The sequence below is a fragment of the Blautia sp. HCP28S3_G10 genome, assembly GCF_052065235.1.
Taxonomy (GTDB): domain Bacteria; phylum Bacillota; class Clostridia; order Lachnospirales; family Lachnospiraceae; genus Blautia_A.
This window is the reverse complement of sequence record NZ_JBQHUL010000009.1, coordinates 1-57671: the sequence shown is the minus strand read 5'-3', so window position 1 is coordinate 57671 and position 57671 is coordinate 1. Positions and strand designations below refer to the sequence as shown.

Sequence of the window (57671 nt, the reverse complement as noted above, 5' to 3'; positions counted from 1 at the left end):
AGAACAACTTTGCGGTTATTATCTGTATCGGTCTCTTCAAGTTCTGAGATAACTTCTACATAAAGTCCTCCATCACCCATCTCACGGTCAATACCGAAACTGATATCCCTTGTGTCACCTGCTTTCAGTTCGTTAATATCCTTTTCAAGAAGTATCTTTTCTTCTCCGGAATCTGCTGTATTGCCCTCGTCGGCTACATTTTCATTTATCTCTGTAATCTTAAGCTTCAGAGCACCTGAATCAACGATACCATTATTTCTCAGTGTAACTCGAAGACCTGTACCATTTTCATCATCACCTATGTACTCTGCTGCCACAAGTTCTGTATCTCTCATGGCATTTCCAATCGCACCTGTATTATCAGTAAGATCAATGTCTGTCTGACCATCTGCCGATTTCAGCACAAGGTAATATTCCTCGCCCTGATACTCTGCCGGTACTGTCCATGTAATCACATCTGTATTACCTATTTCAGTTGTCTTTTCGGCAATGACGCTTTCGCCCTTTTCATCTGTACTGATCACTGCATGTACAGATGTCACCGGTACTGTGCCTGCGCTTTCCCAGGTAAAAGAAGTGTTCAGTTCTGCTCCGCCATAGAGCATTCCATCTGTATCAAACTCAGCCAGTCTGACATTTACTCCTGGCTTTACTGTTGCAGTTTTCAGATTATAAACAATGTCAGAACTTGCATTCATCTGCTGATAGATCAGTCTGAGCCCACCATCTTCTGTCACATTTACAAGCGGAGCTGTGCAGACACCATCTGTCTCTGCTGCCTTTACAGGTTCTGAGAAACTGTTTCCGTCCTCGGAAAATGCAACATATATTCCTGCACTGTCTTTTGACGGAGTCCAGGCCAGAAGCAAACTATTCTCTCCGAATTTTGAAACTGTGATCTTTTCAACAGAATCCAGCAGGTTGCTCTTAAGAAGCATTTTCTCCCTTCCGTCTTCATAACGGAATATCTGAGAATCGCTGACATAATATACAGAATTTCCCAGCTGTATCGGTGAATAAACTGTTTTTGACGGGATCATTTCCATCTCGCTCCAGCTGTTTCCATCGTAAACGGAAATTCCTATCCTTCCTTCACTTGAATCATCAATGATCTGTGCCGTCAGTCTGTACTGACCATTTACAGTACTTACGGACACTGATGTAAGGTCATAATACTGTTTCGGAATTCGGATCTCACCATTGTTTACAGTGGCTCCATTTGCCGTCTCAACAAACTTCAGTGAATCCGGATTCTGTCCCGAGGCATTCTCTGTGTTCGCGTTATTTGTGATCCAGACAGTCATCTCTGAGGAATCTTTTGAAGCACTGGAAGGACTTACAATAAGTGTTCCGTCAGATGCTGCCTCTGTCATATGCCAGCTGTCTGTTTCCGGGTCATAAGATGCTTTATAAACAGCCATATTGCCATAAACTTTTTCCACGATCTCGCTGTATGTACATTCTGACATATTTGTAAGTTTTTCTTTCATATTCATCCATGTCAGTTCAGCACCTTTATCTGTTGCCGTAAGTGACGGATACATACCGGAAGTGCCATCATTCTTTATGGATTTCGGTTCTGACCAGTTTCCATTACTATATCTGGCGTAATACAGTTCAACCGGATTATTTTTATCTTTACTCTGACTGTAATTGGTAAATACCATCAGTGTACTTCCATCTGGAAGAGTAACTGTCTGCGGACTGATGTCATAATAAACATCTGATGCAAGTTCTTCACCGCTTCCGATCCATTTGCTGTTTTCGGTTCCGATATCCGTTTCATACTGTGTGTCGTCTTCGCTGCCTGCCGCAAGCATTTCACGCATCATAACTCTTGCATTTGTACTGTTCTGCGGATATATCTGGTACTCTTCATCCAGCCATTTACCTTTATGTTTAAAGAAAAGAACATTTCCTTCCCAGCCCAGTTCTGCAGTTGCAAGTACCTTAAATAGTGGCATAAATCCAATACTTCCCCCGATCTCAAAATAAGCACCGAGAGATGCCAGATCTTTATCTCCCACCATTCCACCGGCTGCTCCCTTTAATTTCACGCCAATCTTTCCCTCATTGAATTCAAAATATTCGTTGAGCTCATCAAGAGTCTTATTTCCAATAGAAGTCCTGAACAACTGCATTTTCAGGCTTCCATCGCCCTCCAGACTGACATCCGCATATGAAAGCAAACTCTTTGCTTTCATCAGAGGTTGCTTGTATGTTCCCTTTGCAGTTCCATATACAGTCATATCCCAGTTATTCTTTACCGTACTGTACGCAAGCACGATATCAACCGTAATATCACCGATGATTCCACCGGTTTTTTCATTGTCATAATCTTCGTCTGTCTTGACGAAAAGGAGTTTCTTTTCCAGATTACTGAGTTCTCCGGCTTCATCTAATTTTGAAGTATCTCTCTTTGTCAAATGAACCGACAGCGTCAGTTTTCCCGACGTATCATACTTTACTGAAACAGGAAACTGCTCTGCTTTATTCATTACCAGCAGATATTTTTTCATCATATCTTTTATTGCCGAAGCTTTTTCGTCTGTAACATATTCATCAAGATCCACACCGGGCAGGAATGACACTACTTCTGACACTTTATTGCCATCGTCTTCATCAAAGCCGTACTTGAAGATAAGTTTGAACAGTGAATCTGATTCAATTGTAACATCATCAAATTGGACAGGTTTTGCAGATTCATTCAGCTTATTCAGTTTTATAACACAGTTATTCAGGAATTTCGGCCGTTCAATCACCATAAAGTGGGCACTCTCGGGTACAGTAGTATATTTTTCGCCATCCTTTACCACATTCAGTCCGAAATACAGTTTATCTCCGGCCTTCATATCCTCTGCATCCATTATGAAAATGTCGGAAGTAATTGATCCGGTTTTTCTGATCTCACCATCTTTCTGGACTATCTGATAATAATACGATTCAAATGTTTCTTCGTTTCGCATCACTCTGTCCAGTTCAAATGTTAGTTTTCCTTTCACATTTCCTTCGGGCAGTATTACAATATTTCCCAGTGAATTTGAACCGACATTGTTCCACTTTTTACTGATATAGGAATGACCATCACTGTCATCTATGGATGTATAAATCGTCTTCTCACAGATATCACCGCTCATGGAAACAACCGCAAGTTGTGTTGTGTAGCCTTTCTTTTCTACAGTTACGTTTACTTTTCCTGTTGGGATATATGCAAGCTCAGCCACACCCTTTTTGTCTGTAACTGCTGATTTTCCTGCTGCAGTAACTGTTGCGTCTTTTACTCTCCTGAAGCCACCGCTTCCATCATCCGTCAGCACAGTGATTTTCAGAAGTCCGCTGCTGGTCGTTGAGCCACGGCCCACAACAGAAAGTTTTGTAAGGGCACGGCTTGACCAAAAGGTTATATCATAAGCCTTATAATTTACTTTCTTATCATCATCCGGCTCCTGATCATCTGTGTCATACCCGGGCATCCAGTCCCTAATCTCATACCCTTTAAGTACATACTCACCATTCTGATCAGTTACAAAACTGGCCGTATAATCTGTTTTCAGATCAGGTGTATGGTCTTTTATATATGCATCGGTAACCTTTACCTCCATTGATGCAGGCTGAAGTATTCCGTTCTCATCCTGTCTGTAGGACTTTATCATCAGGTCCGGCATTGTTGCTGATATTTTGGTATCCTTCCATATTTCAAGAAGAGAGATCTGTTTTCCTGCTTTTCCTGTTTCCGAATCATACTCATATATTTTTATTCTATCCGGTGAAATTGTCAGAGGATCCACGGTTATGAAATTAGTGTTCATTTCCACTCCGGACAGTTTTTGCAAAATCTGATTCTTCAGATAAAGTGGTGAAGATGAATTCTTCATCAACATTTCCCAGTCTTCACGTTTGATTATATAATCAAACCAGATTTCTTCTCCTGGTTCCAGAACATCAGGACTTGTATCTACGGAGTCATAGCCCTTCGTCTTGAAGCTTCTGACAAATTCCACATTTTCAAGTTTGATCTTTGGATAATAAACAGGAGCTTTGTCTTCATTTCGGAAACCTACACGGATCGCACCATCTATATATTCAAGAATCGCACTTTCTGTCATCACATCCAGCCAGAGATGTTCGCCGCCTCTGACTTCCACAGGATTTTTTGTGACAAAGTTAGCCTTTACCTGTACGCCAAAATCACGCAGGGTTCCCTCAAAATCAGCCGAGAGATCGTAAGTTCCAGGTTCATCACCACGAAGGATCCACTCTGCTGTTGCAGACTGCTGGCCTTTCAACGTACCGATATTTACCACAGGATCTGATGTGGTCCTGTTTGTATCCATAAGAGTCAGACCTTCCGGTACATTCAGGGTTGCAGAGCAGTTATCAAGGCTGAACTCTTCTCCTGCCTGATTCATCACATAAAGTTCCACATCAAAGAAGTCTTTCAGCCAGCTGCTGGTTCCCGGAATATCAATGACAGCAACTACCGGTTCCGGTTCTTTCGGCAGAGTGGCACTTTCACTTCCTCCCGGCTGTCCGCCTGGATTATTGTTACTGCTGCCGGTTCCGAAGCCGCCTCCGCCGCCTCCCCAGCAGTTTACAAAATCAACAGTAATAACTCTGTCACCGATTTCAAACTGTTCAGGATCTGAAAGTTTCTTTCCTTCAGAGTTGATGACAGCTTCTGTTTCTATCACCTCTTCTTCATAAGTAAGCTGGATCTGGAATTTATATACCTGCTGGTTTGCAGGATCATCCACATCTATGCCTGCAGCCAGGATCTCTTCCAGAGTCATTCTATGAGACTTCAGTTCACCTACAACAATATCTTTATGTTCTATCGTAAACGTAATCTTTGTCACAGCGTTTGCGTTTACCTGAACATCCTTCTTGGCAGGGAGGTATCCTGATTTGTAAACACCTATCGGCATACTTCCTGACAGACAGGAGATGGTAACTTTTCCCGTGGTATCTGTATTATTAACTGTCATTTTTTCGGAGCCCAGATCTGCATAAACACCGGCCTCTGCTACAGGTGTTCCATTTTCATCAAGAACCGTGACTTCCACGTTTCCGACCACCTGTTTTTCCCTGATGCAAACTTGAAGTTCTGCTGTTCCCTCATTTCCTGCCTCATCTCTGACAGTCAGTTTTACTGTATAAATTCCGGTCTCATCATATGCATGGGCCGGTTTCATCAGCGAAGAAGAACCTCCGTCACCAAAGTCCCAGCTATACGAAACAAAACCTCTGTCATCAGATGAATTCTCTGCTGAAAATGCCATCTGCATTCCGATCTCACCTACTGTATCACCGGAAATATAAGCATACGGAGCAGTTGTATCCTTTTTTTCGGTGCCTTTTGGGATGAAAACAGTTACTTCATCACCTACTGCAATATTCTGTCTGGCATCTACAGCCTTTACTTTATAATAATAGGTTACTCCATCCTGTGCACTGATATCTGTCCAGGTATACTCTGCCAGATCTTCCGCTGCTTTCTGGTAAATACAGCTGTAATTGTCTTCAGAAGCAGCCTTTCTGTAGACCATAAATCCCGCCAGATCTTCTTCCTGACCGGAAGTCCAGTGAAGAACTACGTTTCCATCTGCCGGAGATGCGTCCAGAACGGGAGCTGCCGGAGGAACCAGATCTACCTGATATTTTCTTGTAAAAGTATCACTGATATTGTTATTTCTGTCTACACAGGAAATCCTGATCCAGAGCTGATCTGTTGCTCCTGTATCAACCGGTGTCAGTTTCAGATCAACAGTGTCTTCCTGTTTTTCCAGAAGAATATCATTAAGATCCACCCAGTTTTCCCCGTCAGTGCTGTATGCAGAAGAAAATGTCTTAATCTGGTCATTATCCCCTACCAGTGCACGGATCCGGGTGTTTTTACCAAGTACATATTGTTCAGAAGGTGACACACTGTAGATCACAGGCTTCTCAATATCTACAGGAATCTCCACTTCTGCACTGTCACTTGATTCACTGGTATTTCCAATCTGATCATATGCCTGAATTTTGTATGTGTATTTTCTGCCAAATTCCACACTGTCATCTGTGTAGGCTGAAGTTCTGCTTATAACAGCAATCTTTACGTATTCACCGTCTTCTTCCGCACGGAAAATATTATATCCATCCAGATCTGTTTCCAGCCCTGCACGCCATGTAAGTCTTGCTGCTTTTCCTTTCGCCTGTACCTTCAGATTTAACGGAACAGCTGGAGCAGTCCTGTCCAGAACATACTGTACATACGGTGCTGTTTCATCGCTGCTGCTCGCATTACCGGACAGGTCACTGACGATTCCTCTTACATAAAAATTTCCTTCCTCATAAGAATCTGTATCAATATCGCAGTATACTACTGCACGTCTCTGCTGGGAATTAAGTGGAATCTCCTGGTAATCTTCCCATGTTTTCCTGTCCGGAGAAACCTGAACAAGAAGCTTCCCGAAACCTGTATCATCAGATAGCGTGAACTGCATCTTAAGGATTCCACGAAGACAGTAAGGCTCCGGGGCAATGTCCGAAACAACGGGAGAGGTAATGTCTTTTTCTGTTGTTGCAATAATGGTATCAGACTCTGTTCCCCTGTTTCCATAAATATCGTAGGCAACTACGCGGAATTCGTATGTCTCTTCAGGAAGCTGATTTTCGATATACATACCTCTTACATAACTGGTTGTTCCCACAGACAGCCAGCTTCCGTCCGACTGTAACTGTTCCACCTGGAAATAATCAAAGTCCTCATCTGCCACATCATCCCAGGAAAGGGTGATAACTGACGCAGTTGCTGTATAAGAAAGATTCTGTACTTTTTCAGGTCCCTGATTGTCAATTGCATACTGATAGACAACATCGCTGTATGCTGTATTCTGATGGATATCTTCAGCAAGAAAACGGACTTTTACTGTTTTGGCATCTGTTTCTGTCGTGTCAAAAACAAGTTTTGCGTTTCCATCTGTAGATACTTTATCCGCTGCTGTCCAGTTTTCTCCATTATCTGTCGAGTATTCCAGTGTAACAGAAGCGACACCTTTGTTATCTGTTGCTGTCAAATGAAATTCCTGTTTTCCATGGATCACACTTCCGTTTTCAGGTCTGACACTTACGATCTGCGGCGGTATCTTGTCCTGTCCCGGTTTACAGCTCACCGGACCTGCTGCCTCAGACATCTGATCAAATCTGTCCACTGCATAAATCTTATAGAAATATTCCACATCTTCTTCTACATTTTCATCTGTAACAGAAGTCACGTTCCTGTCAGAAACAGTCATGAGATATGAATACTCTTCTTCGTCTGCTGTCTTCCGGTAAATCTCATATCTTACAACATCTGCTTCCACTGCCGCATGCCAGCTGAGGATATTGGTAAGATTGTCAGCCTTTACCGAAAAATCACTCACCATTGTCGGTGGTGTCCTGTCGATCTCATAAAGAAGTTCTTTCTGGATTCCATAATCATCAAGTGAAACCTTAAGCATATATTCTCCGGTTTCTATATCACTGAAATCCATCTGAAGTTCATATTCAGATTCTGTATAATAAGAAAATGCATGAACTTTTTTCTCATATAGAATTTTTTTCTGTTCTCCGGTTGCCTTATCTGTCCAGGTAAATTCAAACGGAAGTTCCACATCACCATTTACTTTCAGTTTTATGGTATAGCTTTTACCGCCTATTGTGGAAGCATTCACAGGCTCCGCGCTGTTAAATTTGCAGACATAATAATTTGTCCAGCCATATTTTCCTGCAAGCTCACTCCAGGTATCTCCCTCCGGACACCATATCTTCAGATTTTCTGTACCCTCAAAGCAGTCTTCCGCAACTGTTTTTGTTGTAACAGAAAGATAAATATCTCTTAAAGATATACAGTCACGGAAAGCTCCTGAGTCAATTCCGGTGATCGTTGTTTCACCGGATACAGACGGAATCAGGATATGTTCCGGACTTCCGGTATAACCAACGATCATGCCATCTTCTTTTCTGTATTTCACAGAGCCATTGTCAGCTGTAAAAAATCCGTATCCGTAATATTCACTGCACTGGTAATATTCTGTTTTCCAGTTTTTCCATTTCGGAACTGTCCAGCCATAACGGCCCTCTACCACATACAGCGTCAGATCCGAAGACCGTGGTATCGCACCACCGGAAATTTCCGGTGCGTCCCCTTCAAAATAAACAGCTGTAAGAGAAGTACAGTAGCTCAGCGCAGCTGCCTGTATAGTCTTTAAAGTTTCCGGAACAGTAAGTTCTGTAAGTAATGTGCAACCTGAAAAAGCCCAGCTACCGATTGTCTCAAGTACCTTCGGAAGTCGGATCTCCGTAATCTGATTACAGTTCCGTGCTGCTTTTGATTTAATCTCTACTGTTTCATCTGCCACAGTAAGGATTCCTGATTTCGCTGCCGGAACTTTCAGAAGGATTGTTTTATCCTGATTATAAAGTACCCCGTCTTCTGCTGCGAAATTCGTATTGCCCTCTGCAACAGTAATCGTTTCAAGGGTCTTACATTTATCAAAACAGCCTGATGCAATATTCGTAACTGCAACATTCTGGATTGCTGCCGGAATCTCGAATGAAGAAATATTTCCGGTGACTTTTGTGAGTGTTTCTGTCTTTTTGTTAAAGACAGCGGTTGCCTCTCCGATCTCTACTGTGATAACCGTATTTTCTTCTGCATCTAATGTAAAAGGTTCTGCCTTCAGCCCGTCCCACTCCGGTGTTGTCCAGCCATCTTTCCCTTCGAGGTAATGAAGGACCAGTTCCCAGGAACCAGTTACCCAGCCCTCTCTCTCAGGAAGTTCAGGAGCTGCCCCGTAAAACCAGATATCATTCAGAGAGCCGCAGTTCCAGAATGCTTCGTCACGTATTCTGGTTACACCTGCAGGAATATGGATTTCCGTGAGATTACAGCCATAAAAACATAATGCAGGAATTTCTGTAATCCCGGATGGAAGGTTGATCTCAGCAAGTCCACTCTTATAAAAACAAAATCCACCAAGCGAAGTCAACGTATCCGGAAGTTTCAGTGATCTGAGACCTTCACAGCCATCAAATGCATGTCCGCCTACAGACACCAGGTTATCCGGAAGTTCTACTTTATTCAGCATAAAATCGTAAATAAATGCCTCATCAGGAATTTCTGTAATTCCGGATGGAATACTTATTTCAGTCAGCTGGGTACAGTTTGCAAAAATACCACGACCTATTTTTGTCAGGCTTTCCGGCAGATTTATATTTTGCAGTCCATTACAGCCGACAAATGCATTTATTCCAATCTGTTCCAGTCCCTCCGGAAGCACAACTGTCTCAAGAGCATCACACTCATAAAATACACTATCCGGCAGTTCAGTGATCTTACCGGGAATAACCATCTCGGTCAGTGATTTACATTCATAAAACGCATTCTCTCCAATCGTTGCCAGGCTGTCCGGCAGTGTAATGTCTTTAAGTTTAACACAGCCATTGAATACATCTTTGCCGATTGTTTCAAGGCCGCTTCCGATATTTACTGTTTCGAGTGAGGAGCAGCCTGCAAAGGCACCGTCACCGATTTCTGTATAGCTGTCTGGGATAGTTATTGACTTAATTGCAGTGTTGTCTTTGAAAGCGTCCTTATAAATTGTTGTCAATTGTTTCCCGTTCACCTCAGACGGAAGAACAACCTTCTCCGGATTTCCCTTAACTCCTAAAACAATTCCAACCTCATAATCAACCTCGAGTTCGCCCCCGTCATCAAGCGGTATTGTAGCTCCTCCCGGCAGCGGAATCCCTGATATATCGGGAATGGTTATTCCACCATCATCCGTAGGGATCGGAATCCCGGCAGATGTAGGAAGCGGTATCCCGGTGATATCCGGCAACTCAATTTCTCCCTGAGCTATTGTAGGTTTCGGCGGTACAATTACAGACGGTGTCACTGCTGTTTCTCCGTCTGAAGAAAAATCCCCTGCGTCTTCTACTGTCAGTTCCTGTTCTTCCTCATCATCGGAAACTTCCAGTTCATCACTGAATTCTTCTGAATCTCCTGTCGCACTCTCTTCCTGTACTGCAATCTCATCTCCTGCATAAAGAGAAACAGGCATGCTGGTGATAACTGTTGCAGCACACAACAGAATACTCAGCAATCTATGTACTTTTTTCTTTTTCATACGTAATAACTCCTTCCTTTTTCTTATCTATCTCCTTCTGTTTTTTCGATATCACTTAATTCCAAGTATATCATAACTTCTTTTTGTTGTAAGTAAAATAAAATATCTTTTTGTACGAAAAAAAGCACCCTCGCCGCTTTATGCAGCAAAGGTGCTTCTGAACTTATTCATTTATTATTTCTTTGTGATGTATCCTTTTGCTTTCAGGGTTTCTGCACAGAGAACAGCACCGCCTGCCGCACCTCTTACAGTGTTGTGAGAAAGTCCTACGAATTTGTAATCATATACTGTATCCTCACGAAGACGTCCAATGGAAACGCCCATGCCGTGTTCGTAGTTTACATCTTCTGTAACCTGCGGACGGTTGTCTTCTTCAAGATACTGAATGAAATGCTTCGGAGCACTTGGAAGGTTCAGTTCCTGTGGAACACCACTGAAGTTTCTAAGAGCCTCGATCAGCTGTTCTTTTGTAGGTTTCTTACGGAATTTAACAAATACAGCTGCTGTATGTCCGTTCAGTACTGGAACACGGATACACTGGCATGTGATAACCGGCTCAGTAGCAGGTACGATCACACCGTCTTCTATCTTGCCCCACAGTCTCAGAGGTTCTTTTTCACTCTTCTCTTCTTCTCCGCCAATGTAAGGAATGATGTTGTGTTCCATTTCCGGCCAGTCTTTGAATGTTTTGCCTGCTCCGGAGATTGCCTGATATGTTGTGGCAACTACTTCATATGGCTCAAATTCTTTCCATGCTGTAAGTACCGGTGCATAACTCTGGATAGAGCAGTTAGGTTTAACTGCGATGAAACCTCTCTTTGTTCCGAGACGTTTCTGCTGATATTTGATAACGTCAAAGTGTTCCGGGTTGATTTCCGGCACTACCATAGGAACGTCCGGTGTCCAGCGATGTGCGCTGTTGTTGGAGACAACCGGTGTTTCTGTTTTTGCATATTCTTCTTCGATAGCCTTGATCTCGTCTTTGGACATATCTACTGCTGAGAATACAAAATCAACTGTGGAAGCGACTTTTTCTACTTCGTTTACGTTCATAACAACGATCTTCTTAACAGCTTCCGGCATCGGAGTATCCATTTTCCATCTTCCGCCTACAGCCTCTTCATATGTCTTGCCTGCACTTCTTGCACTTGCAGCAAGTGTAACAACTTCAAACCACGGATGATTTTCAAGGAGAGAAATAAATCTCTGTCCAACCATTCCTGTAGCACCCAGAATACCAACTCTCAGTTTTTCGCTCATAACAACTGTTCTCCTCATTATTTATATTTTGATATGTCTTTTCTACGCACACATCTGTTTTTCTTGTACATACTATACCACTTTGCATAAAAATGCAAGAGGTTTTTAATTATTTTTTAAATATTCCCTGTTCAGTGCTATGATCTGCTCCATCACTTTCGGTCCCGGAGCACCATAAGTTTCACGTTTTTCCACACAGGTCTTCATACTGATTGCTTCATAGATATCCTCTTCAAATACAGGAGAAATTTTCTTATATTCGTCAAGAGAAAGCTCATCAAGAGAAATCCCCTTATCAATGCAGGTCAGTACAAGATGTCCTACAATACCATGTGCATCACGGAAAGGAACTCCATGATTTACAAGGTAATCTGCCGCATCTGTAGCATTGGTAAATCCGTTTTTTGCACTTGTCTCCATAACATCTTTGCGGAATTCCATAGTAGATACCATGCCTGTAAAAAGAGCAATACAGCCTTTTACTGTATCAATAACATCAAATGTCAGCTCCTTATCTTCCTGCATGTCTTTGTTGTATGCAAGAGGAATTCCCTTCATGGTTGTGAGCATGGAAGTAAGCGCACCGTAAACACGGCCTGTTTTGCCTCTTACCAGTTCTGCAATATCCGGATTTTTTTTCTGTGGCATGATGCTACTTCCTGTGCTGTAGGCATCATCAATCTCCACGAAGCGATATTCGTTGGAGTTCCAGAGGATGATTTCTTCACAGAAACGGCTGAGATGCATCATAACAGTGGACATTGCTGAAAGAAGTTCGATCACATAATCTCTGTCAGATACGGAATCCATACTGTTTCTGGTAGGTTCATCAAATCCGAGAAGCTCTGCTGTATAAAATCTGTCCAGCGGATAAGTAGTTCCGGCCAGTGCACCGGCACCGAGAGGACAGGTGTTCATTCTCTTACGGATATCTGCCATACGGCTTCTGTCTCTGCGGAACATCTCGAAATATGCGCCCACATGATGAGCCAGTGTCACAGGCTGTGCTTTCTGCAGATGAGTAAAGCCCGGCATGTAAGTATGGATATTGTTTTCCATGATTGTCTGAAGGGCTTCCAGAAGCTTCTTCAGTTCTTCATCAATCTCTTCGATCTCGTCCCTTACATAAAGCTTCATATCAAGGGCAACCTGGTCGTTACGGCTTCTGCCTGTATGAAGCTTCTTACCAGGATCTCCGATACGGTCGATCAGATTTGCTTCAACGAAGCTGTGAATATCTTCGTACTCTGACGTGATTTCAAGCTTACCTGATTCTACGTCAGCAAGGATGCCGTCCAGGCCCTCAAGAATCTGATCTCTTTCTTTCTCTGTAAGGATTCCCTGTTTTGCAAGCATCTTGACATGTGCTTTACTGCCACGGATATCCTGTTTATAGAATTTCTGGTCAAATGAAATTGACGCATTAAAATTGTAAACCAGCTTATCTGTTTCTTTTGTGAAACGTCCGCCCCACAACTGTGCCATCTGTCTTCCTCCTTGTTGTGTCGTACTGCCTTCCCAACTGTAACTGCGGTACACACATAAAATATCTATTAGTTTATCACATTCCAGTGAGAAATCAAAGAGCAGATTTTGAAAAAACACATCCGCAGTAATTCTGCCTGTACAGATCATGCTCATGCGACAGTTCAATAGAACGTTTATATCCGTTCTTTTTCTTAAAATCTGACGGCAGGTGTGCCACTCCATAAATCTTCGAAAGCTCTTCTCCGATCTCATTTATCTTTTGCGCATTTTTCAGCGGACTGATGGAAAGTGTAGTTGTAAAATAATCATATCCTCCCTCTATTGCCAGCTGCACAGCCTCTTCCATGCGTAGTCTGTAACAGCGAAAACACCGTTCACCACCTTCCGGAACTTTTTCAAGCCCTTTTGCCATCGCAAAAAATCTTTCCGGTTCATACTTTCCTTCAACAATCGTTACCGGATGTACATAATCCATCTCGCTTACCAGGCGCCGGATTTCCCTGACCCTTTTCTGGTACTCCTCCTCCGGTGAAATATTGGGGTTATAAAAGAAAACCGTAATCTCAAAATACTGCGAAAGATATTCCAGTACATAACTGCTGCATGGTGCACAGCAGGCATGGAGAAAAAGTTTCGGTACCCTGTTTTCTTTCTGTATATTTTCAATAAGCTGATCCAGCTCTCTCTGATAATTTCGTCTGTTCAATCCTCTTCCTCTTTTCTTCAGGTATTACTTTTCAGCTTTTCCTGATACCTGTATATCATAGCACATGAACTGTCTTTCGCATATCTTAAAATATAGATTTAAAATAATCTATGAAATCACGACTTTGGAGGTATAGTATGAAACCCCTTCTGGAGATCAGAGATATTTCTCTCTCTTATCATACGATTGAAGGAGAAACTCCTGCTCTTTCCCATATATCCTTTCAGCTGATGCCAGGTGAATTTCTGGCAGTTGTCGGTCCTTCCGGCTGTGGCAAATCCACACTTCTGAATCTGATCTGCGGACTTACAGAACCGGAAGAAGGACAGATTCTCATGAATGGAACATCACCTGCTCCCGGAGATTCCCGCATAGGATATATGCTTCAGAAAGATCATCTTCTGGAATGGCGGAGCATCTATCAGAATGTATTGCTCGGCCTGGAAATACGCGGTGAAAAAACAGCCGACAAACTGACCTGTGTCGAAGAAATGCTGCATACTTACGGTCTTGGTAAGTTCCGCAATGCCAGACCCTCGCAGCTGTCCGGCGGAATGCGCCAGCGTGCGGCTCTTATACGGACACTGGCTCTGAAACCGGAACTTCTCCTTCTGGATGAGCCTTTCTCAGCCCTTGATTACCAGACACGTCTGAATGTCAGCGACGATATCGGACGTATCCTAAAAGAAGAACATAAGCCGGCTATCCTCGTCACACACGATATCTCTGAAGCCATCAGCATGGCTGACCGTGTAATTGTACTGACACGCCGCCCCGCATCCGTAGCACGAATTGTTCCAATCTGCTTTTCAATAGAAAACCGTACTCCTTTTAACTCCCGCAGTGCACCTGAATTCAAAAACTATTTTAATCTGATATGGAAGGAGCTTCAATCATATGACGCAGATTTCTCCTGCCCAAAGAAAATTTCTCCAAAAGATCCGACATGAAAAATATCTTATCACATTGTCCAGGATTCTTCTGTTCCTGGGCTTTCTGATTTTATGGGAAGTATCAGCCCGAAAAGGCTGGATTGATTCTTTTATTTTCAGCAGTCCCTTTGAAATATGGACTACTTTTTTCAGTATGATAAAAGATCAGTCGCTGCTTTCTCACATCGGTGTAACTGTAATGGAAACTCTTGTGAGTTTTGCATTTGTAGTGATTCTCGGTATCGGTACTGCTGTCTTTCTGTGGGCATGTCCGAAGCTTTCACTTGTACTGGAACCCTATCTGGTCACACTTAACAGTCTTCCGAAATCAGCGCTGGCACCTCTTCTTATCGTTTGGCTGGGTGCCAACGTTAAAACCATCATTGTGGCAGGTATGTCTGTCGCAATCTTTGGTTCTGTGATCAACCTGTATACCGGTTTCAGAGAAGCGGATCCTGAGAAACTGAAACTGATCCGCACACTTGGAGGAACCAAAAAAGATGAACTGACGAAAATCGTCCTTCCATCTTCTGTTCCTCTTATCCTGAGTGTCATGAAAGTAAATATCGGGCTCTGTCTGGTAGGTGTTATCATAGGTGAATTTATCGGTGCCAGACGCGGACTCGGATATCTCATAATATACAGCAGTCAGACATTCCGTCTCAGTACAATGCTTATGTCCATCATTATTCTGTGTGTGATTGCCATGGTATTATATGCTGTACTGAACTTTATCGAGGAACATGTACAGAGCAGATAAAATCAACGGGGGCTGTTGTTTCACTGAATTGAAACAGATAGCCCCCGATACTCATATTATTCCATTATAAAATTCAGATCTGATACCATCTGATCTCATTTGCTTCCAGATGAAGATCAAAACTACTTCCGTCACCTTTGTATACGACTGTTTTTGAAACTGTACGGGAGTCCGCTGATATAAACACCACGCCCCTTTCCAAAAGTCTTTACAGCCATCTGTACTTCCTGTTTTTTCTGGATAAGAATCTCGGTTTCAGGAAGTGCAAAGATATTTTTCTTTCCTTCGCCAAAATCCACTTCTCCATCTGCATCTTCCAGGATAAAGTGATCTTTATCTACATACTGATGAGAATCAAGAAAACAGCGAGGACGCTCAAGAGAATATGCCCTTGTCTTTGGCTGACGTACATCAAAAGTAATCTGCGGTTCTACATCCTTCCAGTCATTTACCACTGCATTATACATATGTACCGGATCCCACATAATATAAGCCAGGAAGCTTACCGTATATTCATGGAAAAGCTTCACAGATGTTATTACCACATCCAGATTGATTGGAATGGTAACTCTGCCTTTGTTCTGGCTCATTTTTGTTCCTCCGTTATATTTCCATATATAATTTTTCAAATTCACTGTACGGCAGTGGACGTGAGTAATAAAATCCCTGAATTTCATCACTGTCCAGCTTTTTCAGGGTTTCTTTCTGCTCTTTTTCTTCCACCCCTTCTGCCAGCACTTTCATTCCAAGCCCGTGTGCAAGCGCTATTGTATGACGGATGACCTGACGGCCTCTGTCATGATTAATAAAATCAACCAGACTCTTGTCAAGCTTCAGCACATTAAAAGGCAGCATATCCAGACTTGTCAGAGATGAATAGCCTGAACCAAAGTCATCCATATGAAGCTGAAATCCGGCCTGCACAAGTTTTTCTGTAAGCTCTTTGATTTTTGTATTATAAAGGGCTGCCGTTTCTGTCAGTTCAATCGGCACCGCAGAAAACGGAATTCCTGTGTCCTTTACGATCTCTACATATTTTTCTACCATACCTCTGTAATGCAGGCTGGCTCTGGACAGATTTACAGAAATTGGAATAATTTTCTCGCCATGCTCAATTCTCTGTTTCTGAATGGAACATACCTGTCTGAACATACATTCGTCCAGTTTCACAATAAGTCCATCCTTCTCATAAAGAGGAATAAACTCACCTGGAAATATCATAGTTCCATCCGGTTTTATCCAGCGAACCAGTGCCTCTGCTCCTGCGATCTTTTCGGTCTTTACATCGTATTTGGGCTGAAAATATGCAACAAACTCATTATTTGCAACTGCTGCTTCAAAATCATTTTCCAGCATACGGTCTCTGATATGTTTACAGCTCATTTCCTCATCATAAAAAGCAACCCTGCGTTCATAATCATCCTGTATACTCTTCATCGCAAGGAATGCTCTGTCACAGATCAGGGTTACAGGAAGCGATTTATCTATGTTGCAGTAAATTCCGTAATTAATAACAAGATTCGGTACAGGTGCATCTGCTGATATACTTTTTACTTTCTCATCAATATCCTCAAAAAATGAATCATGTTCTCCATATACGGCACATACATACTGGTCACTTCCATATCTTGAGATCAGACCGCCCCTGATATACTTCCGAAGCTGCTGACCAATATAGACCAGCACATTATCCCCTGTTTTTTCGCCGTAAACGCTGTTGATCCATTTGAAATTTCTGACATCGGCAACAATAAAAGATATCTCCTGATTACTGCGATAACGGATCAGGGTCTTTGCATGGTGAAGAAACGCCTGCTTCGTATAAAGTCCTGTCAGTTCATCATATTCCACAGCTGACAGCACAGCCGCCGACTCCCGGAACTTGATAACACTGTTCAGTCTGGCGATAACAATCCGCCTGTTATATGGCTTCGTAACAAAATCCACCGCTCCCAGTTCCAGACACCTTTCTTCATCTTCCTGCTTGTTACTTCCTGTTGTAACAATTACTGGTATAGAAGAAAGAAGGGTATCGTCCTTAATTCTTTCCAGGAATTCAAAGCCATCACATACAGGCATGCAGACATCAAGCAGCACTGCCGAAATATATCTGTAATACTCTGACAGAAGTTTCAGACCTTCTTCACCTTTTTCAGCTGTCAGTACATCAAAATCTTTTTTAAGAAGTTCACACAGAATTTCCCTGTTCAGCTCATTATCTTCTACCACAAGTACTTTGCGGCGACCTGCTGTGCCTTCAGGTTCCAGAAGGCCCTCCATCTCATACCGCTGCACATCTGAATCTTCATTTGCAAAAGCAAACACTATAGATTCAAAATTCTCCGCTTCTCCGACTCTGACACATTTCACGTAGAAATAATGAATTTCTCCATCTCTTTTTACTCTGTAGTGTACGGTAAACTGCGATGCTCCTGTCAGCCGCTGGCATGCATTTTCAAAAGCAAGCGCCTGCCGGAGTTTTCCCTGATCTTCCGAAAGCACATTCTGCTCTATATAAGCTCCAACAGCAGTTTCATAATCGTTATTTCTGTCAAGAGCTTCTTTTACGCCCATTGCATGACCTCTGAAACGATAGATCTGAACCGAACGGTCTTTGCGGTTCACGGAATATATATTACAGTAATCGCTTCCAAGGACATTGATCACACCAAGAAATCTCAGATCATCGTTTTTGCCCATTATTGTATCCGATAACCGTTCACTGTCCGCTACTACAGAAACTACCATTGCATAACCGCGCTTATGATTCCACAGTTCTGTCTCCACTGCATCTACTGATGCCAGAATTTTTCTCACAGAATCCAGATATGTTTTTGGTCCTTCAATTTTATTCAATACCGGGCATTCACTGCACGGCCTGTCATTGTTCATTACGCATTTATAACATTTCTCACCCTTTTTCAAACCGGGGTATATCTTCGCTGCCGTACGATTATAACTTACTACGTTATAGTCCTCATCGATTATGTATATCCCCGATGCGTTCCTTCCCATATTTTATCCCATTACCTCTCAATACACTTATATCAGACCTGCGCAGATTCTTCTCCATGCAGATGTTTATATAATATTTTTATCAGTTCTCTGACATCCAGCGGTTTTGACAGATGCGCCGTCATCCCTGCTGCCAGACAGCATTCCATGTCTGTTTTGAATGCATTTGCTGTCAGTGCAATAACAGGAACTGTCTGTGCGTCTTTTCTTTTCAGTAATCTTAATTTCTTTGTTGCTTCAATGCCATTCATGACCGGCATCTGTACATCCATCAGAATTGCCTGATATTCAAACAGTTCCGAATCATTAAATTTACGGATACATACATGTCCGTTTTCCGCACGTTCACAGGTAATTCCATAACTTTTGAGAAGTTCTTCTGCCACCTCATAGTTGAGTTCATTATCCTCGGCAACAAGAATTTTTGCGTTTCGATTTCTGAAAAACAGCCTATCCGTTTTTACCAGAAAACTGTCTTTTGTATCTTCTGTTTTATCTCTCCAGGGAATGATCAGTTCTATACGGAAGGTTGTACCTTTTCCAGGTCTGCTTTCTGCCTCTATGGTACCCTTCATTTCGTCAACGATTCCTTTTACTATAGAAAGTCCCAGGCCGCTTCCTCTGACCTCATTTACTCTGGTATCCACGGCACGGGTAAATTTGTCGTACATTTTCTGCATATATTCTTCAGACATACCAATTCCGGTATCACTGATAACAGAAACCAGTTTTAAATCAGTACTGTCCGGTATCTCCTCTTCAAATACTTCAAACCGGACCTCCCCGCCTTCAGGAGTATATTTGACTGCATTTGACAGAAGGTTCATATATATCTGTTTCAGCCTAAGCGGATCAAAAATAAGATATGAGTGGATAATATCATGAAAATCACATTTGAACCGAAGATTTTTGTCCATCTGGATTTCTTTCATTATGTCAAAATACTCTTCCAGAAATCCATGTATGGAAACCACCTCAGGATTCAGTGTCATCCTGCCGCTTTCTATTCTGGTCAGATCCAGCACATCATCTACGATCTGCTGAAGGAAGCTGCCTGCCGTACGTATTTTTCCAAGATATTCTGTTACCTTCTCACTGTCATCCACATGTTTTTCGGCTATCTCTGCAAATCCCATAACTGCATTCATAGGTGTCCGGATATCATGCGCCATGCGGGAAAGGAACTCTGTCTTTGCTTCATTCGCTCTGTTGGCTTCTTCTGCTATCAGCTCTTTGTCTGCAATTTCTTGTTCTTTATAAATACTGTCATAAGCACTTCCCAGATGTCCGCCTACAACAGCAAGAAGATTGATAAAGCGCCTTGACCTGTCCAACACTGGATTATCCAGTCCGATAAATCCCTTCAGGTCTTTCTGATGATACATTGGAAAAACAACTACCGTATGTACATTCTGCGGTTTCAGTATCTCATATTCCAATGGCATGATTTCTCTGTATTCATCGAGATTTTCAATTACAACACTGTCGCCCACGAGAAACTTGTCATGCCAGTATGGCATTTCACTGTCAGAAACAGACTGCAGATTATCAATCTGTGAAACCACTCCGTCTGCGCACCATTCATTTGAGTTTCGATATATCCCGGTTTCCTTTGAATATTCAAAAGTGTATACCCTGTCAGCCCTCGTATAATCACCTATGGATTCCAGCAAAAGCTGCAGTGCGCTGTTCAGCTCTTCAATATCTATTGCTCTGTCTATCAGTACCATCTGATGCAGTACGAGTTCCAGATCATCCAGTTTGGACTGAAGATTTTTTAATTCCGGTTCTTTCATATAAGTATTCCAACCCTTTTACTGTCATAAACGTCATGTTTTCTGTCATTGCTGACATATATTGTTAATTTCAGTATATCAAAGATATTCTGTGAGGACAACTGTTCTTTTTAAGCATTCCTGCTTACTGCATTCCGAAAGATTTCCCTTTAAGCGGAAGTCCCGCCAGCTCTGCCAGACGTCTCACTCCCATTTCTGCTGTGGAAACAGCGCTTTCCACATGATTGAAATCTGTCGCGCTGTAATCAAAGAGAATATTACTCTGTGCCTCAAACTCTTCATCTCTATCCCAGAAATAGAACCGCATGGGTACACAGTTAAACGCCTGAATTTCGTACCCCACGTCGCCCTGTGGGAGAACTTTTCCATTCAGCTTCTCAAAAGCCTCTCTCAGTTCTTCCTCATGGTCTGAAAAAGTTGCAGCAAATACATCTGTCACACCAATCTTATACGCAGGTCCAAACGGCCTTGCGCCACGCAGATCTGCAAAAGGCACCCATTTGTTCATAAAAAAAGCATCTGATTTCACGTATCCCAGAAGTGTATAAATATTGAGCATTTCTGTAACCTCCGGTTCCCGTTCCTCACTCATGCAGATAATACTTCCGTCTTTTTCGCTGACACCGAATTTCACCCCAAAGTGCCAGATCGTCATATAGTCTTTCTCTCTTTTTAATTCAGGCAGTCTCTTCATAAGCTCTTCTTTGTCCATAAGAAGAAACTTCTCCGCCCACTCCCCGCAAAGTTTCTGATAATTTGAAATTTTCTCTGTTTTCATATAAAATCATTCTCCTAAAAACCCCCAGGTTGAGTATAGTATATACACAGATACACAACTTGGGGGAAATTTTTCATTTTATTGAATTTTTACTATCATTTTATTTACAGCATTCAATTATCATGAAGATTTTACTTTATTCCAGAGATCTCCATATACCTGATCTGCTTCTGTACCAAGATACTGGAAGGTCTCCAGATTATCATACTGTGAAAGATCCGGGAATGCGATCTCACTGTTTCTGATATCATCATCTTCAATCAGTGCTCTTGCAGTTTCATTCGGTGTAGAATAAGTGATATACTCAAAATTCATCAGTGCAATATCCGGTCTGCACAGAAAGTTAATAAATTTCTCTGCATTTTCCTTATGCTCCGCATTCTTTGGAATAACCCAGGAGTCGATCCATATATTGGAACCTTCCTTCGGAATCACATATTCAAGATTCGGATTTTCTTTCTGTGTGTAAATTGCCTCACCGGAATAAATAACACCAAGCGCTGCCTCATTTCCGATCATCTTATCACGAACCTGATCAATAACATATGCCTGAACAAGAGGCTTCTGCTCGATCAGAAGATTTTTGGCCTCATTCAGTTCATCAAGATCTGTGGAATTCAGTGAATAACCCAGGTATTTAAGTGTGACGCCAAAAGCATCACGTACGGAATCCTGCATAAGAATATTATCTTTGTATTTCGGATCCCAGAGAATGGACCAGCTGTCTACCGGTTCATCTACCATGGTCTTATTATAAAGAATACCCACGGTTCCCCAGCAGTACGGTACGGAATATTTATTTTCCGGATCAAACTGCCGGGACTGATCCATATACTGCTGTCCAATGTTTTTGATATTGGGAATATTATCAAAGTTAATCTCAGTCAACAGGTCATTCTCGATCATTCTCTGAATCATATAGTCACTCGGGCAGACTACATCGTAGGCAATAGCACCGGAGCTTACCTTAGGATAAAGAATCTCGTTTGTCTCAAATTCCTCATAGACAACATCAATCCCTGTTTCTTTTTCGAACATTGTCAGAACTTCAGGATCAATATACTCACCCCAGTTATAAACTACAACTTTTTCTTTGTTAAGCATGTCACTCTTTTCTGCATAATAAAATCCACCGCCGATAAACAGAATACAGATGGCTGCCGGAATCACTCTACGGATCACGATATTTTTTACTCTGGAAGGCCTGCGTACTTTTTTCTTTACATTCACCTCTTCTGTTTCTTTCGGTGAATAATTGATCAGCAGAAGAAGGACAAGCACTGTCACAAACATAATCGTTGAAAGTGCGTAAATCTCAGGTTTGATACCCTTACGTACTTCTGTATAAATCTTCGTGGACAACGTATCGATTCCCGGTCCCTTCGTGAAATGTGTGATAACAAAATCATCCAGAGACATTGTAAAAGCCAGCATAAATCCGGAAAGAACACCAGGCACGATATCCGGGAAAACAACCTTGAAAAAAGCTTTCAGAGGTGATGCACCCAGGTCAAGGGCTGCCTCATATGTATAACGGTTCGTCTGTTTCAGCTTGGGTGCCACACTTAAGATCACATAAGGAATATTAAACGTAATATGGGCGATAAGGATCGTGCCGAAACCAAGTGTCATATGAAATGCAATAAAGAGAAGCATCAGGGAAACACCCATTACGATTTCTGCATTCATCATGGGAATGTTTGTAAGACCCATATAAAGTGTTTTCCACTTCTGTTTCATACTCTGGATTGCAATCGCTGCTGCTGTTCCTATAACGGTTGCAACTGCTGCTGAAACAAAGGCAATGATAAGTGTTGTATAAAAAGCACTCATGATCTGCTCATTTTTCAGAAGTTCCCTGTACCATTTCAGAGTAAATCCGCCCCACTTTGCCCGCGTCTTTGACTGGTTAAAAGACAGTACGATCAGTGTAACGATCGGTGCATAAAGGATTATAAAAATAAGGGCCAGATATATCTTCTGTAAATATTTTTTTATCAAAATGCTGACCCTCCTTCTTCTTTGTCATATTTTGCCACCATAGCCATACTTGCGATGATAAATACCATCAGCACAAGGGAAAGCCCGCTTCCCACATGCCAGTTGCTGTTCTGCTTGAAAGACTGCTCGATCACATTACCAATCAGAAGAATCTTGCCGCCTCCAAGGAGATCCGAAATAACAAAAGTTGTCAGTGCAGGTACAAAGACCATTGTAATTCCACTGATCACTCCCGGAATACTTAAAGGAAAAACGACTTTGCAGAATGTCTGTACGGGATTTGCTCCCAGATCGCGCGCTGCATTGATAACATTATTGTCAATCTTGATCAGAACGTTGTAGATCGGCAGTACCATAAACGGCAGGAAATTATACACCATACCGAGAATGATCGCATAAGGTGTATTGATGATCTCAAGCGCAGGCAGATGGAGAAAACTCAAAACGCTGTTAATGACACCGTTTTTTTCCAACAGTGTCTGCCATGCCAGTGTACGGAGCAGAAAATTCATCCACATCGGCAAAATAAAGATCAGAACAATGAAACTTGTCTGGCTTACCTGCTTCTGGCTCAGAATCATAGCCAGCGGATATGCAAGAACCAGACAGATAACGGTACTCAGGAATGAAAGAAGAATTGACATTCCAAGTGCCTTGAGATTTTCCGGTGTGGTGATCTGTGCCAGGTTGGAAAATGTAAAACTTCCTTCATCACTGGTAAACGCATAATAAACGATAACCAGGAGTGGAATCACCACAAAGGATACTGACCAGAAGAGGTATGGGCCGGCCAGTAAACGTTTATTCTTCAACATTAACCGCCTCCTCATCTTCAGATTCCGGTTTGTTCATGATCTGGATATCAAAAGGATCCACATGAATACTGACCTCCGATCCTACAGGGAACATGTCTGTGCTGTGCACCAGCCATTCATAATTGTTTGCCATAACTTCCATTTCATAATGGACGCCTTTGAAAATTAGATGCGTAACTACACCGTCAATACTTCCTTCACCAGGCTTCAGCAGATCAATATCTTCCGGCCGGATCACAACATCCACCGGTTTGTTCTGGCCGAATCCTTCATCCACACACGGGAAATTAACACCCAGGATCTTAACCATCCGGTCTTCTACCATAGTAGCGGAAATGATATTACTCTCACCGATAAAATCAGCAACAAAAGCATTTTCAGGCTCATTGTAGATTTTTTCAGGTGTACCGATCTGCTGGATATATCCCTGATTCATAACTACAATAGTATCTGACATGGTAAGTGCTTCTTCCTGGTCATGAGTAACATAAATAAAGGTAATACCCAATTCATTTTTCAGCCTGATAAGCTCATACTGCATATCCTGGCGTAATTTCAGGTCAAGTGCACCAAGAGGCTCGTCCAGCAGAAGCACCTTAGGCTCATTTACAATGGCCCTTGCTATGGCAATACGCTGCTGCTGACCGCCACTTAAGGAATCGGGCATACGTTTCTCAAAGCCGTCAAGATTAACAAGTTTCAGAGCATATTTGATTTTGTCATATATATATTGTTTGCTTTTATTTTTAATTTTTAATCCAAAGGCAATATTATCCGCAATATTCATATGCGTAAACAACGCATACTTCTGAAATACGGTATTCAGCTGACGCTTATTAGGCGGAAGATCCGTGATATCCTGTCCGTCAAAAATCACACGGCCTTTATCAGGTGTCTCAAATCCTCCAATTATACGAAGTGTAGTTGTTTTTCCACATCCACTTGGTCCCAGCAGAGTCAGGAATTCATTCTCCCTGATATAAAGATTCAGTTCATCCAGAACTGTCTGCATCCCGTAGGATTTGGAAATGTCGATCAGATCGATCAGCTTATTGCTCATTGGCTATTCCTCCCTAAAAAAATCCCCTCTTTTTCATTAGAAAAATATTTACAGTAACCATACTTTTGTATCATAAAAACGTGTCAATTACAATAGGCTTTGCACAATTTTAGCATATGCACCACCTGCAACTGTCGGAGACCGGTTTTCTTTAAAGAATTATATTGTCGCAATTATTCGCTTTTACCAGAAAGATCCATCTTCTGCATCAACAATAGAGTCCTCTTCTATATCTGCCAGAAGTTCCTCTCCTGATGAATATTCTGCAATTGACAGTTTCTCATCGATCTCCCTGAAATACTTTCATAGTTTCTTCTCCGCTTGTTACTGTTCACTCCGTTCACAGCAACCTGGTAAAATATGTTCATTGCTATGGTGTCATCATCATGCTATAATAGGAAAGTCATAAGCATTTTTCAGAACGCGGAGCTTATAAAGCTATATTATATATTTTCATCAAGGAGGCAACATACTGATATGACAAAAGAAGAATTTCGTAAACTTACCGAAAATATCCTTCTTCTGGACGGTGCCACAGGATCTAACCTTATGGCCAGCGGAATGCCCAGAGGAATCTGCACAGAGACATGGGTTATTGAACATAAGGACGTTATTCAGGACCTTCAGAAATCCTATATACAGGCCGGATCGCAGGTAATCTACGCGCCCACTTTTGGTGGAAACCGTATAAACCTTATGAAACACGATCTCGCTGACCATATTGAGGAGATCAACCGTACACTTGTTGGTTACTCGAAAGAGCTTGCAGGAAACGGTGTTTATGTAGCCGGAGACATCACAACTTCGGGTTCATTTATTACTTCTGACGGGGATTACACCTATGATGACGCATTCAAAATGTACCAGGAGCAGATCCGCCTGCTGGCTGATGCGGGAATTGATCTGATTGCCGCTGAAACAATGATCAATATCGAAGAAACTCTTGCAGCTGTAGATGCCGCATCTTCTGTATGTGATCTTCCAGTCATGTGTACCATGACTGTAGAGGCAGACGGAAGTATTTTCAGCGGTGGAAATGCTGTTGAGGCTGCTGTTTCACTGGAAGCAGCCGGAGCTGATGCAGTAGGTATCAACTGTTCTGTAGGTCCGGACCAGCTTGTGTCTGTAGTAAGAAATATCAAAAAAAATGTTTCTATCCCTGTAATTGCGAAACCAAATGCAGGTATGCCGACTATCAACGAAAACGGTCAGGCAGTATACAGTATGAAAGCTGACGAATTTGCATCTTATATGAAAGTCCTCATTGACAACGGTGCATCTGTTGTGGGGGGATGCTGTGGAACTACTCCCGCATTCATTAAAGCACTTCACGACACAATCTGCTAGAAACGTGCGCTAATGAGCGTATACAAAAAGAGAACTGTTCCAGGTCAGTACAAATCAGACCAGAGACAGTTCTCTTTCTTATTTTGTTTCGTTTTATTTTACCCTGATTGCTTTCTCAGGGCACATTTCCTGACAGCAGAAACAGCGGATACATTTTTTGTAGTCATAGGAGGGAGGATTTTTACGACCCCTGCGGAAATTGACCGCTTTGTCCGGCACCGGACAGCTGTTGACGCAGATTCCACAACAGACACATTTATTTTCGTCAATATATGGTTTCTTCTGAAAAATATTCAGGGCTTTTGCCAGACGTTCCCAGCCTCCATGACGGATCACCTTACGATCTACGTCAAAATACGGATTTCCAAACTGGGCAACTGCATCATTCAGCGTTATTTCGCCCTCAGGCGTCACAAGTTCGATCTGCTCTTCTGACCAGGTTCCAAGTCCCATTTTTTCTCCGTGGTAATTTGTCGGAACAAGCTGCGGTTTCAGATGAATCAGGCGGCAGAATACACTGTCCAGTGCCACAGGATCCTCTGACATCAGCATCACATTCATAGGAACCGGTTCTCCAGATCCAGGCCCATTGCCTTCCATGGCTACAATCCCGTCCATAATATAAAGTCTTGGCTTCACATACTGGTTCAGATCTACCAGCATTCTTGCAAAACTGTCTGCACTGGGATAATGTGTATGTCCTTTCGCCTTATGAAATCCATAAATAAAACCATAACTGTTTTTGACTGCTCCTGTAATGCGTTCCAGAGCATGTGTTTTCATTTTACATATGGAAATCACACAGTCTCTTTCCAGCAGTTCCTCCGGAATAATAAATTCTTTTGCCTGGATACCCTCCGGATATTCTACTTTTGTACCTTTGGAATAATCAACTGCCGGTATGTTCAGTTCTTCAAGATAGGTATCCATTCCGGTTCCATGAATGACTTTTGATGTACTGCCGTTTCCACAGGAATCAGCAAGTATAATATCTTTATAACCTTCTTCCCTGAGGATTCGTGCAAACATACCCACAACTGCCGGATGAGTAATCACAGCTCTGTCAACTTCTGCTTTTTTCAGAAGATTCGGTTTCAGAAGAATAGCTTCTTCTTTATCAACAAGAGACTGAATTCCTCCAAGAAGTTCCAACCCTTTTTTCAGGCTGTTATAAACAATTTCTTCCCTGTAAGAATTACAGGGAAGAAGAATGACTTTGCTTTTTTTCATATTAATCCTCTATGGTGCCCAGATTTGTTTCTCTTATGGCTTTGCGTACAGGAAGTATGCACGCAGGCACTACAGAAAGAAAATCGACACCCATTTTCAGGAAAATTTCTGTAAGATCTGTGTCTGCTGCAATTTCACCACAGATACCTACTTTTTTTCCTTCCTGATGTCCGGCCTCTACAACCATCTGGATCATACGCAGTACTGCCGGATGGTGATCGTTATATTTATCCTTGAGAAGCGAATTCTGACGATCCATTGCCAGGGTATACTGAGTCAGGTCATTTGTTCCTATACTCAGAAAATCCACTCTTTTCGCAAGTTCCTGGCTGATCATTACAGCAGCAGGTGTTTCAATCATAATACTTGTCATGATGTCTTTGAACGGAATTTCCTTTTCCCTCAAACCAGCCTTGACTTCCTCTGTCAGTTTTTCGATCTCATCCATTTCTTCTTCAGAATCAATCATCGGATACATGATAGCAAGATTACCATAAGCGCTTGCCCGGTAAATGGCACGTAGCTGTGCCCTGAACATTTTCTGCCGGTCAAGACAAAGTCGGATACCACGGTTGCCCATGATTGGATTCGTCTCTTCCGGAATATTCAGATAAGAAGCCTGTTTATCAGCCCCTAGATCTGCGGTACGGATCACCGCCAATCGATCACCCATTGTTTCGGCAAGCATCTTATATGCATGGTACAGTTCGTTCTCACGCGGATAGTTTTCCCTGCCGAGATACTGGAATTCGCTTCTGAGAAGACCGATGCCGGAAGCACCATAAAATGACACACTGCTAAGATCATTCATATTACCGATATTTGCATAGAGTCCAACATTATGACCATCAGCTGTAACATCCTTCTGATTCTTGAGTTTCAGAAGCTCTTCCTTTTCTTTTCTGTCTGCCTCAAGACGAATCTGGTATTCCTTACGGATTTCATTATCAGGATTCAGATAAAGTGTTCCTGTATATCCATCTACGATTGCAGTCATTCCATCCCACTCATCATCAACGGGGATATCTACAATTGTTGGAATCTCCATTGTCTTCGTCATGATTGATGCATGTGAGACTGTAGATCCGTGATGCATGACCACCGCAAGAAGTTTGTCCTTGTCCATCTCCATGATCTCTGTTGGAGAAAGTGATTCCGCAACAAGAATTACCGGTTCTTCTCCAAGATTGATACGCAGAGACGCTCCGCCAAGGATCTGTATCAACCGTGCTGATATTTCCTGTATATCAGAAATGCGCTTACGGATCACCGGCTCCTGCAGATTACGGAACGTATCAACAAGTTCATCACGATTAGTCATGACCGCATATGCAGCATTGACCTTCTCATTTGTAATGCTGCTCACGATCGCATTCTGAAAACTTCCTGTTTCCAGGAGCTTTGCCTGTCTTAAAAAATTTTTTGCCTCATTTTCATTCAGCATACGGTTGGCTTCATAAAGTTCATTGAGTTTCCTGATTGCCTGCTTCCGTGCCACCTGAAAATCAGCAATTTCTTTCTTAATGTTACTTACCAGACACTGTCGTATCTGATATTCTCCTCTGCTGTAATACAGAATTTTTCCGATGGCTATTCCTGAAAAGGTGGATACACCTTTATAAATTTCCATCTTGTCTACCCCCTGTCAGTATCAGTCGCAGGCAGCTTTAAATTCCGTCCAGTTTTTATTGTACTGTTCCTCTGCCTCTGCACTGACGTTTTCGACAGCTGAACCTTCTGTTACTGTATCAGGAACTACAAGATCCTGATTTTCAAGAAGGGAATCTGCTGCTTTGTTTGTACAATAATATCCGATGTAATCAAAACATTTGGCTGCGTTCTCCGGCTGAAGAATATAATCCACAAACTGGTATGCTTCGTCTTTGTCAGGTGCCTGGCTCGGAATGAACATTCCCATAACACCAAAACCAAGTCCTTCTTCCGGATATACCACTTTAAGATCCGGATTTTCCTGAAGTGCAGTTGTTACCTGTGAAGTATAAAGGAAAGCAACGCTTGCCTCTCCGTTAAGCAGTGAATCCTGTGTATTGTCATCCTGGATCAGACGTACATTCGGAGCAAGTTCCAGAAGTTTTTCTCCTGTTTTCTTAATATCGTCCACGTTCTGATCGTTGAAGTCCTGACCAAGTGCAAGGTTTGTGATTCCATTGATCACACGGTAATTGGCTGTCAGTGCAATACTGTCTTCCAGAGATGGATCCCAGAGGTCATTATATCCTTTGATATCAATATCAACCATATCCGGATCATAAACGATCAGCGGAATTCCGGCACCGTAAGGTGTAGTGTATTCGTCATTCGGATCATAGAACTGTCCCTGATAAAGAGGATTGATATTGTCCCAGCCTGAAAGCTTGGATTTGTCAAGTTTCTCTACAAGGCCTTCTTCAATAGCAGTCTGAATGATATAGTCATCTGCAACAACCACATCATAATCTCCGCCTTTAGCCATGGAAAGTTTTTCAAGCATTGTTTCATCAGTATCAAAATTAGAATAAACAACCTTGATTCCTGTTTCTTCTTCAAATCCATCCAGAACTTCCTGAGGGAACATGTTTTCCCATGTGTAGAGTACAAGTTCTTTGGAATCTGCACTGACAGATACTGCCATTGCAGGTACAACCATTGCTGCGCACAGAGCACATACCACTAATTTTTTCATAATATTTGTCCTCCTTATATTAAACGCTCTCTTCAAGCATTCATATCATATTTAGTATATCTTACTTTCGTTCTGTTGAAAAGTGTTTTATCAGATTGTACACCAGAAGAATCAATATGGTCACTGCAAGCATGATCGTACAGAGAGCATTGATCTCCGGTGTAACTCCTGTCTTCAGCTGTGTATAAACTTTGATCGGCAGTGTGGAAAGCCGTGGTCCGTTAATAAAGATACTTATTACCACATCATCCATGGACATCGCAAACGCAAGGAGTGATCCGGAAAGTACTGCCGGCATGATAAGCGGAAGTGTAATGTCCCAGAATGCACGAATCGGTCTTGCCCCAAGATCTCTTGCAGCTTCTTCAAGAGACGGATCCATTCCCGCCAGCCTTGCCTTCACCTCCATGAGAATATACGGTACACAGAAAACGGTATGCCCGATGAGAAGTGTCAGCATGCCGAAAGGCAGATTCATCATATAGAAAAAGGCCATCAGTACCATACCAAGAATAATCTCCGGGATCATCAGCGGCATAATGGAAATATATTCAAGAATTCCTTTTGTCTTCCAGTGGATCCTTGAGAGTCCTACTGCTCCAAGGGTTCCGATCACAGCCGAAACCAGACAGCTGACCACTCCAAGGAAAAGACTGTTTCCAAGTGCTTCCAGGATGGCATCATCATGGATCAGCTCCTGATACCATTTCAGGGAAAATCCAGTAAACCTTACCGGAAGTTTTGATTCATTAAAAGAAAATACAATGACAACCGCTATGGGCAGATACATCAGTACAAAAATAAGTCCAAGGTAAAACCCGGAGAGTTTTGAATTCTTTTTCATCCCACACCCTCCAATTCTTTTGCATTTGTGATCCTGCGATAAAGAAGGATCATTAGTGTCGTAAGTATCATAAGCACCACCGCAAGCGCAGCTGCAAACGGCCAGTTATTGACCCTTGTCATCTGCTCCTGGATAAGGCTTCCCACAAGTACGATCTTATTTCCTCCAAGAATGTCTGCTATAAAGAAAAGCCCCATAGAAGGAATGAATGTTAGAATCACTCCTGAAAGAAGTCCAGGCAGAGTCAGTTTAAATGATACTGTCCAGAATGCCTTAAATGGGCTTGCTCCCAGATCTCTTGCAGCTTCCACCAGTGACCAGTCCAGTTTTTCCGCACTTGAATATACGGAAAGAATCATAAATGGCAAAAGCACATAAATCATGCCGACAACGATCGCAGGGTAACTGTACAGGATCCTCAGAGGTTTTTCAATAATCCCAAGACTTTTCAGCACGTGATTCAGAAGACCTTTCGTCTGGAGAATAATCATCCAGCCATAAAGACGAATCAGGGAATTTACCCAGAACGGCAGCATCAGAAAAATCATGGCACGTTTTTTCCATTTTTCGGAAAGTTTTGCCATAAAATATCCAAATGGATAACCAATCAGACAGATGATCAGTGTACTTGTTACTGCCAGCTGAAAAGATCCTGCAAAAGTATTCATATATACGGGATCCAGGATTTTCCTGTAGTTTTCCAGTGTAAAGATCCACTCTACTCCGTGACCTGCCCTTGGTTTTGCAAAGCTTATCGCAAACATATAGATAAGTGGGCCTGCAACAAAAACCAGTGTAAAAATATATAAGGGCAGTATCATCCAGACAGAGCCGGATCTCTGCTTACGCATTAGGCACCTCCCTGTCCACCAGAACTGCATCTTCTGCTGCAAAAGAGCAGCTGACTTTCTGACCTGGCTGTACCCCCGCATCAATTCCGTAGCGGCTTGCAATAATCTCAGTATCATCCTGAAGCTTCAGAACGACACGAAGCATACCGCCTGCAAAACTTTTCTCAACTACTTCTGCCGGAATTCCTTTCGTTCCTGTCTCGTCCAGATGAATGTTTTCACTTCTTACTGCAAGTGTCACACTTTCCCCTCCTTTTACTGTAGGTCCGTCATTGAATACCGGAACTGTGCCGCCCGAAACTTTGATATTTACAATGTTTTCTTTGGAGCTTTCTGCAGTACCCTTCAGAATATTTGAGTTTCCGACAAAAGTTGCCACATAACTCGTTTTCGGATGATTATATATCTCATCCGGTGTTCCTATCTGTTCAAATTTACCATTATTCATAACCGCAATCCTGTCTGACATGTTGATTGCTTCTTCCTGGTCATGAGTAATATAAATAAAGGTGATTCCTAGTTTTTTCTGAAGTTTCTTAAGTTCGATCTGCATGGCGCGACGAAGCTGAAGATCCAGTGCCCCAAGAGGTTCATCAAGGAGAAGGACTCTTGGATTGTTTACCAAAGATCTGGCAATCGCAACTCGCTGTTTCTGACCTCCTGAAAGTTCGGACGGTTTTCTTTTTTCAAATCCCGGAAGCTGCACCAGTTCAAGCATTTCCGTAACTTTTTTACGTATCTCAGCTTTGGGGATTTTTTTCAGTTTCAGACCGTATCCAATATTGTCTGCTACATTCATATGCGGAAACAATGCGTAATTCTGAAAAACTGTGTTCACATCTCTTTCCTCAGGGGCCAGTTCTGTTACGTCTTTTCCCTCCAGAAATACTTTTCCTGAATCAGGCATCTCAAGTCCTGCTACAATACGTAGTGTGGTTGTCTTGCCACAGCCTGAAGATCCAAGAAGTGTAATAAATTCGCCCTTGTCGATGGTGAGGCTGATTCCCTTCAGAACAGATTCCTCTTTTGTAAATGATTTCGTGATATTATTTAATTCCAAACATACTTCTGCCATTCTGTCTTCTGTCTGACCTCCTGATGTTTTGATTTTATTTATATGGAGATTCCGTCTTTCTCCATTATTCCTACTGTATTAATGTGTTAGTATTATAACTGATTCTGCACATATTGTATATATTCATCTTTACTGAAATATGGTTTAAAATTACTTGTAATTTCTTCAGCTTTTCTACCATTATCTTTCAGAAGTTTATATAGAGTCAGTGCAGTCAGCTTCGCCGGAAGAATATAAGCTTTCTCCGGATCTGTGATTCTGAAATCCGTACCATGAAGTTTTCCCTCAAATCCTCTGAAGGTAAAATTGACAACCGGAAGCAGATGACTCAAGTCTCCCACATCTGTACATGCATTGTTAAAGTCGCCGTCTTTTACCATTCGATAATCCAGTTCAAGTTCCTCTGCTGCTTCTGTCAGCACATCGTCTGCCTTTCTTGGAATGATCGGCATGTAGCCCTGAAGAACTTCCCTCTCAATTTTGCCGCCAAACGCATAGGCCGCTCCATCATAAGCACGGTTCATCATATCCATGATTTCTTTTATTTTATCCAGTGAAGCTGCACGTACCTTCGTTTCTACAACTGCTTCATCGGGAACGCTGTTGATCACATCTCCAGCCTTACGGATCACATTATGAAGACGGACATGATCTTCTTCCCGGAAAGTCTCCCGCATCATTCCCATCATATTAATGGCGCTGGTAGTGATGCTCAGGGCATTGACTCCATTCCATGGGTCTATGGCTCCATGGGCTGCTTTTCCTCTTACGGTAACTCGTTCTGCAGTATATCCGTTGCAGGCAGGATTTCCCAGATAAAAATCTTCTTCTACAGGTACCATATGCACATGTGTCGTCATTGCGATATCTGTTTTGTCAAAAGCACCCGTCCGGATAAGCTCACTTTTGCCACAGCAGAACTGGATTCCCTTCTCTTTCAGACGAAGTCTCTTGTCAGCATCTATATATTCTTCTGCCGGAACTGCCATAAAAGTAAGTGAACCTGACATTTTTTCACGTACTGCAGGATCTGCCATAGCTATGGCAGTACCTATCATGGCAGCCATCTGTGCATGATGTCCACAGGCATGTGCCACTCCTGTAGTCGGATCTGCTTTTGGATGCGTGCGGCAGCCTATAGCATCCATCTCTCCGATTACCGTGATATTGGATCCGGTTTTTGGAGCGAACTCTGATGCGGATTTTTTCTCTGTGCGGGTTTCCGGATTCATATCGGCTTCACCGCTTACACCTGTCAGGGCAAGTCCCTCTGTCACTTTATATCCGAGATATCTCAAAAAATCTGCTGTTTTTGCAGCTGTTCTTGTTTCTTCATATCCAGGCTCCGGATGTGCCTGAATATCTTCAGCAAAAGAAATGATTTTTTCCCTGTTTGCATCTATCAGCTGAATGATTCTTTGTTCTGTATCATCCACTGGCTTCATCTCCTGTTGTATATATTATAAAAAAAGTCTCTGAACAATTCAGAGACTTTAAAGCTGAAAATGGGACTCGAACCCACGACCCCTTCATTACGAGTGAAGTGCTCTACCAACTGAGCTATTTCAGCCTGCGCTTACAGCACAAGTATATTATACTAGATTTTTATGAAAAATCAAGAATAATTATAAAATTCAAACAAATTCTTCTAATGCCGCTGCGCTAAACAACAATCTGGTCAGACAGCCTTCTTTGCTGCCGGTCTGGCAGCCGCTTTTTTCTTTGCAGTAGAAACTCTCGGTTTCTTTGTCGTTGTTTTTGACGGTTTTTTCTTCACAGGAGAAGCAGCTGCCTCTCTCTTTTTGACTGGTGTGCAGGAAAATACAGCCACACCAAGAGCCGGGATTTTGAATTTAACAGAGAATTCTCTCTCATCACATTCTTCCTGTCTGCTGGTCTTTGCTCTCGGATTGACAACTCCCTCACCGCCATATTCTTTACGGTCTGTATTAAAGATTTCCTTATATTTGCCGTAGAACGGAACACCCACCTGATAATCCATATACGGAACAGCCGCAAAATTACAGATCACAAGAAGAGTTTCCTCCGGCTTCTCGGTCTTACGAAGAAAAGTCAGCACATTCTCTTCATATTTCATAAGCTGAATCCACTCAAAGCCATCATAATCATCGTCCATTCTGGACAATGCCGGGTGTGTACGATACATTTCATTAAGGTCATGAATAAATCCTACCAGACTCTCGGGAAGTTCTTTGCCAGGCGCCATCATCTTTGCCCCGGGATGAACCATCATGTAAGCATAGGCAGCTCTGATCTGCGCCAGTTTCTGCGCCTCGTCTCCAGGAAGTTTCTTCATAAATTCTTCTACATTACCCACATCACGGCAGCCAAGCGTCAGCACATAATGTTCACAATATGCATACAGCATGGAAAGTGTCAGCTGATCGTGCACATACTGTCGTTCAATCGGATCTTTGGAAAGATATGCCACAAAATCTTCTGTCCAGTTATTATTCCATTTGTAATCAAATCCCACATGATCATTTTCAACAGAATCAGTAAGTTCCGGCCAGAGACCATCCTCCTGTGCGATCAGAATAGCACCTGGAACTTTTTTATTCACTATGGAAGTGAGATGTTTCAGAAATTCCACTGCTGCAAGATTTTCATTAGTTCCATAAATATTCGGTTTCCACTGACCATATTCCCTGCCATAATCCAGATAAAGCATGGAGTCCACGTCGTCAAGTCTCAGTCCATCAAAATGGAATTCCTCAAGCCAGTAAAAAGCATTTGCAAGAAGGAAATCCCGGACCATGGGACTGTCATAATTGTAAAGGTAAGTTCCCCAGATCGGGTGAATTGCCATAGACGGATCCGGGTTTTCATAAAGTGGTGTTCCGTCAAATTTCTCCAGGCTTTCTTCATGACGCGGGAAATGTGCCGGTGTCCAGTCAAGAATCACGCCTGTTCCATTTTTGTGAAGTTCGTTGATCAGAGTTTTCAGCTTATCTGCCTTTCCAAATCTTCTGGTAACTGCATAATATGCAAATGTACCATACTCCCCGTCTTCTTCATTGAGATATTCCATGACAGGATGAAGTTCCACATGAGTATAATTCAGTTTCTTTGCAAAATCAGCAAGCTCTTCCGGAGTATCCCAGTCTTTCAGAGATGTCTCATAAATGGATACAGGTTCTTTGCGGCTCTTAAATTTAACACGGTTTTTCATCCAGTCAGAATCTTCCCATGAATAAGCAGACGGCTCTGTGATAACAGAAGCTGTTGCCGGCGGCATCTCAGTACAGTTTCCATACGGATCGGTCTTCATCAGCACTGCACCGCCTTTAATCTTTATCTGGTATTTATAGAGATCTCCCGGCGCTGCGCCCGGAACAAAAAGTTCAAAAATTCCGGACATAGGCATTCTGTGCATTGGATGACGCCTTCCGTCCCAGTCATTAAAATCACCGACTATGCTTACCTGAACTGCATTCGGAGCCCATACTGCAAAGGAAGTTCCTTTTACTCCGTTTATCTCTGTAGCATGTGCGCCAAGTTTCTCATACGCATGATAATAAACACCTGCGCAGAAGGCTTTTTCTTCCTCTTCGGTGATCTGCCCCGGGAAAGCATAAGCATCTTCCTGCTCTGTTGTTTTACCGCTCTTTGTTATGACAAACCGATAAGACGGGATTTTTCTTCCGGGGATCATTGCTGCAAAATATCCCGCCTCATCTTCCTGCTCCATGGGATATTTTTTAGTCCCGATAAGTACTTCAGCTTTCTCTGCCTCTGGAAAAAATCCCTGTATCAGTACACCATCTTTTGTCAGCTTCGGTGCCATAACATCTTTCGGTGATGCTTCTTCTCCGTAAACAACTGCCTCAATTCCGGGCCAGTCCATATATTCATACGCTTTGCTGCTCATATTATCAGCCTCCAATCTCTGGTAAACTGCTATTGTCTCCAACAACAGTAGGTTTTGTAATCAGTTTATCATTTTTTATCCTAAAAATAAAGAATATACTCAAATTTGTTTGACAAAAGCATCTGTCTGATATAAATTTAAAGCAGTGTTTTATTCATATTTTTACTCAGGAGGTTTATTTAACATGGAAAACAAGTTATTTGATGTAACCGCTCTTGGTGAACTGCTTATCGACTTTACTGAAAACGGTACCAGTTCTCAGGGAAATCCTCTAATGGAGGCGAATCCGGGTGGAGCTCCCTGTAATGTGCTTGCCATGCTTGAAAAACTGAACAAAAAAACAGCTTTCATCGGCAAAGTCGGTAAAGATATGTTCGGTACACAGCTGAAAAATGCGGTAGAAGAAGTCGGTATTGATACACGCAATCTTATCATGGATCCCGTTTATCACACTACTCTGGCATTCGTTCATACATATCCGGATGGAGACAGAGATTTCTCTTTTTACCGTGACCCTGGTGCTGACATGATGCTTACCAAAGATGAAGTATCAGAAGATTTGATCCGTGCATCTCGTATCTTTCATTTTGGAACTCTTTCTTCCACTCATGAAGGTGTACGCGAAGCGACAAGACATGCCATTGACGTTGCAAAAGAAGCCGGAAGTATTATTTCTTTTGACCCGAATCTCCGCCCTCCGCTTTGGAAATCACTGGACGACGCCAAAGTTGAGATTGAATATGGAATGGGCAAATGTGATATCCTGAAAATTTCTGATAATGAAGTAGAATTTATGTGCGGTACTACAGATTACGACAAAGGTGCTGCAATGATCATGGAAAAATACAGCAATATCACTCTTGTTCTCATCACAATGGGAAAAGACGGCAGCCGTGCCTATTACAGGGATATGATCGTGGAGGCAGCTCCTTTCCTTCAGGAAAATACCATCGAAACTACAGGAGCAGGTGACACTTTCTGCGCAAGTGCACTGAATTATGTTCTTGATCACGACCTCGAGAAACTTACAGCTGACAATCTGAAAGAACTTCTCACCTTTGCAAATGCAGCTGCATCACTTATCACCACACGCAAAGGCGCACTTCGTGTAATGCCTTCCAGAGAAGATGTGCTGACATTTATCGAAAGTCGTAAATAGTTTTTTAAACTTCAAAAATCCCGAACATTTCTGTCCGGGATTTTATTTTTTTCAGAATTATACAAAACCTGATATCATTTTATTTAATTACGCGAACCTTGGATACACCTTCAATCGCCCTAAGCTCGTCCAGTGCTTCTTTTGATGCAGCACTTTCAAGATCAATGATCGTATAAGCATAGCTTCCACGGCTCTTGTTTGTCATATCTGCAATGTTCAGGCCTTCGCTTCCGAGGATCTTTGTGAACTGGCTGATCATGTTCGGAATATTTTTGTGGCAGATGGTAATACGGCCTACTGCTACACATGTTCCCATATCGCAGTTCGGGAAGTTGACAGAGTTTTTGATATTTCCGTTTTCGAGGAAATCTCTTACCTCTTTTACCGCCATAACTGCACAGTTTTCTTCGGATTCCTCTGTAGAAGCACCAAGATGTGGTGTTACAAGAATTCCAGGTCTTCCTGCTACAAGTGGATTTGCAAAGTCAGTTACATATTTTTTGACTTTTCCGTTGTCGAGAGCTTCAACAAGAGCTTCTTCGTCAACAAGAAGGTCTCTTGCAAAGTTCAGAAGAACAACTCCGTCTTTCATCTTTGTGAAAGCTTCTCTGTCAATCATTTTCTTTGTGTTGTCACTGAGCGGTACATGAATAGTGATATAATCACACTGGCTGTAGATTTCATCCAGTGATTTGCTGTGTTTGATTGTTCTGGAAAGATTCCATGCAGCATCAATGGAAATGAACGGGTCATATCCGTATACTTCCATTCCCAGATGTGTAGCAGAGTTTGCTACCATTGCACCAATGGCACCAAGTCCGATAATACCAAGTTTTTTACCGCTGATCTCGCATCCTGCAAACTGTTTTTTCTGTTTTTCAGCAAGTTTGTCGATGTGTTCTTTATCTTCTTCATGAGCAACCCATTCAATACCTCCTACGATATCACGGGAAGCCAGAAGCATACCTGCAAGAACAAGTTCTTTAACACCATTTGCATTTGCTCCAGGTGTATTGAATACAACAACACCCTGATCTGCGCATTTGTCGATCGGAATATTATTTACACCTGCGCCGGCACGTGCAATGACTTTGACATTTTCCGGAAGTTCCATGTCATGCATCTTTGCGCTTCTTACAAGAATCGCATCTGCATCATTTAATTCTTCTGTCTGTTTGTATTCATCTCCAAACAGGCCAAGACCTGTCTGGGAGATTGGATTGAGGCATTTATACTGGAACATTATGCATTTTCCTCCTCGAATTTCTTCATGAATGCAACAAGTGCTTCAACACCTTCTTTAGGCATTGCATTATAGATACTTGCACGCATACCTCCAACTGTTCTGTGGCCTTTCAGGTTTACAAGACCTGCTGCTTTTGCTTCTTTTACGAATTTTGCATCCATGTCTTTGTCTCCTGTTACGAAAGGTACGTTCATAAGAGAACGGGAAGCAGGCTCTACTGTTCCTTTGAACAGTTTGCTCTGATCCAGATAATCGTAGAGGATTTTTGCTTTCTCAATATTTCTTCTCTGCATTTCTTCAAGTCCTCCCATAGCTTTCAGCCATTTGAAGACTTTGCCGCAAACATAGATGCAGTATGCATTTGGTGTATTATAAAGAGAACCTGCATCTGCGTGTGTTTTGTATGTAAGCATGGTTGGTGTACCAGGAAGAACATCTTCTGTAATAAGATCCTCACGGATAATTGCGATTACCATGCCTGCAGGTCCGATATTTTTCTGAACACCACCGTAGATGATGCCGTATTTGGTAACATCAACCGGCTCAGAAAGGAAGCAGGAAGAAACATCTGCTACCAGTGTTTTACCTTTTGTGTTCGGAAGTGTTTTGTATTTTGTTCCGTAGATTGTATTGTTCTCACAGATGTATACATAGTCTGCATCCGGGCTGATCGGAAGGTCACTACAATCAGGAATGTAAGAGAATGTTTTATCCTCGGAAGAAGCGATCTTGTTAACCTTTCCGTATTTCTGGGCTTCCAGGTAAGCTTTCTTTGCCCACTGTCCGGTAACAATATAATCAGCTACTTTGTTTTTCATCAGGTTCATAGGAATCATGGCAAACTGCTGTGATGCTCCTCCCTGAAGGAAAAGTACTTTGTAGTTGTCAGGAATATTCATCAGATCTCTTAAATCCTGCTCTGCGTCATCGATGATTTTCTGGAATTCAGGGCTTCTGTGGCTCATTTCCATTACTGACATTCCTGTGCCCTGGTAATCCATCATCTCGTCTGCTACTTCTTTCAGCACAGGCTCCGGCAATACAGCCGGTCCTGCAGAAAAATTATACACTCTGCTCATTGTTCTTCATATCCTCCTCATCAAAAACATCATCAAGATTAGCCCCTGCAGGCACCATCGGGAATACACTGAGATCCTGATCGATCCAGCAGTCAAGTACCACAGGTCCGTCACTGTTAAGTGCTTCCTTCAGCACAGGTTCAACTTCTTCCATCTTTGTAATGCGGATGGCTTTTGCTCCCATACCCTCAGCAATTTTTACAAAATCCACTGCATCATTGAGAACTGTATGTGAGTATCTCTGTCCATAAAACAGGGTCTGCCACTGACGAACCATACCAAGTACATGATTGTTCATGACAATCTGTACAAGAGGTTTACCACAACGTACAGCGGTCGCGATCTCGTTCATGTTCATTCTGAAACAGCCGTCTCCTCCGATGTTGACAACAATTTTGTCCGGACGGCCCATTTTGGCACCGATTGCTGCACCAAGTCCGTATCCCATAGTTCCAAGACCCCCTGATGTCAGGAATGTTCTTGGTTCTTTGTATTTATAATACTGGGCTGCCCACATCTGATGCTGTCCAACATCAGTGGAAATGATCGCTTCACCGTTTGTAAGCTCATAAAGCTTCTCAATAATATATGGTCCTGTCAGCTGACTGTGGTCATAATTAAGCGGATATTTTGCTTTCATTTCCTGGATGTGTTCGATCCATTCAGGATGCGGCATTTTCTCTGGAAGAAGTTCCAGAATTCTGCGGAGACATTCTCTGACATCTCCGACAACAGAAGCGTCTACCTGAACATTCTTATTGATTTCAGCTGCATCAACATCTATCTGAAGGATCTTCGCCTGTTTCGCAAAAGTTTTTGCATTTCCGGTAACACGGTCACTGAACCTTGAGCCAAGTACGATCAGAAGATCACATTGGGTAACTCCAAGGTCTGAAGTCTTTGTTCCGTGCATACCGAGCATTCCGGTGTAAAGGGGATCTTCTCCTGAAAAAGCGCCTTTTCCCATAAGACTGTCACATACCGGAGACTGAAGTCTATGTGCAAGATCTGCAATTTCTCTGGAAGCTCCGGAAATTACACAACCACCTCCGACAAAAATAAAAGGTTTCTGTGATGCTTTTATCATTTCAACAGCCTGACTGATATCTTCTTTTGTAATTGTCTCGGTCTCGCGGTTAATAGTTGCAGGACGACGTGGTGTATATTCACACGGTGCTGCTGTCACATCTTTTGTCACATCTACAAGGACAGGTCCCGGACGACCACTTTTTGCTATACAGAATGCACTGCGGAGAGTGTCTGCCAGTTTAGTGACATCTTTTACAATATAACTGTGTTTTGTTACAGGCATTACAATACCTGCAATATCTACTTCCTGAAAAGAATCTCTTCCCAGGAGTGCATTTCCTACATTACATGTGATAGCTACTACAGGAACGGAATCCATGTAAGCAGTTGCAATACCTGTTACAAGGTTTGTTGCTCCCGGTCCGGAGGTTGCAAGACATACACCGACTTTTCCGGTAGCCCTTGCATATCCGTCAGCCGCATGTGACGCACCCTGTTCGTGAGAAGTCAGCACATGGTTGATTTCATCACTGTGTTTATAAAGAGCATCATAGACATTGAGAATCGCTCCGCCCGGATAGCCGAAAACGGTATCCACGCCCTGCTCTTTCAGACACTCTATAATGATCTCTGCACCTGTAAGCTGCATGATAGGTTCCTCCTTATTTTGCCTTTGGTACTTCAAGGATAGCCCCTCTGTTTCCTGATGTTACCATTGCAGCATATCTTGCGAGATATCCTGTGGTTACCTTTGGTTCACGAGGCTGCCATTTTTCTTTTCTTGCTTTCATTTCTTCATCAGAAACTTTTACTTCCAGTTTCAGATTTGGAATATCAATACTGATGATATCGCCTTCTTCTACCAGGGCAATCGGTCCTCCTACAGCTGCTTCCGGTGAAACATGTCCGATAGAAGCACCTCTGGAAGCTCCGCTGAAACGTCCATCTGTAATAAGAGCAACAGATGAGCCAAGACCCATACCAGCAATCGCAGAAGTAGGATTCAGCATTTCTCTCATTCCAGGGCCGCCTTTCGGTCCTTCATAACGAATGACTACAACATCACCTGCAACAATCTTTCCGCCCTTGATTGCTGCAATAGCATCTTCTTCACATTCAAATACTCTTGCAGGTCCTTCATGAACCATCATTTCAGGGACAACTGCAGAGCGTTTTACCACACCTCCATCCGGTGCAAGATTTCCCTTCAGAACTGCAAGACCGCCTGTCTGGCTGTACGGATTATCCAGTGGACGGATAACTTCAGGGTTCAGGTTTACACAGTCTTTGATGTTCTCACCGACTGTCTTACCTGTTACTGTCATACATTCTGTATGGAGAAGTCCTTTTTTGTTCAGTTCATTCATAACAGCGTATACACCGCCCGCCTCATTGAGATCTTCCATATAAGTCGGACCTGCAGGAGCCAGATGACAGAGGTTCGGAGTTTTTTCGCTGATCTCATTTGCAAAACTGATATCAAAATCCATTCCGATCTCATGTGCAATTGCCGGCAGATGAAGCATACTGTTTGTGGAACATCCAAGTGCCATATCAACAGTAAGAGCATTGAGAATTGCTTCTTTTGTCATGATATCTCTCGGACGGATATTTCTGCGATACATTTCCATAACCTGCATACCTGCATGTTTTGCAAGACGGATACGCTCTGAATATACAGCCGGGATAGTTCCATTTCCACGAAGTCCCATACCAAGTACTTCCGTAAGACAGTTCATGGAGTTTGCTGTATACATACCTGAACATGATCCACAGGTCGGGCATGTTTTATTTTCAAATTCTGTAAGTTCATTTTCGTCAATTTTTCCTGCTGCATAGGAACCAACTGCCTCGAACATACTGGAAAGACTTGTTTTGTGACCATGGATATGTCCCGCGAGCATCGGACCGCCGCTGACAAATACAGTAGGAACATTGATCCTTGCTGCTGCCATCAGAAGTCCCGGAACGTTTTTGTCACAGTTCGGAACCATTACAAGGGCATCAAACTGGTGAGCCATTGCCATAGCTTCTGTGGAATCTGCGATCAGATCTCTTGTCACAAGAGAGTATTTCATTCCGATATGTCCCATTGCGATACCGTCACAAACTGCGATAGCCGGGAATACGATCGGTGTGCCGCCGGCCATGGCAACACCCTGCTTTACAGCTGCTACTATTTTATCCAGGTTCATATGACCCGGTACGATTTCATTATAGGAACTTACGATACCTACCAGCGGACGTTCCATTTCTTCTTTTGTGAGGCCAAGAGCATTAAACAGTGATCTGTGCGGTGCCTGCTGTGAGCCTGTTTTTACTGCGTCACTTCTCATTTCTGTATCTCCTTTTTACTTTATACGGTTCAGACCGCTGCTGCGATCAGATCTCCCATTTCTTTTGTTCCGACAGCTTTGCATCCGTCTGACATGATGTCACCTGTGCGGTATCCATCTGTAAGGACTTTCTGTACTGCCGCTTCTACTGCATCTGCCTCTTTATCCAGATTAAGTGAATAACGGAGAAGCATTGCAGCAGAGAGAATTGTAGCGATCGGGTTTGCCTTGTTCTGTCCTGCGATATCAGGCGCTGAACCATGGCTTGGTTCATAAAGACCAAATTTCGTCTCATTCAAACTTGCGGAAGAAAGCATTCCGATCGATCCTGTCACCATGCTGGCTTCATCAGAAAGGATATCACCAAACATATTCTCGGTAAGAATAACATCGAACTGTCCCGGATCATGGACAAGCTGCATTGCACAGTTGTCAACCAACATATGTTCCAAGGTTACTTCCGGATAATCCTTTGCAACTTCCTCAACAACTTTTCTCCAGAGTCTGGAAGAGTCAAGAACATTTGCCTTGTCAACACTTGTAACTTTCTTTCTTCTCTTCATAGCAATATCAAATGCCTTGATGGCAATTCTGCGGATTTCATTTTCATTATAAGAAAGTGTATCAATTGCTTTCTTTACACCATCTTCTTCGATTGTTTTTCTTTCTCCGAAATAAAGGCCACCGGTAAGCTCACGGACAATGATCATGTCAAATCCGTCTTCACCGATCACTTCTTTTTTAAGGGGGCATGCTTCTTCGAGTTCTTTATAAAGATATGCAGGACGGAGGTTGGCAAAAAGGTTAAGTGCCTTACGAATTGCCAGAAGTCCTGCTTCCGGACGTTTGGATGGTTCCAGTTTATACCATGGAGAAGTCTTTGCATCTCCACCGATGGAACCCATCAGAACAGCATCTGAAGCTTTACAGGTTGAAATGGCTTCTTCCGTAAGAGGTACTCCGTGAACATCAATGGATGCTCCGCCCAGAAGGACCTCTGAATATGAAAATGTATGATGATATTTCCGGCATACACTGTCCAGAACTTTTTTTGCTTCAGCAACAATTTCCGGTCCGATTCCGTCACCTGGAATCAGTGCAATCTTATATTCCATTTTACGATTTCCTCTCTCTGCAGATAATTTTTTGACTGCAAAGTCCTTTCCTTTGGGTATCGTTATTATAATAACGCACTTTTATTTACTTTTCAACCCTTTACTACGTAAAAGTTATAGAGTGCTTACACAGTTGTTTATAAAAAAAAGAAAGTGTCATGCATTTCTACACAACACCTTCTTTTATTTACAGTTATGCAGACGCCTGTTCTGCCTTCTCCACTTCTGCAATGGCCTGTTTTCTCATGGGGATACGGCAGTTTTTGTTATTGCCGAACTCAACGATCACATCTTCTTCTGTCATATCGATGATCACGCCATAAAAGCCTCCTGTTGTAACAATACTGTCGCCAACTTCCATGCTGTTCAACATTGCCTGAAGTCTTTTCTGTTCTTTTTTCTGAGGACGGATCATCAGGAAATACATTACTCCGAAAATAACAACCATCCACAGAATCATCATACCCATACTTGCGGTACTGCTTGCTGCGCTGTTCATTTGCGATTCCTCCTGTTTTTATCTGTCGCTGCCTGCAAAAGCCACATGTGTGCCATGGCAACTATCTTCCTGCTTCATTCAGGAACATTATAGTTTATAATACACAAAAACACACGGCACTTCAAGTGCTTTCTGTAGATTTTTATGGAATAAAGCCAATATTTTCTGCAAAATCTTCTTATTCACCTGCTTCAAAACCTTCCAGACGCATTTTTTTGTATTCTGCAAATCTACCCTGTTCAATGGCATCACGGATTTCTTCCATCATATGATTGTAGAAATAAAGGTTATGCAGGACACAGAGACGCATACCGAGCATTTCTTTTGCTTTCAGGAGATGCCGAATGTAAGCCCTGCTGTAACGGCGGCAGGCCGGGCACTGGCACCCTTCTTCGATCGGTCTCATATCCAGTTCATATTTTGCATTAAACATATTCATCTTGCCATGGTTTGTATACACATGTCCGTGACGTCCGTTTCGGCTCGGATAAACGCAGTCAAAGAAATCGATTCCTCTTTCTACGCCTTCCAGAATGTTGGCAGGAGTTCCCACACCCATAAGATATGTCGGCTTATCCTGAGGAAGATATGGTACAACTTCATCAAGGATACGATACATTTCCTCATGCGTTTCTCCTACTGCCAGTCCGCCGACAGCATAGCCGTCAAGATCCATTTTGGCAATTTCTTTTGCATGTTCAATACGGATATCTTCATAGACACCTCCCTGATTGATTCCAAAGAGAAGCTGGTTCTTATTGATGGTATCCGGCAGGCTGTTGAGGCGTTTCATCTCTGCCTTGCAGCGAGCAAGCCAGCGTGTGGTCCGCTCTACAGATTTCTGTACATAATCTCTGTCTGCCACACTGCTGGGGCACTCATCAAATGCCATTGCAATGGTAGACGCAAGGTTTGACTGGATCTGCATACTTTCTTCCGGCCCCATAAAAATCTTATGTCCGTCAATATGTGACTGAAAATGTACCCCCTCCTCTTTGATCTTACGGAGTTTTGCCAGCGAAAAGACCTGAAATCCACCGGAATCAGTAAGAATAGGTTTGTCCCATACCATAAATTTGTGAAGGCCGCCCAGCTGTTTGACTACCTTATCTCCGGGGCGTACATGAAGGTGATAGGTATTTGATAATTCCACCTGTGTCCCGATCTCATTGAGATCCTCTGTGGAAACAGCACCTTTAATGGCCCCGATTGTTCCCACGTTCATAAAAACAGGAGTCTGAATGGTTCCGTGAACAGTTTCGAACTGTGCACGTTTTGCATGTCCTTCTGTTTTCATCAATGTATACTTTGCCATATTTTTCCTCTTTCTATATTCTGTATGACCTAACAGTTTTTATTTCTTTTTTTATCAAGATTTTTCTGTGCAGTAGAAAGCATCAGCTTAATACGGTTCAGCTGGTTTACCTCACTTGCTCCCGGATCGTAGTCAATAGCTACAATATTTGCTTCCGGGTGGACACGACGTATTTCCTTGATGACACCTTTTCCTACAATATGATTCGGCAGGCAGGCAAAGGGCTGAATACACACAATATTCGGAACCCCGCCATGGATCAGTTCCATCATCTCTCCTGTAAGGAACCATCCTTCACCTGTCTGGTTTCCAGGAGATACGATCGGTGATGCCATTTTTGCAAGATCTGCGATATTTGCAGATGGTGTGAAGTGACGGCTCTGTTCGAGTGCTTCATTTGCAGTCTTACGAAGCCATTCGATTCCTTTGATTCCCCAGTTTGCGATCGTTGCCTTGTTCTTCTTAAATCCGAGGAACTCGCACTTGAAATTCTGATTATAGAAGCAGTAGTTAATAAAATCTATAAGGTCTGGGCAAACAGCCTCTGCACCTTCTGACTCCAAAAGTTCAGCAAGATGATTGTTTGCCGCAGGAAGGAATTTGACAAGGATTTCACCCACAATACCGACTCTCGGTTTTCTCTCACTGCTGATCGGAATCAGGTCAAATTCATGTACCATATCACGGCACATCTTCTTAAACTGGCTATGGCTTACGCTTCCGCCTTCCAGGAAGGAAATGACTCTCTGCTCCCAGATCTTATGTTTGCGGTTAACGATTCCAGGTTCCAGTTCATAAGGACGCATACGGTAAACGCACTTCATGAGAATATCCCCGAATACAGCGCCATAGCATACACGTTTGATCAGTGGCAATGTCAGTTTGAATCCCGGATTGCTTTCCAGTCCGCTTAAGTTAAGGGATATAACAGGAATCTGTTCCATGCCTGCTTTCTTAAGTGCACGACGGATAAATGCAATATAGTTGGAAGCACGGCATCCACCGCCTGTCTGGGACATGATAACAGCTGTTTTGTTCAGATCATATTTACCGGAAAGAAGCGCATCCATGATCTGTCCGACAACGATCAGAGACGGATAGCAAGCGTCGTTATTTACGTATTTAAGTCCTACATCAACAGCATGTTTGTTATCATTCGGGAGGACTTCCAGATGATAACCACAGCTATTGAATGCAGCCTGCAGAATGCTGAAATGGAACGGGGACATCTGCGGACAGAGAATCGTATAGTCTTTACGCATCTCTTTTGTAAATACAATTTTTTCAATGGATGAAGTTTTTATCTCCCGTTCTTTATGCTGGGCATCTTTTGCACGGAGTGCTGCCAGAAGAGAACGTACACGGATACGTGCAGCTCCGAGATTGTTTACCTCATCTATCTTCAGACAGGTATATATCTTACCGCTTCCGTCAAGTATCTCATATACTTCATCTGTTGTTACGGCATCAAGGCCGCAGCCGAAAGAGTTCAGCTGGATCATGTCAAGATTGTCCTGTGTCTTTACGAAGTTTGCTGCCGCATACAGACGGGAATGATACATCCACTGGTCATTAACACGGATCGGACGTTCCACATGTCCCAGATGGCTGACAGAATCTTCGGTAAGTACTGCGATTCCGTAACTATTGATAAGATCCGGGATTCCGTGGTGAATCTCAGGATCAATATGATATGGACGGCCTGCGAGGACGATTCCTCTTCTTCCTGTTTCTTTCAGGTACTGAAGAGTTTCTTCACCTTTTTTCTCTACGTCTTTTCGCGCCTGCGCAAGTTCCTCCCATGCCGCATGTGCTGCCGCTTTTACTTCATCTGCCGGAATATCCTTAAACACCTGAACAAGACGGTCTGTAAGGATTGCCTCTGTTGTGAAGGCAAGGAACGGATTCATAAATGTAATATCAGGATCACGCAGTTCATCTACATTGTTTTTGATATTCTCCGCATAGGAAGTAACAATCGGACAGTTATAATGGTTTACTGCATCCGGAAACTCATTTCTCTCATAAGGAACACATGGATAAAAAATAAATTTCACACCTTTTTTCAGGAGCCAGCTCACATGTCCATGAGCAAGTTTAGCAGGGTAACATTCCGATTCACTTGGAATTGATTCAATACCAAGTTCGTATATTTTTCTTGTAGAAGTAGGTGAAAGCACTACTTCATATTTCAACTTTGTAAAGAATGTGTACCAGAACGGATAGTTTTCGAACATATTCAGTACTCGAGGAATACCTACCTGGCCTCTTGTTGCCTTATCCGGACTCAGAGGTTCATAAGAAAACAGTCTTTTATATTTGTACTCAAAAAGATTCGGAACATGATCTTTGTTCTTTTCTTTTCCGATTCCACGCTCACAGCGGTTTCCGCTGACAAACTGACGTCCACCTGTAAATTTGTTGATCGTCAGACGACAGTTATTTGTACAGCCGCGGCAGTTTGCCATGGAAGTTGTATATTTCAACTCATTGATCTTGTCAATGGAGAGCATGGTTGTTTCTTTGCCCTCTTCATAACGCTCTCTTGCGATCAATGCTGCACCGAAAGCACCCATGATACCTGCAATATCCGGACGGATAGCCTCGCAGTTGGCAATTTTCTCAAAACTTCTGAGAACTGCATCATTATAAAAAGTACCGCCCTGTACAACAATGTGTTTACCAAGTTCTGTGGCGTCAGAAACTTTTATAACTTTATAGAGTGCATTTTTGATAACAGAATATGCAAGACCGGCAGAGATATCAGATACTTCTGCGCCCTCCTTCTGTGCCTGCTTAACTTTGGAGTTCATAAAAACAGTACATCGGGTTCCAAGGTCGATTGGGTGCTGTGCAAAAAGAGCTGCTTTTGCAAAATCCTGCACACTGTAATTCAGAGATTTTGCAAATGTCTCAATAAAGGAACCACAGCCTGAAGAACACGCCTCATTCAGCTGCACACTGTCTACCGTCTGATTTTTGATCTTGATACATTTCATATCCTGACCACCGATATCAAGGATACAATCCACTTCCGGGTCAAAAAATGCTGCCGCATAGTAATGGGATACTGTCTCTACCTCTCCCTCGTCAAGAAGAAGTGCCGCCTTGATCAGAGCCTCTCCATAACCAGTGGAACATGCATAGGCAATTCTGGCGCCCTCCGGAAGTTTTGAATAAATTTCCTGAATAGAACGGATTGCTGTCTTCAGTGGGCTTCCGTTATTATTGCTGTAGAAAGAATACAGAAGTGTTCCATCTTCTCCTACAAGCGCTGTCTTTGTAGTTGTAGAACCAGCATCAATACCCAGATAGCAGTTTCCTTTATAAGACGCAAGATCTCCCTTGGTTACTTTGTAGGAAGACTGTCTTTCATCAAATTCCTTATAATCTTCTTCTGTTGCAAACAGAGGCTCCATACGTTCCACTTCAAAATCCAGCTTGATGGAATTACGAAGTTTTTCTTTCAGTTCCAGAAGTGAAACTGAAGTTTCTTTTTTGGAGTTCAGTGCTGATCCGATCGCTGCAAAAAGATGTGAATTCTCCGGTGCGATCGTATGTTCTTCATTAAGTTTCAGAGTGCGGACAAAAGCTACCTTAAGTTCGGAAAGAAAATGCAGTGGGCCGCCAAGAAACGCCACATGGCCACGGATTGGTTTTCCGCAGGCCAAGCCGGAAATTGTCTGGTTTACAACTGCCTGGAAAATAGAAGCAGAAAGGTCTTCTTTCGTCGCCCCTTCATTGATCAGCGGCTGGATATCTGTTTTTGCAAAAACACCGCAACGGGCTGCGATCGGATAAAGTGAATTGTAGTTTTTGGCATATTCATTCAGACCTGTCGCATCTGTCTGGAGCAGAGATGCCATCTGATCAATAAAAGATCCTGTACCACCGGCGCAGATACCGTTCATACGCTGTTCAATATTGCCACCTTCGAAATATATGATCTTTGCGTCTTCACCACCCAGCTCAATGGCAACATCTGTCTGGGGTGCGATCTTCTGCAGAGATGTGGATACTGCGATAACTTCCTGTACAAAAGGGATTTCCAGATGATTGGCAAGTGTAAGTCCGCCGGAACCTGTGATTACCGGGCAGAGAGTCATTTCTCCAAGTTCTGCATGCGCTTTTTCCAGAAGATCTGCCAGTGTTTCCTGAATGTTTGCAAAATGTCGTTCATAATCCGCAAACAGAAGTTTTTCATTTTCATCAAGAATCGCAATTTTTACAGTTGTAGATCCGATATCAATTCCCAATGTGTATGTACTCATATAAAGTATTTCGCCCTCCTCGTCATTTGACTGTATTTATACAGATAAACAAAAGTGTTACTTCTTATTAAAAGTGAATCCATAAAAATCGAATTCCGTAACATTATACGACAAAGTTTTTAAATTTACAATCACCAAGTTTCGGAATCTGTTGCAAAAAGGTTACTGTTCACTCCGTTTACAGTAACACAAAAAGGACATCCGGGATTTTTCCTCAGATGTCCTTAAACAAGTCAGTATCAGCGATGTATTTTGTCTGCAATTCTTACAAGATATGAGCCTCCCGGCATTCTGGACAGACGTTCTGCTGCTGTTTTGTCCACCAGAATATACACGACAAAGTAAGCTGCTGCCGCAAGAATCACTGCTATTCCCAGACAGATCACATTGGAATGGATCAGAAAATAAAGTCCATAATAAATGCCTCCTGCTACTGCACACATAACTACAGATGCAATAAGCGGGCTTAAATACGCCTCTTTCCATGGATTCTTATATTTCAGATATTTTTTCATAAAGCGGTCATTCAGCACACATACAACTACCGCATAAATGATCATGGCAACCAGAAGTGCGTAAATTCCAAGATTTGTAAACATCAGAAGAAGGACTACTGCAACTACATCTACCACAAGTGCAACTGCTGCTGTAAACATCGGGATTTTCGGTTTGCCTATTCCCTGCAGAACTCCATTTGAAATATTTGACATTCCATTAAGAAGGATAGTAAAAGAACCAAGCATAAGGAGTTTGCCTGCCACTCCATTCGTGCCGCCAAACAGAAGAGAGACGATCGGCTGTGCAAGTGTGGCAAGTCCTACCGCACATGGAATGGAAATAAACATGGACAGCTGTACTGTCTGGTCAATACGTTTTCTGGTCTCACGGATATCTCCGGTAGCATAAAGGGCTGAAATCTCCGGTATCATGGAAGTAGGTGCTGCGCTGGAAAGTGTCAGCGGAATATTAATGATACTCATAAAATAAGTTGCATATTCTGCATACATAATACTGATAGTATCAGAATCCATTCCATGAGATCCCATAATCTCAGAATAAAGAACACCATTCAGATATCCATTAATATTGTAAATAAAAGAACTGAGGATAATAGGTGAAACAATAAGAATGATCAGTTTCAGAATCTCTCTGTAAGATTCTTCTCTGTGTGCATGGTCTTTCTGAACTCTTCTCGCAATGGCTCTGCGGTTCACACCATAGACCATCAACATGAAAAGCAGTGCAATGACAACACCAGCCGTAGTTCCAACTGTAGAACCTGCTGCTCCCCATTTGGCAACACTTCCATCTGTACCATCTGCAAAATATTTAATAAACATCCAGGCTGCGATCAGACTGACTGCCGCATTAAAGATCTGTTCAAGGATCTGCGAGATCGAGGTTGGCATCATATTCCTGTATGCCTGAAAATATCCTCTGTATACACCGAGGATTCCCGACAAAAATATTGTCGGAGAAAGAATCTGCAATGCAAGAACTGCATTCGGCTGATTGCTCGGGATAATAATATGTGCACCAAAAAGACAGATAAGCGCCACAATGCCGCCAACTACAGCTGCGTAAATCAGGGAACCTCTGAAAATCTTCTGTGCATTTTTGTAATCTTTCAGTGCGATCCTCTCAGAGATCAGTTTCGATACAGCCTGCGGAATACTGAAAGATGCAATCATCAGAAGAATCATATAGGCATTCTGTGCAAGGCTGATATAGCCCATACCCATATTTCCCACGATTGAAGAAAGCGGGCTCTTGTAAAGCAGTCCTATGACTTTTGAAATCATGGCTGCGATCATCAGAAAAGAGGCATTTTTTACAAGGTTATTCTTTTTATTCATATAGATTTCTGTACTCCCTCTTCCTGCTGTTGTTTATTTTCGATCTGCCAGTCAATCGGTTCCAGACCATTTGCAATCAGAAACTCATTTGTTTTACTGAAATGACGACAGCCGAAAAAACCTCTGTATGCAGACAAAGGACTTGGATGCGGCGCCTCAAGAATCAGGTGTTTCGGATTGTTCAACATAGATTTTTTCATCTGTGCCGGTCTTCCCCAGAGAAGAAATACAATCGGGCGGTCCTGTTCATTAAGAATTCTGATCGCCGCATCCGTAAACTGTTCCCAGCCAATCCCACGATGTGAATTTGCCTGATGTGCCCGTACAGTCAACACAGTGTTCAAAAGAAGCACTCCCTGCCTTGCCCATTTTTCCAGATAGCCATTATCCGGGATATAGCAGCCCAGATCATCATGCAGTTCCTGATAAATATTCACAAGTGACGGAGGAATCTCCACGTCTTTCTTTACAGAGAAACAAAGTCCGTGCGCCTGTCCGTCATTATGATATGGATCCTGTCCAAGGATCACAACTTTTACCTCACTGAGTGGTGTAAAGTGAAATGCATTAAACATATCTTCCGCAGGAGGAAAAATTTTGCGTGTCTGATATTCCTCCATAACGGTCTTGTACAATTTTGAATAGTATGGCTGATGGAATTCGCCTTTCAGGGCTTCCAGCCATTCTCCTGACAAAGGAGCCATAGTCTGTCTTTCTCCTTTCTTATCTGCGAACAGGAATTCCCCGATCTGCCAGATAATCTTTTACCTGTCTTATCTCAAGTTCTTTATAATGAAAAAGAGAGGCTGCAAGTGCCGCATCTGCACCGCCTTCTGTAAGAGCATCATAAAAATGTTCCAGAGTACCTGCACCGCCCGATGCAATCACAGGTATGGATACTGTATCTGCAACTGCTCTGGTAAGTTCAATATCATAACCTGCCTTAGTTCCGTCACAGTCCATACTGGTCAGCAGGATCTCACCGGCTCCCAGTTCTTCCACTTTCTTCGCCCATTCTATTGCATCAATTCCTGTATCCAGTCTGCCTCCGTGTTTGTAGATATTCCAGCCACCGTCTTCTCTTCTCTTTGCGTCAATGGCAACTACCACACACTGACTGCCGAATTTGTCAGCTGCTTCCGTGATCAGTTCCGGCCTGTCAATTGCTGCCGAGTTTACAGAAATCTTATCAGCTCCTTCTCTTAGAAGTCTCTTGAAATCATCTACTGTACGGATACCGCCTCCCACCGTAAAAGGTATAAAAACATTGGCGGCAACTTCCCGTACCATGTCAACAACTGTATCTCTTTCTTCACAGGAGGCTGTGATATCCAGAAAAATGACTTCATCGGCTCCTGCCGCATCATATGCCTTTGCAATCTCCACAGGATCTCCTGCATCTTTGAGATCTACAAAATTAACGCCTTTTACCACCCGTCCCCTGTTTACATCAAGGCAGGGAATGATTCTTTTTGTAAACATATCATTTACCCTCCTTTTCAAGTCCGGCAAAGTTTTCGAGTATTTTCAGTCCGTATTTACTGCTCTTTTCCGGATGGAACTGACAGGCAAATACATTGTCCTTCTCCACAGATGCATGAATGGTGGTACTGTATTCTGTGGTGGCTTTTACGATTTCTGGTTCCTCTGCCTTAAGATAATAAGAATGTACAAAATATACAAATGTATCTTCCGGGATTCCGCGAAATAATCTTCCATCATTCTGAAGATGAAGTGAATTCCAGCCCATATGTGGAATCTTCAGTCCCTCTGCCGGAGGAATCTTAAGGATTTTCCCTTTCAGAATGCCAAGTCCTTCCACCCCCGGAGTTTCCTCGCTGCTTTCAAAGAGAAGCTGAAGGCCCAGGCAGATTCCAAGAAACGGTGTGTTATTTTTTATCATGTCCTGAATCACAGGGACTAATCCATATCTGTGGAGGTTTTCCATAGCCTGTCCAAAGCTTCCGACACCTGGAAGGATTACCTTGTCTGCTTTCAGGAGAACTTCCGGATCTCTGGATACAACTGTCTCCTCGCCAAGATAGGCAAGTGCCTTTGATACACTGGCTATGTTGCCTGCATCATAGTCGATAATTCCAATCATTCTGTCTCACATCCTGTCTTTATTTGTCATTTTCTGTACTCATCCGTCTTTCAGTATACCCCAAAAAAAGGCAGATGCAAAGCAGTTTCTTCACATCTGTCTTTTTTCTTGATATTATTTATTCTTTACATCAAGAGTAAACCAGAATTCCACGCCATTATCGTAATTCTGCACACCATACTCCTGATGCAGTCCTTCCATAATTGCCTTGACAATAGAAAGACCAATTCCGCTTCCACCGTATTCCCTCGTTCTGGCTTTATCAACTTTGAAAAATTTATTCCAGAGTTTCGGAACATCTTCCTCCGGTATCGGAGTTCCCGTATTAAAGACTGTAATCTTTACTCTGTCTCCCTCAGGGATAATACGGATTTCAATTTCTCTGGCGCCATCCAGATGGTTCAGTGCATTACTTGTATAGTTAGTTACAACTTCCTCGATTTTAAACTCATCTGCCCAGACATAAACCGGATTGTCTGCCTCAAAACTAACTTTTGCTTCTTTTTGCTGGATCATAATATCCATGGACTGTAAGACACCACGAATAAGACTTACAATGTCAAAACGCTCCATCATCACTTCATCTCTGCCGGATTCCAGCTGGTTCAGTGTCAGAAGATTTTTGACAAGCTTATTCATCTTAGATGCTTCATCCATGATAACATCACAATAAAATTCCCTGCTTTCCGGATCATCGGAAATGTTTTCCTTAAGGCCTTCTGCATATCCCTGCACAAGTGCGATCGGAGTTTTTAATTCATGAGACACGTTATTCAGGAATTCCTGTCTCATCTGGTCAATACGCTCTTTGTTTTCGATATCTTTCTGCAGTTCATTGTTTGCAGATTTCAGTTCGGAAATCGTTTTTTCAAGCTGTTCTGACATTCTGTTAAAATTCTCACCGAGTTCATCTATTTCATTTCCTGAATGGCTCTGATATTTTGCATCAAAATCCAGCTCACTCATTTTTGTGGAAAGAAGCGTCAGTTCGCTGATAGGCTTTGTGATCTTTTTGGTAATGATCCAGATCAGTATGCCGCTGATCACAATAATCGTGATGCCTACATATAAATAAAAACTATTGGAAATAGAAACGCTCTCACGTATGCTTTCCAACGGCGTACGTATAAGGAAATAACAGCCGTTCTTAAGCTGTCCCCAACTCTCTACGTATTCCATTCCCGCAAAACGGTCGCTGACCTGCTGGATCACATAATCGTCTTCCTGAACCAGGATCTTTTCTTTCGTTTTCTGCTTGTCAAGATTATAGACATATCCCAGCAGCCTTGCTTCCAGAAGATCTTCATTGCTTCCCACTGAGCAGACATTCTGACCGTCTTCTGTGATCACTACCCAGGTCAGATTGTTTTCTGAACAATTCCGAAAAATTTCATCTGAAATATCCGCACTTGACACTCCGTCTGAATCTGTATGAACATCCAGTTTTTCCAGTTTCTCAACTGCTTCTTTCAGGACTTCTGTTTTGCGGCTGATATAATAATGCTCCAGAAACATCGCATTAATCGCAGTTATGACAATCAGTGAAAGGAGAAGAAGTCCGATAAAAAGTGCAGCAATCTGCCTTCTCAGGGGCTGAAACTTATTTCTGCTTTTTGTGTCAGCCGGTTTTTTCATTTCTCATCTACCTCAAATTTGTATCCCATTCCCCAGACTGTTTTGATATATTCTCCTTTATCTCCCATCTTGCTTCTCAGTTTTTTAACATGAGTATCAATAGTACGGGCATCACCGAAATAATCATAATTCCAAACAGAATTCAGGATTTTTTCTCTGGAAAGGGCAATTCCCTGATTTTCAAGGAAATACGTAAGAAGTTCGAATTCCTTGAAGCTCAGTTCCATCGGTTTGCCGTCTACTGTTGCCATATGTGCAGCTTTGTCGATCACAATACCACCTGCTGAAAGGACATCATTTCCCGCATCCTGTCCCGTTCTTCTTAAAATTGCCTCCACCCTCGCAACAAGAATCTTGGGGCTGAACGGTTTCGATATATATTCATCTACTCCGAGTTCAAATCCGAGAAGTTCATCTCGCTCATCGCCTCTGGCCGTAAGCATGATTATCGGAACTTTTGAGTTTTTACGGATTTCACGACATACTTCCCAGCCATCCATCTTCGGCATCATTACATCCAAAATAAGCAATGCAATATCCTTTTCTGCATAAAAGATATCCATTGCTTCTTCACCATCACCCGCTTCCAGTACGACAAATCCTTTTTTCTCCAGGAAATCTCTTACCAGTTTACGCATACGGCTTTCATCATCAACTACAAGAATTTTCGGGGCTTCCATTTTTATTCCTCCATTCCGTTCACTTTTCTTTCGTTATTATAATAATAAAATATATCTGTTCATACAATCTTTTTATGTGAATCAGTTTTAATCTGTGATTATGATACCAGACATTTATGTTGGATCTGTGAACGGAATGGAATAAATTTGTTTAATTATTTATGCAAGTGCTTTTCCAAGAGCTTTGCAGTTTTCTACCGCTTCATCATCAGGCTCTTCCTGACAGATAACACCCTCTGCAACAAGTGATGCGCCTGCTGATCTACAGGTTTCTTCCCAGTTTCTCATCCACTCGCCGTCACCCCAGCCATAGGAACCATACTCCTTGGAATAATATATCACCATTACGCTTTATATTCTTCTCGACAGTCTCTATGGGGGCGAAAAATAAAGAATAGGGAATTCCTGCTTTACGACTTAAAGCTACTAATTTGCGGAACTTGATTTTATTGTCGCTGAATGCTTTTTTATAATCGGTAAGATAATAGACATGTGAATTTTCAAAAAGTCTCTTAAATACATCCTTGGATATGTAAACATATTTAGAATGTAACCGCCAAATAATGATGCGGTCAGATATAAAATTACTCCAGCCCTTTGCGAGTTGGAGTAATTCACTATAATTCACATGCGATTTTTGATAGATTGGAGTTTTTCACT

General features: G+C 42.5%; 38 protein-coding genes, 1 tRNA gene and 2 pseudogenes (1 of these 41 running past the window's edge). 4 read left to right on the top strand and 37 right to left on the bottom strand.

The features are described 5' to 3' along the window. The 4 genes from ACTNB8_RS05835 to ACTNB8_RS05820 all read right to left on the bottom strand — a co-directional run. A protein-coding gene (locus tag ACTNB8_RS05835) for a leucine-rich repeat protein (RefSeq protein ID WP_441053086.1) crosses the window boundary here: on the bottom strand, nucleotides 1-10154 show its 5' portion. Its footprint begins 991 nt before the window's first position; the window shows 10154 of its 11145 coding nt (coding positions 1-10154); it begins with the start codon at nucleotides 10152-10154; its stop codon lies off the left edge, out of view. Nucleotides 10155-10328: 174 nt separating this feature from the next. Further along, nucleotides 10329-11414 carry an aspartate-semialdehyde dehydrogenase gene (gene asd / locus ACTNB8_RS05830; RefSeq protein ID WP_296157413.1) on the bottom strand — a complete coding sequence of 362 codons (1086 nt, stop codon included), beginning with the start codon at nucleotides 11412-11414 and terminating at the stop codon, nucleotides 10329-10331. 105 nt (nucleotides 11415-11519) lie between these two features. Continuing rightward, nucleotides 11520-12899, bottom strand: a complete 1380-nt coding sequence (gene argH, locus ACTNB8_RS05825) for an argininosuccinate lyase (protein WP_441053084.1) — start codon at nucleotides 12897-12899, stop codon at nucleotides 11520-11522. Nucleotides 12900-12993: 94 nt separating this feature from the next. Beyond that, on the bottom strand, nucleotides 12994-13608 hold the full coding sequence (locus tag ACTNB8_RS05820) for an epoxyqueuosine reductase QueH (protein ID WP_441053082.1): 615 nt from the start codon (nucleotides 13606-13608) through the stop codon (nucleotides 12994-12996). A gap of 137 nt (nucleotides 13609-13745) precedes the next feature. Between ACTNB8_RS05820 and ACTNB8_RS05815 the strand changes: the two genes are divergently transcribed. Next, entirely contained in the window at nucleotides 13746-14558 is an 813-nt protein-coding gene (locus ACTNB8_RS05815) for an ABC transporter ATP-binding protein (RefSeq protein ID WP_441053080.1), read from the top strand. Beyond that, on the top strand, nucleotides 14506-15300 hold the full coding sequence (locus ACTNB8_RS05810) for an ABC transporter permease (RefSeq protein WP_441053078.1): 795 nt from the start codon (nucleotides 14506-14508) through the stop codon (nucleotides 15298-15300). Before ACTNB8_RS05815 ends, ACTNB8_RS05810 begins: the two co-directional genes overlap by 53 nt. 73 nt (nucleotides 15301-15373) lie before the next feature. Here ACTNB8_RS05810 and ACTNB8_RS05805 read toward each other — a convergent pair whose 3' ends face one another. The 9 genes and pseudogenes from ACTNB8_RS05805 to ACTNB8_RS05765 form a co-directional block, all read right to left on the bottom strand. Further along, nucleotides 15374-15481: a 1,3-beta-galactosyl-N-acetylhexosamine phosphorylase C-terminal domain-containing protein gene (locus tag ACTNB8_RS05805; protein ID WP_441053126.1), complete on the bottom strand. Its 108-nt coding sequence runs from the start codon at nucleotides 15479-15481 to the stop codon at nucleotides 15374-15376. Beyond that, nucleotides 15432-15599, bottom strand: a complete 168-nt coding sequence (locus ACTNB8_RS05800) for a lacto-N-biose phosphorylase central domain-containing protein (RefSeq protein ID WP_441053124.1) — start codon at nucleotides 15597-15599, stop codon at nucleotides 15432-15434. Before ACTNB8_RS05800 ends, ACTNB8_RS05805 begins: the two co-directional genes overlap by 50 nt. Before the next feature lie 36 nt (nucleotides 15600-15635). Next, nucleotides 15636-15848, bottom strand: a pseudogene (locus ACTNB8_RS05795) (1,3-beta-galactosyl-N-acetylhexosamine phosphorylase N-terminal domain-containing protein); the annotation flags it as partial. Between the two features lie 55 nt (nucleotides 15849-15903). Then, nucleotides 15904-18315, bottom strand: a complete 2412-nt coding sequence (locus ACTNB8_RS05790) for an EAL domain-containing protein (protein ID WP_441053076.1) — start codon at nucleotides 18313-18315, stop codon at nucleotides 15904-15906. Nucleotides 18316-18347: 32 nt separating this feature from the next. After that, complete coding sequence (locus ACTNB8_RS05785; protein ID WP_441053074.1) at nucleotides 18348-20111, bottom strand: hybrid sensor histidine kinase/response regulator; 1764 nt, start codon at nucleotides 20109-20111, stop codon at nucleotides 18348-18350. A gap of 124 nt (nucleotides 20112-20235) precedes the next feature. After that, nucleotides 20236-20889 (bottom strand): DUF3786 domain-containing protein, encoded by a 654-nt coding sequence (locus tag ACTNB8_RS05780; protein WP_441053072.1) that lies wholly within the window; start codon nucleotides 20887-20889, stop codon nucleotides 20236-20238. A 120-nt stretch (nucleotides 20890-21009) separates the two neighbouring features. Further along, nucleotides 21010-22890, bottom strand: a complete 1881-nt coding sequence (locus ACTNB8_RS05775; RefSeq protein ID WP_441053070.1) for an extracellular solute-binding protein — start codon at nucleotides 22888-22890, stop codon at nucleotides 21010-21012. Further along, the gene (locus ACTNB8_RS05770; RefSeq protein WP_296157396.1) at nucleotides 22887-23720 is read right to left on the bottom strand and encodes an ABC transporter permease; all 834 of its coding nucleotides are present in this window, start codon (nucleotides 23718-23720) and stop codon (nucleotides 22887-22889) included. The genes ACTNB8_RS05775 and ACTNB8_RS05770 overlap by 4 nt, the downstream gene beginning before the upstream one ends. Further along, on the bottom strand, nucleotides 23692-24765 hold the full coding sequence (locus ACTNB8_RS05765) for an ABC transporter ATP-binding protein (protein ID WP_441053068.1): 1074 nt from the start codon (nucleotides 24763-24765) through the stop codon (nucleotides 23692-23694). The genes ACTNB8_RS05770 and ACTNB8_RS05765 overlap by 29 nt, the downstream gene beginning before the upstream one ends. A 477-nt stretch (nucleotides 24766-25242) precedes the next feature. Here ACTNB8_RS05765 and ACTNB8_RS05760 point away from each other — a divergent pair, with 477 nt between their 5' ends. Further along, nucleotides 25243-26112, top strand: a complete 870-nt coding sequence (locus ACTNB8_RS05760; protein ID WP_441053066.1) for a homocysteine S-methyltransferase family protein — start codon at nucleotides 25243-25245, stop codon at nucleotides 26110-26112. A gap of 93 nt (nucleotides 26113-26205) precedes the next feature. On the opposite strand, the gene ACTNB8_RS05755 is transcribed toward ACTNB8_RS05760, so the two are convergent. The 9 genes from ACTNB8_RS05755 to glgB all read right to left on the bottom strand — a co-directional run bounded on the left by ACTNB8_RS05755 (nucleotide 26206) and on the right by glgB (nucleotide 36687). Continuing rightward, entirely contained in the window at nucleotides 26206-27342 is a 1137-nt protein-coding gene (locus tag ACTNB8_RS05755; protein ID WP_441053064.1) for a DUF362 domain-containing protein, read from the bottom strand. Nucleotide 27343: 1 nt separating this feature from the next. Continuing rightward, complete coding sequence (ptsP, locus tag ACTNB8_RS05750) at nucleotides 27344-28972, bottom strand: phosphoenolpyruvate--protein phosphotransferase (RefSeq protein ID WP_441053062.1); 1629 nt, start codon at nucleotides 28970-28972, stop codon at nucleotides 27344-27346. 21 nt (nucleotides 28973-28993) lie between these two features. Further along, nucleotides 28994-30025: a polyamine ABC transporter substrate-binding protein gene (locus tag ACTNB8_RS05745; protein WP_441053061.1), complete on the bottom strand. Its 1032-nt coding sequence runs from the start codon at nucleotides 30023-30025 to the stop codon at nucleotides 28994-28996. A gap of 61 nt (nucleotides 30026-30086) precedes the next feature. Continuing rightward, complete coding sequence (locus ACTNB8_RS05740) at nucleotides 30087-30869, bottom strand: ABC transporter permease (RefSeq protein WP_296157387.1); 783 nt, start codon at nucleotides 30867-30869, stop codon at nucleotides 30087-30089. Next, on the bottom strand, nucleotides 30866-31720 hold the full coding sequence (locus ACTNB8_RS05735; protein WP_441053059.1) for an ABC transporter permease: 855 nt from the start codon (nucleotides 31718-31720) through the stop codon (nucleotides 30866-30868). Before ACTNB8_RS05735 ends, ACTNB8_RS05740 begins: the two co-directional genes overlap by 4 nt. Next, entirely contained in the window at nucleotides 31713-32795 is a 1083-nt protein-coding gene (locus tag ACTNB8_RS05730; RefSeq protein WP_441053057.1) for an ABC transporter ATP-binding protein, read from the bottom strand. Before ACTNB8_RS05730 ends, ACTNB8_RS05735 begins: the two co-directional genes overlap by 8 nt. 92 nt (nucleotides 32796-32887) lie before the next feature. After that, the gene (locus tag ACTNB8_RS05725; protein WP_441053055.1) at nucleotides 32888-34240 is read right to left on the bottom strand and encodes a peptidase dimerization domain-containing protein; all 1353 of its coding nucleotides are present in this window, start codon (nucleotides 34238-34240) and stop codon (nucleotides 32888-32890) included. A 52-nt stretch (nucleotides 34241-34292) separates the two neighbouring features. Beyond that, nucleotides 34293-34365: transfer RNA gene (locus ACTNB8_RS05720), tRNA-Thr, on the bottom strand. 108 nt (nucleotides 34366-34473) lie between these two features. Further along, nucleotides 34474-36687, bottom strand: coding sequence for a 1,4-alpha-glucan branching enzyme (gene glgB, locus ACTNB8_RS05715; RefSeq protein WP_441053054.1), 2214 nt, complete (start codon nucleotides 36685-36687; stop codon nucleotides 34474-34476). 184 nt (nucleotides 36688-36871) lie between these two features. Here glgB and ACTNB8_RS05710 point away from each other — a divergent pair, with 184 nt between their 5' ends. Continuing rightward, nucleotides 36872-37846, top strand: coding sequence for a carbohydrate kinase family protein (locus tag ACTNB8_RS05710; protein ID WP_441053052.1), 975 nt, complete (start codon nucleotides 36872-36874; stop codon nucleotides 37844-37846). A 79-nt stretch (nucleotides 37847-37925) separates the two neighbouring features. Here the strand turns inward: ACTNB8_RS05710 and ACTNB8_RS05705 are convergent, their stop codons facing one another. From ACTNB8_RS05705 to ACTNB8_RS05635, 15 genes and pseudogenes are all read right to left on the bottom strand, one after another. After that, nucleotides 37926-39089 carry a phosphoglycerate dehydrogenase gene (locus ACTNB8_RS05705; RefSeq protein ID WP_441053050.1) on the bottom strand — a complete coding sequence of 388 codons (1164 nt, stop codon included), beginning with the start codon at nucleotides 39087-39089 and terminating at the stop codon, nucleotides 37926-37928. Beyond that, nucleotides 39089-40171: a 3-phosphoserine/phosphohydroxythreonine transaminase gene (gene serC, locus ACTNB8_RS05700; RefSeq protein ID WP_441053048.1), complete on the bottom strand. Its 1083-nt coding sequence runs from the start codon at nucleotides 40169-40171 to the stop codon at nucleotides 39089-39091. The genes ACTNB8_RS05705 and serC overlap by 1 nt, the downstream gene beginning before the upstream one ends. Further along, nucleotides 40155-41849: a biosynthetic-type acetolactate synthase large subunit gene (gene ilvB, locus ACTNB8_RS05695; RefSeq protein ID WP_441053046.1), complete on the bottom strand. Its 1695-nt coding sequence runs from the start codon at nucleotides 41847-41849 to the stop codon at nucleotides 40155-40157. The genes serC and ilvB overlap by 17 nt, the downstream gene beginning before the upstream one ends. 13 nt (nucleotides 41850-41862) lie before the next feature. Further along, nucleotides 41863-43536 (bottom strand): dihydroxy-acid dehydratase, encoded by a 1674-nt coding sequence (gene ilvD, locus ACTNB8_RS05690; RefSeq protein WP_296156735.1) that lies wholly within the window; start codon nucleotides 43534-43536, stop codon nucleotides 41863-41865. A 29-nt stretch (nucleotides 43537-43565) separates the two neighbouring features. Continuing rightward, the gene (gene leuB / locus ACTNB8_RS05685) at nucleotides 43566-44651 is read right to left on the bottom strand and encodes a 3-isopropylmalate dehydrogenase (protein ID WP_441053045.1); all 1086 of its coding nucleotides are present in this window, start codon (nucleotides 44649-44651) and stop codon (nucleotides 43566-43568) included. A gap of 193 nt (nucleotides 44652-44844) precedes the next feature. Continuing rightward, nucleotides 44845-45150: a preprotein translocase subunit YajC gene (gene yajC / locus ACTNB8_RS05680; protein ID WP_441053044.1), complete on the bottom strand. Its 306-nt coding sequence runs from the start codon at nucleotides 45148-45150 to the stop codon at nucleotides 44845-44847. A 178-nt stretch (nucleotides 45151-45328) separates the two neighbouring features. Continuing rightward, entirely contained in the window at nucleotides 45329-46465 is a 1137-nt protein-coding gene (gene tgt / locus ACTNB8_RS05675) for a tRNA guanosine(34) transglycosylase Tgt (RefSeq protein ID WP_441053042.1), read from the bottom strand. 29 nt (nucleotides 46466-46494) lie between these two features. Next, nucleotides 46495-50736: an acyl-CoA dehydratase activase-related protein gene (locus ACTNB8_RS05670; protein ID WP_441053040.1), complete on the bottom strand. Its 4242-nt coding sequence runs from the start codon at nucleotides 50734-50736 to the stop codon at nucleotides 46495-46497. 239 nt (nucleotides 50737-50975) lie between these two features. Next, complete coding sequence (locus tag ACTNB8_RS05665; RefSeq protein WP_441053039.1) at nucleotides 50976-52592, bottom strand: putative polysaccharide biosynthesis protein; 1617 nt, start codon at nucleotides 52590-52592, stop codon at nucleotides 50976-50978. Beyond that, complete coding sequence (gene ung, locus ACTNB8_RS05660; RefSeq protein WP_441053038.1) at nucleotides 52589-53296, bottom strand: uracil-DNA glycosylase; 708 nt, start codon at nucleotides 53294-53296, stop codon at nucleotides 52589-52591. The genes ACTNB8_RS05665 and ung overlap by 4 nt, the downstream gene beginning before the upstream one ends. A 19-nt stretch (nucleotides 53297-53315) precedes the next feature. Then, nucleotides 53316-54074, bottom strand: coding sequence for an imidazole glycerol phosphate synthase subunit HisF (hisF, locus tag ACTNB8_RS05655; RefSeq protein WP_441053036.1), 759 nt, complete (start codon nucleotides 54072-54074; stop codon nucleotides 53316-53318). A 1-nt stretch (nucleotide 54075) separates the two neighbouring features. Next, nucleotides 54076-54696: an imidazole glycerol phosphate synthase subunit HisH gene (gene hisH / locus ACTNB8_RS05650; protein ID WP_441053035.1), complete on the bottom strand. Its 621-nt coding sequence runs from the start codon at nucleotides 54694-54696 to the stop codon at nucleotides 54076-54078. 114 nt (nucleotides 54697-54810) lie between these two features. Then, complete coding sequence (locus ACTNB8_RS05645) at nucleotides 54811-56331, bottom strand: sensor histidine kinase (protein ID WP_441053033.1); 1521 nt, start codon at nucleotides 56329-56331, stop codon at nucleotides 54811-54813. Next, nucleotides 56328-57011, bottom strand: coding sequence for a response regulator transcription factor (locus ACTNB8_RS05640; RefSeq protein ID WP_441053031.1), 684 nt, complete (start codon nucleotides 57009-57011; stop codon nucleotides 56328-56330). The genes ACTNB8_RS05645 and ACTNB8_RS05640 overlap by 4 nt, the downstream gene beginning before the upstream one ends. 159 nt (nucleotides 57012-57170) lie before the next feature. After that, a pseudogene (locus ACTNB8_RS05635) lies at nucleotides 57171-57332 on the bottom strand (flavodoxin); the annotation flags it as partial. Nucleotides 57333-57671: the final 339 nt, after the last annotated feature.

Excerpts from the sequence above, each read along its gene's own strand:
- asd (WP_296157413.1), bottom strand. The coding sequence starts at position 11,414 with ATGAGCGAAAAACTGAGAGTTGGTATTCTGGGTGCTACAGGAATGGTT.
- argH (WP_441053084.1), bottom strand. The coding sequence starts at position 12,899 with ATGGCACAGTTGTGGGGCGGACGTTTCACAAAAGAAACAGATAAGCTG.
- ACTNB8_RS05815 (WP_441053080.1), top strand. The coding sequence starts at position 13,746 with ATGAAACCCCTTCTGGAGATCAGAGATATTTCTCTCTCTTATCATACG.
- ACTNB8_RS05810 (WP_441053078.1), top strand. The coding sequence starts at position 14,506 with ATGACGCAGATTTCTCCTGCCCAAAGAAAATTTCTCCAAAAGATCCGA.
- ACTNB8_RS05790 (WP_441053076.1), bottom strand. The coding sequence starts at position 18,315 with ATGGGAAGGAACGCATCGGGGATATACATAATCGATGAGGACTATAAC.
- ACTNB8_RS05785 (WP_441053074.1), bottom strand. The coding sequence starts at position 20,111 with ATGAAAGAACCGGAATTAAAAAATCTTCAGTCCAAACTGGATGATCTG.
- ACTNB8_RS05780 (WP_441053072.1), bottom strand. The coding sequence starts at position 20,889 with ATGAAAACAGAGAAAATTTCAAATTATCAGAAACTTTGCGGGGAGTGG.
- ACTNB8_RS05770 (WP_296157396.1), bottom strand. The coding sequence starts at position 23,720 with ATGAGGAGGCGGTTAATGTTGAAGAATAAACGTTTACTGGCCGGCCCA.
- ACTNB8_RS05765 (WP_441053068.1), bottom strand. The coding sequence starts at position 24,765 with ATGAGCAATAAGCTGATCGATCTGATCGACATTTCCAAATCCTACGGG.
- ACTNB8_RS05760 (WP_441053066.1), top strand. The coding sequence starts at position 25,243 with ATGACAAAAGAAGAATTTCGTAAACTTACCGAAAATATCCTTCTTCTG.
- ACTNB8_RS05755 (WP_441053064.1), bottom strand. The coding sequence starts at position 27,342 with ATGAAAAAAAGCAAAGTCATTCTTCTTCCCTGTAATTCTTACAGGGAA.
- ptsP (WP_441053062.1), bottom strand. The coding sequence starts at position 28,972 with ATGGAAATTTATAAAGGTGTATCCACCTTTTCAGGAATAGCCATCGGA.
- ACTNB8_RS05745 (WP_441053061.1), bottom strand. The coding sequence starts at position 30,025 with ATGAAAAAATTAGTGGTATGTGCTCTGTGCGCAGCAATGGTTGTACCT.
- ACTNB8_RS05740 (WP_296157387.1), bottom strand. The coding sequence starts at position 30,869 with ATGAAAAAGAATTCAAAACTCTCCGGGTTTTACCTTGGACTTATTTTT.
- ACTNB8_RS05735 (WP_441053059.1), bottom strand. The coding sequence starts at position 31,720 with ATGCGTAAGCAGAGATCCGGCTCTGTCTGGATGATACTGCCCTTATAT.
- ACTNB8_RS05730 (WP_441053057.1), bottom strand. The coding sequence starts at position 32,795 with ATGGCAGAAGTATGTTTGGAATTAAATAATATCACGAAATCATTTACA.
- ACTNB8_RS05725 (WP_441053055.1), bottom strand. The coding sequence starts at position 34,240 with ATGAAGCCAGTGGATGATACAGAACAAAGAATCATTCAGCTGATAGAT.
- glgB (WP_441053054.1), bottom strand. The coding sequence starts at position 36,687 with ATGAGCAGCAAAGCGTATGAATATATGGACTGGCCCGGAATTGAGGCA.
- ACTNB8_RS05710 (WP_441053052.1), top strand. The coding sequence starts at position 36,872 with ATGGAAAACAAGTTATTTGATGTAACCGCTCTTGGTGAACTGCTTATC.
- ACTNB8_RS05705 (WP_441053050.1), bottom strand. The coding sequence starts at position 39,089 with ATGTTCCAGTATAAATGCCTCAATCCAATCTCCCAGACAGGTCTTGGC.
- serC (WP_441053048.1), bottom strand. The coding sequence starts at position 40,171 with ATGAGCAGAGTGTATAATTTTTCTGCAGGACCGGCTGTATTGCCGGAG.
- ilvB (WP_441053046.1), bottom strand. The coding sequence starts at position 41,849 with ATGCAGCTTACAGGTGCAGAGATCATTATAGAGTGTCTGAAAGAGCAG.
- ilvD (WP_296156735.1), bottom strand. The coding sequence starts at position 43,536 with ATGAGAAGTGACGCAGTAAAAACAGGCTCACAGCAGGCACCGCACAGA.
- leuB (WP_441053045.1), bottom strand. The coding sequence starts at position 44,651 with ATGGAATATAAGATTGCACTGATTCCAGGTGACGGAATCGGACCGGAA.
- yajC (WP_441053044.1), bottom strand. The coding sequence starts at position 45,150 with ATGAACAGCGCAGCAAGCAGTACCGCAAGTATGGGTATGATGATTCTG.
- tgt (WP_441053042.1), bottom strand. The coding sequence starts at position 46,465 with ATGGCAAAGTATACATTGATGAAAACAGAAGGACATGCAAAACGTGCA.
- ACTNB8_RS05670 (WP_441053040.1), bottom strand. The coding sequence starts at position 50,736 with ATGAGTACATACACATTGGGAATTGATATCGGATCTACAACTGTAAAA.
- ACTNB8_RS05665 (WP_441053039.1), bottom strand. The coding sequence starts at position 52,592 with ATGAATAAAAAGAATAACCTTGTAAAAAATGCCTCTTTTCTGATGATC.
- ung (WP_441053038.1), bottom strand. The coding sequence starts at position 53,296 with ATGGCTCCTTTGTCAGGAGAATGGCTGGAAGCCCTGAAAGGCGAATTC.
- hisF (WP_441053036.1), bottom strand. The coding sequence starts at position 54,074 with ATGTTTACAAAAAGAATCATTCCCTGCCTTGATGTAAACAGGGGACGG.
- hisH (WP_441053035.1), bottom strand. The coding sequence starts at position 54,696 with ATGATTGGAATTATCGACTATGATGCAGGCAACATAGCCAGTGTATCA.
- ACTNB8_RS05645 (WP_441053033.1), bottom strand. The coding sequence starts at position 56,331 with ATGAAAAAACCGGCTGACACAAAAAGCAGAAATAAGTTTCAGCCCCTG.
- ACTNB8_RS05640 (WP_441053031.1), bottom strand. The coding sequence starts at position 57,011 with ATGGAAGCCCCGAAAATTCTTGTAGTTGATGATGAAAGCCGTATGCGT.